The sequence below is a fragment of the Pseudogemmobacter hezensis genome (genome assembly GCF_013155295.1).
Lineage (GTDB): Bacteria > Pseudomonadota > Alphaproteobacteria > Rhodobacterales > Rhodobacteraceae > Pseudogemmobacter > Pseudogemmobacter hezensis.
Genome location: NZ_JABJXT010000002.1, coordinates 113,601 through 159,217 on the forward strand (window position 1 = coordinate 113,601; position 45,617 = coordinate 159,217).

45 protein-coding genes (1 of these 45 only partly in view) are annotated in these 45,617 nt (G+C 64.2%); 30 read left to right on the plus strand and 15 right to left on the minus strand.

Annotated features, from left to right (window positions below):
* Nucleotides 1–1,533: the 5' portion of a helix-turn-helix transcriptional regulator gene (locus HOY34_RS02555; RefSeq protein ID WP_172359762.1), read on the minus strand. 1,029 nt of this gene lie to the left of the window's left edge; the window shows 1,533 of its 2,562 coding nt (coding positions 1–1,533); the start codon lies at nt 1,531–1,533; its stop codon lies beyond the left edge, outside the window.
* Nucleotides 1,534–1,754: 221 nt separating this feature from the next.
* Here HOY34_RS02555 and HOY34_RS02560 point away from each other — a divergent pair, with 221 nt between their 5' ends.
* The 10 genes from HOY34_RS02560 to lpdA all read left to right on the plus strand — a co-directional run bounded on the left by HOY34_RS02560 (nt 1,755) and on the right by lpdA (nt 13,561).
* Nucleotides 1,755–2,927 (plus strand): TMEM43 family protein, encoded by a 1,173-nt coding sequence (locus tag HOY34_RS02560; RefSeq protein ID WP_172359763.1) that lies wholly within the window; start codon nt 1,755–1,757, stop codon nt 2,925–2,927.
* 12 nt (nt 2,928–2,939) lie between these two features.
* A complete protein-coding gene (locus HOY34_RS02565; protein ID WP_172359764.1) occupies nt 2,940–3,677 on the plus strand; it encodes a hypothetical protein in 738 nt (245 codons plus the stop codon).
* 339 nt (nt 3,678–4,016) lie between these two features.
* Entirely contained in the window at nt 4,017–5,210 is a 1,194-nt protein-coding gene (gene sucC / locus HOY34_RS02570) for an ADP-forming succinate--CoA ligase subunit beta (RefSeq protein WP_172359765.1), read from the plus strand.
* Between the two features lie 5 nt (nt 5,211–5,215).
* Nucleotides 5,216–5,746, plus strand: coding sequence for a hypothetical protein (locus HOY34_RS02575; protein WP_172359766.1), 531 nt, complete (start codon nt 5,216–5,218; stop codon nt 5,744–5,746).
* A 38-nt stretch (nt 5,747–5,784) separates the two neighbouring features.
* Complete coding sequence (locus tag HOY34_RS02580; protein WP_172359767.1) at nt 5,785–6,051, plus strand: hypothetical protein; 267 nt, start codon at nt 5,785–5,787, stop codon at nt 6,049–6,051.
* A 98-nt stretch (nt 6,052–6,149) separates the two neighbouring features.
* Nucleotides 6,150–7,034 (plus strand): succinate--CoA ligase subunit alpha, encoded by an 885-nt coding sequence (gene sucD, locus HOY34_RS02585; protein WP_172359768.1) that lies wholly within the window; start codon nt 6,150–6,152, stop codon nt 7,032–7,034.
* 250 nt (nt 7,035–7,284) lie between these two features.
* Entirely contained in the window at nt 7,285–10,248 is a 2,964-nt protein-coding gene (locus HOY34_RS02590; protein WP_172359769.1) for a 2-oxoglutarate dehydrogenase E1 component, read from the plus strand.
* A gap of 85 nt (nt 10,249–10,333) precedes the next feature.
* Nucleotides 10,334–11,557 (plus strand): 2-oxoglutarate dehydrogenase complex dihydrolipoyllysine-residue succinyltransferase, encoded by a 1,224-nt coding sequence (gene odhB, locus HOY34_RS02595; RefSeq protein WP_253944150.1) that lies wholly within the window; start codon nt 10,334–10,336, stop codon nt 11,555–11,557.
* 137 nt (nt 11,558–11,694) lie between these two features.
* Nucleotides 11,695–12,093: an MAPEG family protein gene (locus HOY34_RS02600; protein WP_172359770.1), complete on the plus strand. Its 399-nt coding sequence runs from the start codon at nt 11,695–11,697 to the stop codon at nt 12,091–12,093.
* 79 nt (nt 12,094–12,172) lie between these two features.
* On the plus strand, nt 12,173–13,561 hold the full coding sequence (gene lpdA / locus HOY34_RS02605; protein ID WP_172359771.1) for a dihydrolipoyl dehydrogenase: 1,389 nt from the start codon (nt 12,173–12,175) through the stop codon (nt 13,559–13,561).
* 111 nt (nt 13,562–13,672) lie between these two features.
* On the opposite strand, the gene HOY34_RS02610 is transcribed toward lpdA, so the two are convergent.
* The 4 genes from HOY34_RS02610 to HOY34_RS02625 all read right to left on the minus strand — a co-directional run bounded on the left by HOY34_RS02610 (nt 13,673) and on the right by HOY34_RS02625 (nt 16,278).
* On the minus strand, nt 13,673–14,146 hold the full coding sequence (locus HOY34_RS02610) for a copper chaperone PCu(A)C (RefSeq protein ID WP_253944151.1): 474 nt from the start codon (nt 14,144–14,146) through the stop codon (nt 13,673–13,675).
* A 65-nt stretch (nt 14,147–14,211) separates the two neighbouring features.
* The gene (locus tag HOY34_RS02615) at nt 14,212–14,565 is read right to left on the minus strand and encodes a hypothetical protein (protein ID WP_172359772.1); all 354 of its coding nucleotides are present in this window, start codon (nt 14,563–14,565) and stop codon (nt 14,212–14,214) included.
* Nucleotides 14,566–14,613: 48 nt separating this feature from the next.
* On the minus strand, nt 14,614–15,441 hold the full coding sequence (locus HOY34_RS02620; protein WP_172359773.1) for a sulfite exporter TauE/SafE family protein: 828 nt from the start codon (nt 15,439–15,441) through the stop codon (nt 14,614–14,616).
* Nucleotides 15,442–15,576: 135 nt separating this feature from the next.
* Nucleotides 15,577–16,278: a fumarylacetoacetate hydrolase family protein gene (locus tag HOY34_RS02625; RefSeq protein WP_172359774.1), complete on the minus strand. Its 702-nt coding sequence runs from the start codon at nt 16,276–16,278 to the stop codon at nt 15,577–15,579.
* Nucleotides 16,279–16,628: 350 nt separating this feature from the next.
* Between HOY34_RS02625 and HOY34_RS02630 the strand changes: the two genes are divergently transcribed.
* From HOY34_RS02630 to HOY34_RS02660, 7 genes are all read left to right on the plus strand, one after another.
* Nucleotides 16,629–18,842: an NADP-dependent isocitrate dehydrogenase gene (locus HOY34_RS02630; protein WP_172359775.1), complete on the plus strand. Its 2,214-nt coding sequence runs from the start codon at nt 16,629–16,631 to the stop codon at nt 18,840–18,842.
* A 129-nt stretch (nt 18,843–18,971) separates the two neighbouring features.
* Nucleotides 18,972–20,384 carry an FAD-binding oxidoreductase gene (locus HOY34_RS02635; protein ID WP_172359776.1) on the plus strand — a complete coding sequence of 471 codons (1,413 nt, stop codon included), beginning with the start codon at nt 18,972–18,974 and terminating at the stop codon, nt 20,382–20,384.
* A gap of 94 nt (nt 20,385–20,478) precedes the next feature.
* Entirely contained in the window at nt 20,479–21,297 is an 819-nt protein-coding gene (gene phnC, locus HOY34_RS02640; protein ID WP_172359777.1) for a phosphonate ABC transporter ATP-binding protein, read from the plus strand.
* A gap of 76 nt (nt 21,298–21,373) precedes the next feature.
* Nucleotides 21,374–22,270: a phosphonate ABC transporter substrate-binding protein gene (phnD, locus tag HOY34_RS02645; protein ID WP_172359778.1), complete on the plus strand. Its 897-nt coding sequence runs from the start codon at nt 21,374–21,376 to the stop codon at nt 22,268–22,270.
* A gap of 150 nt (nt 22,271–22,420) precedes the next feature.
* Nucleotides 22,421–23,239 (plus strand): phosphonate ABC transporter, permease protein PhnE, encoded by an 819-nt coding sequence (gene phnE / locus HOY34_RS02650; RefSeq protein ID WP_253944177.1) that lies wholly within the window; start codon nt 22,421–22,423, stop codon nt 23,237–23,239.
* 3 nt (nt 23,240–23,242) lie between these two features.
* Nucleotides 23,243–24,580 carry a phosphonate ABC transporter, permease protein PhnE gene (phnE, locus tag HOY34_RS02655; RefSeq protein ID WP_172359780.1) on the plus strand — a complete coding sequence of 446 codons (1,338 nt, stop codon included), beginning with the start codon at nt 23,243–23,245 and terminating at the stop codon, nt 24,578–24,580.
* Nucleotides 24,581–24,673: 93 nt separating this feature from the next.
* Nucleotides 24,674–25,291: an LbetaH domain-containing protein gene (locus tag HOY34_RS02660; RefSeq protein ID WP_172359781.1), complete on the plus strand. Its 618-nt coding sequence runs from the start codon at nt 24,674–24,676 to the stop codon at nt 25,289–25,291.
* On the opposite strand, the gene phnF is transcribed toward HOY34_RS02660, so the two are convergent.
* Nucleotides 25,288–26,004, minus strand: a complete 717-nt coding sequence (gene phnF / locus HOY34_RS02665; protein ID WP_172359782.1) for a phosphonate metabolism transcriptional regulator PhnF — start codon at nt 26,002–26,004, stop codon at nt 25,288–25,290. The genes HOY34_RS02660 and phnF overlap by 4 nt on opposite strands.
* A 136-nt stretch (nt 26,005–26,140) precedes the next feature.
* Between phnF and phnG the strand changes: the two genes are divergently transcribed.
* The 7 genes from phnG (at nt 26,141) to phnN (ending at nt 31,253) form a co-directional block, all read left to right on the plus strand.
* Entirely contained in the window at nt 26,141–26,611 is a 471-nt protein-coding gene (phnG, locus tag HOY34_RS02670; RefSeq protein WP_172359783.1) for a phosphonate C-P lyase system protein PhnG, read from the plus strand.
* On the plus strand, nt 26,608–27,192 hold the full coding sequence (gene phnH / locus HOY34_RS02675; protein WP_172359784.1) for a phosphonate C-P lyase system protein PhnH: 585 nt from the start codon (nt 26,608–26,610) through the stop codon (nt 27,190–27,192). The genes phnG and phnH overlap by 4 nt, the downstream gene beginning before the upstream one ends.
* A complete protein-coding gene (locus HOY34_RS02680) occupies nt 27,192–28,280 on the plus strand; it encodes a carbon-phosphorus lyase complex subunit (protein WP_172359785.1) in 1,089 nt (362 codons plus the stop codon). Before phnH ends, HOY34_RS02680 begins: the two co-directional genes overlap by 1 nt.
* Before the next feature lie 85 nt (nt 28,281–28,365).
* Nucleotides 28,366–29,226, plus strand: a complete 861-nt coding sequence (locus HOY34_RS02685) for an alpha-D-ribose 1-methylphosphonate 5-phosphate C-P-lyase PhnJ (RefSeq protein WP_172359786.1) — start codon at nt 28,366–28,368, stop codon at nt 29,224–29,226.
* Nucleotides 29,227–29,240: 14 nt separating this feature from the next.
* Complete coding sequence (gene phnK, locus HOY34_RS02690; protein ID WP_172359787.1) at nt 29,241–30,014, plus strand: phosphonate C-P lyase system protein PhnK; 774 nt, start codon at nt 29,241–29,243, stop codon at nt 30,012–30,014.
* A 4-nt stretch (nt 30,015–30,018) separates the two neighbouring features.
* Nucleotides 30,019–30,702, plus strand: a complete 684-nt coding sequence (gene phnL, locus HOY34_RS02695) for a phosphonate C-P lyase system protein PhnL (protein ID WP_172359788.1) — start codon at nt 30,019–30,021, stop codon at nt 30,700–30,702.
* 8 nt (nt 30,703–30,710) lie between these two features.
* The gene (gene phnN, locus HOY34_RS02700; protein WP_172359789.1) at nt 30,711–31,253 is read left to right on the plus strand and encodes a phosphonate metabolism protein/1,5-bisphosphokinase (PRPP-forming) PhnN; all 543 of its coding nucleotides are present in this window, start codon (nt 30,711–30,713) and stop codon (nt 31,251–31,253) included.
* On the opposite strand, the gene HOY34_RS02705 is transcribed toward phnN, so the two are convergent.
* Complete coding sequence (locus HOY34_RS02705; RefSeq protein ID WP_172359790.1) at nt 31,235–31,924, minus strand: DUF1045 domain-containing protein; 690 nt, start codon at nt 31,922–31,924, stop codon at nt 31,235–31,237. The genes phnN and HOY34_RS02705 overlap by 19 nt on opposite strands.
* Nucleotides 31,925–32,078: 154 nt before the next feature.
* Here HOY34_RS02705 and HOY34_RS02710 point away from each other — a divergent pair, with 154 nt between their 5' ends.
* Nucleotides 32,079–33,266: an alpha-D-ribose 1-methylphosphonate 5-triphosphate diphosphatase gene (locus HOY34_RS02710; protein WP_172359791.1), complete on the plus strand. Its 1,188-nt coding sequence runs from the start codon at nt 32,079–32,081 to the stop codon at nt 33,264–33,266.
* 7 nt (nt 33,267–33,273) lie between these two features.
* On the opposite strand, the gene HOY34_RS02715 is transcribed toward HOY34_RS02710, so the two are convergent.
* Nucleotides 33,274–33,966: an arylesterase gene (locus HOY34_RS02715; protein WP_172359792.1), complete on the minus strand. Its 693-nt coding sequence runs from the start codon at nt 33,964–33,966 to the stop codon at nt 33,274–33,276.
* A gap of 19 nt (nt 33,967–33,985) precedes the next feature.
* On the opposite strand from HOY34_RS02715, the gene HOY34_RS02720 reads away from it, so the two are divergent.
* On the plus strand, nt 33,986–34,699 hold the full coding sequence (locus HOY34_RS02720; RefSeq protein ID WP_172359793.1) for an ABC transporter ATP-binding protein: 714 nt from the start codon (nt 33,986–33,988) through the stop codon (nt 34,697–34,699).
* Nucleotides 34,696–37,203 (plus strand): ABC transporter permease, encoded by a 2,508-nt coding sequence (locus tag HOY34_RS02725; protein ID WP_172359794.1) that lies wholly within the window; start codon nt 34,696–34,698, stop codon nt 37,201–37,203. The genes HOY34_RS02720 and HOY34_RS02725 overlap by 4 nt, the downstream gene beginning before the upstream one ends.
* A gap of 24 nt (nt 37,204–37,227) precedes the next feature.
* Here HOY34_RS02725 and hemC read toward each other — a convergent pair whose 3' ends face one another.
* Together hemC and HOY34_RS02735 are read right to left on the minus strand one after the other, a co-directional pair.
* Nucleotides 37,228–38,181, minus strand: a complete 954-nt coding sequence (hemC, locus tag HOY34_RS02730) for a hydroxymethylbilane synthase (RefSeq protein WP_172359795.1) — start codon at nt 38,179–38,181, stop codon at nt 37,228–37,230.
* 126 nt (nt 38,182–38,307) lie between these two features.
* Nucleotides 38,308–38,811, minus strand: coding sequence for an ABZJ_00895 family protein (locus HOY34_RS02735; RefSeq protein WP_172359796.1), 504 nt, complete (start codon nt 38,809–38,811; stop codon nt 38,308–38,310).
* 229 nt (nt 38,812–39,040) lie between these two features.
* Between HOY34_RS02735 and hemE the strand changes: the two genes are divergently transcribed.
* Nucleotides 39,041–40,072 carry a uroporphyrinogen decarboxylase gene (gene hemE, locus HOY34_RS02740; RefSeq protein WP_172359797.1) on the plus strand — a complete coding sequence of 344 codons (1,032 nt, stop codon included), beginning with the start codon at nt 39,041–39,043 and terminating at the stop codon, nt 40,070–40,072.
* Nucleotides 40,073–40,084: 12 nt separating this feature from the next.
* On the opposite strand, the gene HOY34_RS02745 is transcribed toward hemE, so the two are convergent.
* Both HOY34_RS02745 and hemF read right to left on the minus strand, forming a co-directional pair.
* A complete protein-coding gene (locus tag HOY34_RS02745) occupies nt 40,085–40,435 on the minus strand; it encodes a hypothetical protein (protein ID WP_172359798.1) in 351 nt (116 codons plus the stop codon).
* A 3-nt stretch (nt 40,436–40,438) separates the two neighbouring features.
* Complete coding sequence (hemF, locus tag HOY34_RS02750; protein WP_172360011.1) at nt 40,439–41,305, minus strand: oxygen-dependent coproporphyrinogen oxidase; 867 nt, start codon at nt 41,303–41,305, stop codon at nt 40,439–40,441.
* 137 nt (nt 41,306–41,442) lie between these two features.
* On the opposite strand from hemF, the gene HOY34_RS02755 reads away from it, so the two are divergent.
* A complete protein-coding gene (locus tag HOY34_RS02755; protein ID WP_172359799.1) occupies nt 41,443–41,847 on the plus strand; it encodes a hypothetical protein in 405 nt (134 codons plus the stop codon).
* 151 nt (nt 41,848–41,998) lie between these two features.
* Here HOY34_RS02755 and HOY34_RS02760 read toward each other — a convergent pair whose 3' ends face one another.
* From HOY34_RS02760 to HOY34_RS02770, 3 genes are read right to left on the minus strand one after another with little or no spacing between them, the layout of a single operon-like run.
* Nucleotides 41,999–43,126 (minus strand): CaiB/BaiF CoA transferase family protein, encoded by a 1,128-nt coding sequence (locus tag HOY34_RS02760; RefSeq protein WP_172359800.1) that lies wholly within the window; start codon nt 43,124–43,126, stop codon nt 41,999–42,001.
* 6 nt (nt 43,127–43,132) lie between these two features.
* Nucleotides 43,133–43,798, minus strand: a complete 666-nt coding sequence (locus tag HOY34_RS02765; RefSeq protein WP_172359801.1) for a DsbA family protein — start codon at nt 43,796–43,798, stop codon at nt 43,133–43,135.
* 11 nt (nt 43,799–43,809) lie between these two features.
* Nucleotides 43,810–44,346: a DUF721 domain-containing protein gene (locus tag HOY34_RS02770; protein WP_172359802.1), complete on the minus strand. Its 537-nt coding sequence runs from the start codon at nt 44,344–44,346 to the stop codon at nt 43,810–43,812.
* 271 nt (nt 44,347–44,617) lie between these two features.
* On the opposite strand from HOY34_RS02770, the gene HOY34_RS02775 reads away from it, so the two are divergent.
* Nucleotides 44,618–45,617, plus strand: a 1,000-nt coding sequence (locus tag HOY34_RS02775; protein WP_253944152.1) for an A/G-specific adenine glycosylase, incomplete at its 3' end; no start/stop codon positions are given.

Sequence of the window (45,617 nt, forward strand, 5' to 3'; positions counted from 1 at the left end):
GATCAGCGCCGAGGCCCGGTGCAGGCAGACAAAGATCGCCGCCTTATCGGCGCGGCTGCGCTCTTGCAGCTGCATGGCAAGGCGGCCGATCGCCAGCGCCTCTTCGCATTCGCCCGCATTCAGCGCCATCAGCATGGCAACCGTGCTTTGCGCCATGGCAAGCACCGGATCACGGCTGATCGCATCGCGCAAAGCGGGCTGGAACCCGGCCCGCCAGGCAGGGTCGACCGGGGTATCGGCCGAGATGCGGATCACCGCCGAAAACACCTCAATCCAGCCGCCGATCTGGCGCGCATCCTGGGGGGTCTGAAACCGGGTGAAGCCCTCAGTCATCCGGGCGGCATTGTCGTAATGCACCCGCGCCTCGGCAAAGGCCCCAAGGCGGATGCGCTCATAGATCAAGCCGAAAAAGGTCAGCGGCGCGGTCAGGGCGGTGGTGGCCGAGATCGGCTGCTCCAGCGCCAGATCCGGCCCCGCCGCCAGCGAAACCGCGACCGAGCCCGCCGCATCAACGCGGGCGATCATCTCATCGGGCGACCAGACCGCCAGCCCGTGCCGGATCTCTTCCGAGGCATCGCGGTGCAGGCTGCTCCACTCCACAGCAAAGCGGCGGATCTGCGCGGCGCGGCCCGGATTTTCGAGGTCAAGGCGGTCGCGCAGATGGCGTGCAAAGGCAGGCATCAGGCTGAACCAGCCGGGCCGGGTGCTGCGGGTCAGGAAAAGCCCATCCCCCGCCAGGGCGCGCAACAGATCTGCCGGGGCGACAGCGGGCGGCGCTGTATTGGCCATGCGCTCGCCAGGGCCCGCTGGCAGCGCCTGCAGCACTGTCGCCGGGAAATCGCCAAAGATCGCCAGATCCATCAGCTGCTGCTGCCCGCGCGGGCAAACCGTCGCATCCAGCCAGTCATCGAACCAGCGCGACAGGCTTTGCGGCAGCGCCATCCCCGCCCCCTCGCGGCGCATCAGCGCGAAGGCCCCCGATGGGTCGCGCGACAAAAGCCCCAGCCCCAGCGGCCAGCCCCGGGTGAACTGGCACAAAAGCTGCGCCTCGCGTGAGGGCAGCGCCTGCCCGAACAGCGCCGCCGTCTCATCGGGGCTGAAGGCCAGATCCTGCGCGGTGATCAGGCTGGCGCGGCCCGCGATCCACTCATCGCGCAGGGACTGCGGCAGATGCCCGCTGACGGCGATAGCGATGCGCTGGCGCGGCAGGCGGGCGCGGAGCTGCGCCATCATGCCTGCATCCCAGGGGCCATCACCGCGATTGATCAGCAAGCTGCCCTCACGCGGGGCATCGGCCAGCGCCTCGGGGTGGATCCAGTGGCAGTCCTGGCCCCGCGCGCCCGCATCCCGGGCCAGCGCCAGCAGCGCCATGGATTTCCCGCTGCCCGCAGGCGCGGCCAGCAAAACCAGCGGCACGGCGGCATCGCGCAGTAGCGCCACGACCGCGGGGCGGGGCAGGAAAGGGTTGGCGGCAACTGGCTCGGGGTGCTCTCGCCCTGGGGGCAGATCGGGGGCGGACCCAGGGATCAGCATTGAACAGCCATGGCGCGAAAAATCATTCAGAAAGTGTAAACCCGTCTTTGGTGATTAGACAAAGTTGTATGGCCCGACAAGCTGCGCCCGCGCCTGACCTACCCCTTTTGGCTGAGTGTGCAGCCGCGATGCCGCCAAATAATGCAATCCCCTCATGCCCCTTTCATGCGGGGCCTTGTGGCAACGCGCAGCACTGCGCCTGGGCCCTGGAAGGGAAAAGAATGTCCGTCGAAGAAACCATCACCCAGTCCTGGGGCGAACGTCTGAAGCAATCGGTCGCCGGAATTGCCACCGGGGCGACACTTGTCACCGCGATGGTGGGGGCGCTGTTCTGGAATGAGGGCCGCGCGGTCCAGACCTCACGCTCGCTCAGCGAGGGGGCGGGCCTTGTGGTCGAGCGCCCCGCTGATCAGATCGACCCGGCCTTCAATGGCGGGCTGATCCATGTGGCAGGGCCGACCTCGGCTGCGGCACCGCTGCAGGATCCGGATTTCGGGCTGGAATTCGCGGGTCTTCGTCTTGAGCGCAAGGTCGAGATGTATCAGTGGGTCCAAAGCAGCCGCACCGAGAAAAGCACCGCGACCGGCGGATCGGAAACCCAGGTCACCACCTATAGCTATGCCCCCGACTGGCAAAGCAACTGGCAGGATCCGGCGAATTTCAAAGAGCCTCAGGGCCATAACAATCCGCAAATGGCCTATAGCACCCGCAACAGCCTGGCCGCAGGCGCCCGCGTCGGGGCCTATGGTCTGGAAGATGACGCTATTGCCCAGCTGGGGGGCGCCGTCGCCCAGCGGCTGAGTGAGGACCAGCTTGCCGCCATCCGCGCCCGGCTTGGGGCGGGGGTCCTGGCCCAGCTGCATCAGGGCAGCCTTTATCTGGGCCGCAACCCGGAAATCCCGGCCATCGGCGATTATCGCATCACCTTCAGCATCGTGCCGCTTGAGACGATCTCGGTGATCGGACGCCAGCATGACAGCGGCATCGGCCGCTATCGCACCGACAGCGGCAATGCGCTTTTGATGGTGGAAAAGGGCAACCGTGACGCGAAAGACATGTTCGCCACCGCCCAAAGCGGCAATAGCACCACGACCTGGGGCATCAGGGCTGGCGCTGTGGCCGGGCTGATCCTGGGCTTTTCGCTGATCCTGCGCCCTCTGACGGTGCTGGCCAGCGTGCTGCCTTTCCTGGGCGCGGTCATGGGCTTTGGCACAGGGCTGATTGCCGGGGTGATGGGGCTTAGCCTCGGGCTGGTGGTGATCGCCGTGGCCTGGTTCGCGCATCGCCCGCTGGTCTCGGTGGCGGCGCTGGTGGTGGTGGCCGCTTTGGCCCTGGCGCTGGTCGCGCTTGGCCGCAAACGCCGCGCCACGGGCGCCGCAACCGCCAATTCCTGAACGGAGCGCCCGATGAACCGCTTTCTGATGATCGCCGCCCTCGGCCTTGTCACCACGGCCCATGCGGCCCGCGCCGACAGTGTCGGGGATGATCTTTACGCCATGGGGCGCGACTATTGTGCCCAGTCTTTCGTGCGCGATATCGGCAGTTTCGACGCACAGGAGATGCTGCGCGAGCTGGTCTCGATGCGCTATCCGCAGCGCCAGTTCTGCGACTGCGTCGGCACGGGGTTCCGCAATACCGCCGATGACGAAATGGCCGCCGAGCTGCGTCAGGAGATCAAAGAGGATGGCGAATATGCCATGATGGCCTCGCTGCTGCTGTCTGAGATGTCGGCCTGCATGCCTGCAAATCCTGACGGGCCGGATGCAGATCACGGAATCGGTCCGGGTATAGATCTGGGTCTCAGCGATGATGATCTGAATTTCGACATTGCCGATGACAGCGACGAGAACCTGACCATCGAAGAGGTGCTTGCCGACAATATGCTGACCCCGGATGAGGGCGATATCCACGCCTGTCGTCTGGCACTTGATGGGGACATGCTGCTGCCCGGCTTTGACCCCGATGCAGCCAAAGCCCGCATCAGGGCGACCCGTCAGAAGCTGGATGAGGTCTGCACCTGCGCGGGAACCTATATCGCCTCGCTGGGAGAGCCCTTCCAGCAAGAGGTTGAACAGGCGATGAATCCGGCAACGATCTACGGATCCTCGCTGGCGGCAGGGATCAATTTCTGCATTGATGACTAAGGCCAGCACGCCTGCGCAACAGCGGCCCGCACAGCGCAGGCTGCAGAGCCCCGGGTCGCCGTTGCGCGCCCCGGGGCTTTTCATCTCTGCGCCCCCCCTGCGGCCCCATTCCTGCCCGGGCGGTTGCACCAATACGAATCGCGGCGTCATGCCCATGTTTCCTGATGGTTGCACCAATGTGATCACGGGCGAAATTCTGTGATCACACTTTTTATTCTCGTGATCACAAAGCGCGAATTTTAGCCAATTCCCGCCGAAACAACGCGGATTGAATTGGCCAGCCGGGGCTTTCCATGGCAGAAGGTCGCCAGATCTTCACCGAATACGGGAAACGCCCCCATGAACATCCATGAATATCAGGCCAAGGCGCTGCTTCGCTCTTATGGCATTCCGGTTTCCGATGGGCGCGTCGTGCTCAAAGCCGAGGACGCCAAGACCGCCGCAGGCGAGCTTGATGGCCCGCTCTGGGTGGTGAAGTCGCAGATCCATGCCGGCGGTCGCGGCAAGGGCAAATTCGTCGAGCCTGAGGCCGGCGAAAAAGGCGGCGTGCGCCTGGCGAAATCGGTCGAAGAGGCCGCTGAATTCGCCCGTCAGATGCTGGGCCGCACCCTTGTCACGATCCAGACCAGCCCGGCTGGCAAGCAGGTCAACCGCATCTATATCGAAGATGGTTCGGACATCGAGCGCGAGCTTTATCTTGCGCTGCTGATCGACCGTCAGACCAGCCGCATCTCGATCGTCGCCTCGACCGAGGGCGGCATGGATATCGAAGAGGTCGCGCATTCGACCCCGGAAAAAATCCACACCATCACCGTCGATCCGGCCACGGGCCTGCAGGATTTCCACGGCCGCCGCGTTGCTTTCTCGCTGGGGCTGAAAGGCGCGCAGGTCAAACAGGCCGTCGGCATCGTGAAGAACCTCTATAAGCTCTTCATCGACAAAGACATGGACATGCTTGAGATCAACCCGCTGGTCGTGATGACCGACGGCAATCTGAAGCTGCTTGACGCGAAAATGGGCTTTGACGGCAATGCGATCTACCGCCACGCCGATATCGCCGCGCTGCGCGACGAGACCGAGGAAGACCCGAAAGAGCTGGAAGCCTCGAAGTTCGATCTGAACTACATCGCGCTGGACGGTGAAATCGGCTGCATGGTGAACGGCGCAGGCCTTGCCATGGCGACCATGGACATCATCAAGCTTTACGGCGCAGAGCCTGCGAACTTCCTCGATGTTGGCGGCGGCGCCACCAAAGAGAAAGTGACCGAAGCCTTCAAGATCATCACCTCGGATCCGAACGTCAAAGGCATCCTCGTGAATATCTTCGGCGGCATCATGCGCTGCGACATCATCGCCGAGGGCGTGATTGCAGCCGTGAAAGAAGTCGGCCTGAAGGTTCCGCTGGTGGTCCGGCTGGAAGGCACCAACGTCGATCTGGGCAAAAAGATCATCAATGACAGCGGTCTGAACGTGATCGCCGCCGATGACCTCTCGGATGCGGCGAAAAAGATCGTCGCGGCCGTTAAGGGCTGACAGCCATGGCTCTGCGCTCTCTCTCTGCCGTTCTGGCGCTGGTGCTGCTTGCAGCGCCCGTCAGTGCTGACGAGGCTGCGGGCGCAGAGCAGGCCTCTGCACGTCTGGCCACCGCCAGCGGCGAGGGTCTGCTGCAAGCGGCCTATGCGACCTGTCTTGAGCTGGGCAATAAGGCTGATGCCGCGACCGAGGCTTTCCGCAAGGCAGGCTGGTCGGTCGAGGGGGATGCCGAAACGGGCTTTTACGAAAGCGCGGGGCCGGAAGATCTTTTCGCGCTGACCTGGGCGGATGGCGGTTTTTGCCTGATCCAGTCTGAAACCATCGGTTCTGCCCGTGCGGCAGAGCTGCTGGCCGGGGTGCTGGCAGAGGCAGGGCTAACGGCGGCACCATCGGCCGCTGAGGCAGGGGGCGAATGCCCGACGCTTGCCCTGGCGCAGATCGGCGCGATGGTCGAAGTCACCTCTTCGGGCAATGATCCGGTCTGTGTCTCTTCCGACAATAGTGGCGTAAGTTTCACCTGGGCAACGGAAGAATGACCGCGACCCGCACCCTGTTTCAAGTAAGGAAGCTATTCATGCGCATTAAAGTGACCCTGCCAGCCATTATGCTGCTTTCCGTTCTCGCTGCCTGCGGCGGTGGCTATGGTCCTGAGAATGACCCGGTCCGCGTCTGCCAGGAGCAGGCAGAAATGGCCAAAGCGGGGCGTACCGATGGCCGCCCGATCACCATCACCTGCCCGACCGGCGCAGGACGTGCAGAGGTTCGCAACAGCTATAACGCGAATGCCGACATGTACCGCGCGGGCAATGCCGCGATGATCGCTGTCGGCACCGCGAAGTAATCCCCGCCTCCTGCAGGCTGGGCGAGACAAAGAACATGCGGTGGCCCGGCCTGGCCCGGGTCTCCGTGAGGATAGATCTATTCTGCAAGGAGGCCCGGATGGCCGTTCTGATCAATAAGCATACCAAGGTCATCTGTCAGGGCATCACCGGCTCGCAGGGGACATTCCACACCGAGCAGGCCATTGCCTATGGCACCCAGATGGTCGGCGGCGTGACGCCGGGCAAAGGTGGCAGCAGCCACCTCGGCCTGCCGGTCTTCGACTCGGTGCATGACGCGGTGGAAAAGACCGGCGCTGATGCGACCGTGATCTATGTGCCGCCGCCCTTCGCAGCCGACTCGATCCTTGAGGCGATCGACGCCGAGATCCCGCTGATCGTCGCGATCACCGAGGGTATCCCGGTTCTCGACATGATGAAGGTCAAGCGCGCGCTGATCAACTCGAAGTCGCGCCTGATCGGGCCGAACTGCCCCGGCGTCATGACGCCCTCGCAGTGCAAAATCGGCATCATGCCCGGCAATATCTTCTCGGTCGGCTCGGTGGGCGTTGTTTCGCGCTCGGGCACGCTTACCTATGAAGCGGTGAAGCAAACCACCGATGTCGGCCTTGGCCAGTCCTCGGCTGTCGGGATCGGTGGCGACCCGATCAAAGGGACCGAGCATCTTGACGTTTTGGAAATGTTCCTGGCAGACCCTGAGACGCATTCGATCATCATGATCGGCGAAATCGGCGGCTCTGCCGAAGAGGAGGCTGCGCAATTCCTGGCCGACGAGAAGAAGAAAGGCCGCTGGAAGCCGACCGCTGGCTTCATCGCGGGCCGCACTGCTCCTCCGGGCCGTCGTATGGGCCATGCCGGTGCGATCGTCGCAGGCGGCAAGGGCGATGCGGAATCGAAGATCGAAGCCATGCTGAGCGCAGGCATCGTGGTGGCAGACAGCCCCGCGACCCTGGGCGAGGCTGTGCTGAAAGCAATCAAGGGCTGATCATGCAACCGGCGCAAGCCATAGGGGCCCTGCGATACAGGTCCTGTCTTTCCCCGGTGCGGGCCCTCCGCGCCGTGGAAGCCCGGCTTCCGCCCGCTGCAGTCACACGCTCTGTCAGGATGGTCTGCGCCGCAGATCCCTGCCTGCCGCAAAGCCCCGGCTTTGCGGCGCTTACGCATTTGGCCCTGGCTGCCCCGGCCCGCCAGGCTGCTCCCAACCGTTACGGTCCCAACCCTACCGAGGTCCAGTCATGACCGACCAGTCCCCCACCGCCGCTTTCAATGCCTCGTCCTTTCTTGACGGGGCCAATGCCGATTACGTCGACCAGCTTCAGGCGCGTTATGCGGCCGACCCCAATTCGGTCGATGCCGCCTGGGCCGAGTTCTTCCGTGCGCTTGGCGACAGCGAGCAGGACGCGAAAAAGGCGGCCACTGGCCCGTCCTGGGCCCGCGCTGACTGGCCGCCGCAGCCGGTGGATGATCTGACCGCCGCGCTGACCGGCGAATGGCCGATGCCCCAGGCGAAAGAGGGCAAGGCCGCTGGCGCAAAGATCGCCGCCAAGGCCCAGGATCAGGGCGTCAACCTGACCGAGGCGCAGCTGCAACGCGCGGTGATCGATTCCATCCGGGCGCTGATGATCATCCGCGCCTATCGGATCCGCGGCCACCTGGCGGCAGACCTCGACCCACTGAACATGCGCGATGAGCTGAACCACCCGGAACTGGACCCGGCCTCTTATGGCTTCACCGAGGCCGATCTGGATCGCCCGATCTTCCTTGATAACGTGCTGGGGCTGTCACATGCCTCGATGCGCCAGATCACCGACATTCTGAAGCGCACCTACTGCGGCACTTTCGCGCTGCAATACATGCATATCTCGAACCCCGAGGAATCCGCCTGGCTGAAAGAGCGGATTGAGGGCTACGGCAAAGAGATCGCCTTCACCCGCGAGGGCCGCCGCGCCATCCTGAAAAAGCTGGTCGAGGCAGAGGGTTACGAGAAATTCCTCCATGTGAAATACATGGGCACCAAGCGCTTCGGCCTGGACGGCGGCGAGGCGCTGATCCCCGCGATGGAGCAGATCATCAAGCGCGGCGGCCAGCTGGGCGTGAAGGATATCGTGGTCGGCATGCCGCACCGTGGCCGCCTGAACATCCTGGCGAACGTGATGGGCAAGCCCTACCGCGCGATCTTCAACGAGTTCCAGGGCGGCAGCTTCAAGCCCGAGGATGTCGATGGCTCGGGCGATGTGAAATATCACCTCGGCGCGTCTTCGGATCGCACCTTTGACGGCAATACCGTTCACCTGTCGCTGACCGCGAACCCCTCGCACCTTGAGGCGGTGAACCCGGTCGTGCTGGGCAAGGTTCGCGCCAAGCAGGACCAGCTGAACGATACCGCAGAGCGGGTGGCCGTGCTGCCGATTCTTCTGCATGGTGACGCGGCTTTCGCGGGCCAGGGCGTTGTCGCCGAATGTCTGCAGCTTTCGGGCATTCGCGGCCATCGCACCGGCGGCTGTATCCATATCATCGTGAACAACCAGATCGGCTTTACCACCGCGCCGCATTTCTCGCGCACCTCGCCCTACCCGACCGATATCGCGCTGATGGTCGAGGCGCCGATCTTCCACGTCAACGGTGACGACCCCGAGGCCGTGGTCCACGCCGCCCGCATCGCCACCGAATTCCGCCAGAAGTTCCACAAAGACGTGGTTCTGGACATCTTCTGCTATCGCCGCTTTGGTCACAACGAAGGCGACGAGCCGATGTTCACCAACCCGGCGATGTATAAAAACATCCGCAAACAAAAGACCACGCTGCAGCTTTATACCGAGCGGCTGGTGAAAGACGGCCTCATCCCCGAGGGTGAGATCGAGGATATGAAAGCCGCCTTCCAGGCCCATCTGAATGAGGAATTCGAGGCCGGTAAGGAATATAAGCCCAATAAGGCCGACTGGCTGGACGGGCGCTGGAAATCCATGAGCCGCCCCGGCGCTGACAATTACCAGCGTGGCGAAACCTGGATCAAACCAGAGACCTTCCAGGAAATCGGCACCGCGCTGACCCGCCTGCCCGAGGGCTTTGACGCGCATAAAACCGTCTCGCGCCTGCTGGAAGCCAAGAAGAAGATGTTTGAGACCGGCGAGGGCTTTGACTGGGCCACCGCCGAGGCCCTGGCCTTCGGATCGTTGCAGGTCGAAGGCTTCCCGGTTCGCCTTTCGGGCCAGGACTGCACCCGTGGCACCTTCAGCCAGCGTCACTCCGGCATCGTCGACCAGACGACCGAGGAACGCTACTATCCGCTGAACCACATCCGCGCCGGTCAGGCCCGCTATGAGGTCATCGACTCGATGCTCTCGGAATATGCGGTGCTCGGGTTCGAATATGGCTACTCGCTGTCCGAGCCCAATGCCCTGACGCTCTGGGAAGCGCAGTTCGGCGATTTCGCCAATGGTGCGCAGATCATGTTCGATCAGTTCATCAACTCGGGCGAAAGCAAATGGCTGCGGATGTCGGGCCTTGTGGTTCTCTTGCCGCATGGCTTTGAGGGTCAGGGCCCCGAGCACAGCTCGGCCCGGCTTGAGCGGTTCCTGCAAAACTCGGCTGAAGAAAACTGGATCGTCGCAAACTGCACCACGCCTGCGAACTACTTCCACATCCTGCGTCGCCAGCTGCATCGTGACTTCCGCAAGCCGCTGATCCTGATGACGCCGAAATCGCTGCTGCGTCACCCCATGGCGATCTCGAAGGCTGAGGATTTTACCGACGGTTCCACCTTCCACCGCGTCCTCTGGGATGATGCGCAAAAGGGCAACTCGACGCTGAAGCTGAAATCCGACGACAAGATCCGCCGCGTGGTGATCTCTTCGGGCAAGGTCTATTATGACCTGCTGGCCGAGCGTGACGCCCGTGGCCAGGACGATGTCTATCTGCTGCGGCTGGAACAGATCTATCCGGTCCCGACCGTCGCCCTGCAGATCGAGCTGGCCCGTTTCGCCAATGCCGAATTCGTCTGGTGCCAGGAAGAGCCGAAGAACCAGGGCGCCTGGTCCTTCATCGAGCCGGAACTCGAGCAGCTTCTGACCCGCGTGCGCGGCACGACCACCCGCCCGGTTTACGCGGGCCGTGTGGCTTCGGCCTCGCCTGCAACGGGCCTGGCCTCGCGCCACAAGGCCGAGCAGGCCGCGCTGATCGCCGCCGCTCTGGCTGAATGACATTTGCGCCCCGTGCACAGGATCGCACGGGGTCCAACCACAATCTGACTGATGCCCGCCAGACAGGGGCTAAGGAGTAGAGAATATGACTGACGTTATGGTCCCCGCACTCGGCGAATCGGTATCCGAGGCAACCGTTTCCACCTGGTTCAAAAAGGTGGGCGACACCGTCGCGCAGGACGAAATGCTGTGCGAGCTGGAAACCGACAAGGTTTCGGTTGAGGTCCCCTCGCCTGTCGCAGGCGTGCTGGCCGAGATCATCGCCCAGGAAGGCGAAACCGTCGCGGCCAACGCCCGCCTCGCCATCGTCTCCGAAGGCGCCACCGGGGCCGCCCCCGCAGCGCCCGCCGCCAAAGCTGCGGCCCCTGCCGCCCCGGCTGCCGCCGCACCTGCCGGCAAAGATGTCGAGGATGCCCCTTCTGCGAAGAAAGCCATGGCAGAGGCCGGGCTGTCGCGCGATCAGGTCCAGGCCTCGGGCAAAGACGGCCGCGTGATGAAGGAAGACGTGGCCCGCGCCGTGGCCGGGGCGCCGGGTGCCGCAGCCGCCGCAGTTGCCCCTGCCCCCGCACCGGCTGCGATCCCGCGCGCACCTGTGCCCGCCGATGACGCCGCCCGCGAAGAGCGCGTCAAGATGACCCGCCTGCGCCAGACCATCGCGCGCCGCCTGAAAGACGCCCAGAACACCGCCGCCATGCTGACCACCTATAATGAGGTGGACATGTCGGGGATCATGCAGCTGCGCAACGAATACAAAGACCAGTTCGAGAAGAAGCACGGCGTCAAACTCGGCTTCATGTCCTTCTTCGTAAAGGCCTGCTGTCACGCGCTGAAAGAAGTGCCCGAGGTGAATGCCGAGATCGACGGCACCGATGTTGTCTATAAAAACTACGTCCATATGGGTGTGGCGGTTGGCACGCCTTCGGGGCTGGTGGTTCCGGTGGTGCGCGATGCGGATCAGATGGGCTTTGCCGCGATCGAGAAAAAGATCGCAGAACTGGGCCTGCGCGCTCGCGACGGCAAGCTGACCATGGCAGAGATGGCAGGCGGCTCGTTCACCATCTCGAACGGCGGCGTCTACGGCTCGCTGATGTCCTCACCGATCCTGAACCCGCCGCAATCGGGGATCCTTGGCATGCATAAGATCCAGGACCGCCCGGTCGTGGTCGGCGGCCAGATCGTGATCCGCCCGATGATGTATCTGGCGCTCTCCTACGACCACCGCATCGTCGATGGCAAAGGCGCCGTGACCTTCCTCGTGCGCGTCAAAGAGGCGCTGGAAGACCCCCGCCGCCTGCTGATGGATCTCTGATCCATGCCTTTCGGCGCGCTTCAGCTTTCACAGACCGCAGGCAGCTCTGCCTGCGGTCGCACCATCCGGGCCCCTATCGGGGCCCGGCTGACAGCGCCCCCCCGACATCTCCATCCGCTACGTGAAGCGTCGCCGAAATGAGCCCCGAGCTTACCGCCCTGACCTGCGCGATCCTCGTTCAGATGCTTGCTATTGCGGCTGCCGGGGCGCGGATGACCCGTGAATTTGGCCCGCGCTACAATGCGGGTCCGCGTGATCACACGCCCGAGGCCTCACCGCTGCTGGGCAGGTTGCGCCGGGCGGTCAACAACGGGTTTGAGGGGCTCGCGCTTTTTGCACCGATGGTGCTGATCGTCGTCATCACAGGCAAGACATCAAACCTGACCGCTGTCGCGGCCTGGATCTATGTCGCCGCCCGCCTGCTCTATATCCCGGCCTATGCGCTTGGCCTTGCGCCATGGCGTTCGGTCATCTGGGTGGTGGGCTTTGCCGCCACTCTTACGCTGACAGGGGTCGCCCTCTTCGCCCCCACCTGATTTTCATCTGTCCAGAAATATCCCCGGGGGTCCGGGGGCAGGCAGCCCCCGGCCAACGGCCACCAGAAGGAGACCACCCATGGCAGATTTCGACGTTATCGTGATCGGCGGCGGCCCCGGCGGCTATGTGGCCGCGATCCATGCCGCCCAGCTCGGCCTGAAAACCGCCTGCGTCGAAGGGCGTGAAACGCTCGGCGGCACCTGTCTGAATGTGGGCTGCATCCCGTCCAAGGCCTTGCTGAACGCCACCCATCATCTGCACGAAGTGCATGAGAACTTTGAGAAAATGGGCCTGATGGGCGCCAATCCCAAAGTCGATTGGGAACGGATGCTGCGCTATAAGGATGATGTCGTTTCCGGTAATACCAAGGGCATCGAATTCCTGTTCAAGAAGAACAAGATCACCTGGCTGAAAGGCTGGGGCTCAATCCCGGCTGCAGGCCAGGTCAAAGTCGGTGAAGAGATCCACAAGGCGAAAAATATCATCATCGCCACCGGCTCGACCGCCTCGGTTCTGCCCGGGATCACCGTTGATGAGGAAATCATCGTCACCTCGACCGGGGCGCTGGCGCTGCCGAAGATCCCGAAATCCATGGTCGTGATCGGCGCAGGGGTGATCGGGCTGGAAATGGGCTCGGTCTATGCGCGTCTGGGTGCCAAGGTCACCGTGGTCGAATATCTCGACGCGATCACCCCCGGCATGGATGGCGAAGTTGCCAAGAACTTCGAGAAAATCCTGAAGAAGCAAGGCATCGAATTTGTGCTGGGGGCCGCCGTCCAGGTGGTCGAACGCACCAAGAATGGCGCGAAAGTCGCCTGGAAGCTGAAGAAGAACGACGCGCCCGGCGAGATCGAGGCCGATGTCGTGCTGGTGGCCACCGGCCGCAAGCCCTTTACCGAGGGCCTCGGCCTTGAGGCATTGGGCGTAGAGCTGCTGCCGCGCGGCCAGATCAAAGTTGACAGCCACTGGCAGACCAATGTTCCCGGCATCTATGCCATCGGTGACGCGGTTCCGGGCCCGATGCTGGCGCATAAGGCCGAGGATGAGGGCATGGCCGTCGCCGAGGTGATCGCCGGCAAGCATGGCCACGTGAATTACGACGTGATCCCCGGTGTGGTCTACACCACCCCCGAGGTCGCCTCGGTCGGCAAAACCGAAGAGCAGCTGAAAGAAGAGGGCCGCGCCTATAAGGTCGGCAAATTCCCCTTCATGGGCAATGCCCGCGCCAAGGCCGTTTTCCAGGCTGAAGGTTTCGTCAAACTGCTGGCCGACAAAGAGACCGACCGCATTCTGGGCTGCCATATCATCGGGCCGGGCGCGGGCGATCTGATCCATGAGGTCTGCGTGGCGATGGAATTCGGGGCCTCGGCTCAGGATCTGGCGCTGACCTGCCACGCCCACCCGACCTATTCCGAGGCCGTGCGCGAAGCCGCCCTCGCCTGCGGTCTGGGCGCGATCCACGCCTGATCCGGCGCATAAAAGCAAAAGGGCGGGTGATCGACACCCGCCCTTTTTTCGTTTTCAGGGATCCTGACAGATCCCCCTGATGCGGGCCAGATATGGCCTCAGATACGGGTCTTAATGGCCGCTATGGTCGGCCTCGCCGTCTTTCGGCGCATCGATTGAGAACTCGACATCGATCCGCCCGGCGCGTTCAAAGACCAGGGTGCCGGGGACCAGATCGCCCTCATTCAGCGGGCTCTTCAGACCCATGAACATGATGTGATAGCCGCCGCGCTCAAAAGTCACGGCTTCCCCGGCGGGCACCACCAGCTCGGGCACATGGATCATCCGCGCGACGCCCTCGGCGTCGGTCTCGGTGGTGTGAACCTCGGTCTTATCGGCGATCGTGGATTCGACAGCGATCAGCTTGTCGGCCTCGGTGCCGGTATTGGTGATTTTCAGATAGCCCCCGGCGGTTTTGGCCACAGCGGGCGGCGTCGGGATATAGGGATGACCAATTTCGAGATCGCCGCCCTTGAAGCCATGGGCAAAGACCGGGCCAGAAATCATCGCGGCCACCAAGGCCGAAGCAAGCAGTTTCATCTTCATTTTATATGTCCATTCAACAGGTTGAGACAGGGTCGGGCACATAGCCCGGCTCAGAAAATTCCGTCTCAGAGGAATGGGGGCCCCCGCGCCACCGGATGGCTGTGCCAGGGGGCGGCCGGAACCGGGTCGGGGATAGGATGAAGCTGCGCAACCAGCCGATAGCGGATCGGCACAGCAAGACCCGGTGCATCGACCAGTGCCAGATCATCGGCAATCCGGCATAGCGGGCAACTGCCGCCAGGGCCATTATGCCCTTCACCACAAAGATCATTCAGATTGCCGCCCGCCAGGACAAAGGCCTCAAGTGCGGCCTCATCCCCGCCCGGCAGGCGATGCGCAAAGGCGGCCGTGGTCATGGACAAAGCCATCACCATTGCGACCATCAGCCGTGTCAGCCTGTTGCGCAGCAGAATCATCATCGCGCTATTTTGGGCGATCCGCCATTGCATGACAATGCGACCAATACCTTACCAGCCAAGCGCCTTGCGCAGCATATTTGCAGCGACAATGATCAGAAACAGCGCGAAAATCCGCTTCAGCGGCTTTGGATCCATCGCATGGGCCAGCTTCACGCCATAGCTGGTGGTCACCATGGTGATGCCGATCACCACCGCAAAGGCGGGCAGGTTTACCGCGCCCAGCGTCAGCGGCGGGCTGCTGGCCGGATCCAGCGGCATGAACAGAAAGCCGATCACCGAGGGCAGCGCAATCGTCACCCCAAAGCCCGAGGCCGTCGCCACCGCCCGATGGATCGGCGCGCCGTAAAGCGTCATCAGCGGCACCCCGAAAGAGCCGCCACCGATCCCCATCAGCACCGACAGGAACCCCACGACCGAGGAAAACACCGCCCGCACCGGGCCTTTGGGCATTTCATCGGCGATGCGCCAGCTTTGCTTGCCAAAGGCCATGTAAAGGCCGACGACCATGCCCAGCCCGCCGAAAATCGCCTGCAACACCACCGAGCGCAGCTGCGAGGCAACCAGCATCCCCAGCACCGCCCCGATCACGATGCCAGGGGCCCAGGATTTCAGCACCTCCCAATCGACCGCGCCCTTTTTGTTATGCGCCGCGACAGATCGGATCGAGGTGAAGATGATGGTCGCAAGCGAGGTCGCCAGACAGACCTGCATCACATGCGGCCCGTCATAGCCAAGCGCGGTGAAGACGTAGAAGAAGGCGGGCACCAGCACGATGCCGCCACCCACGCCCAGAAGCCCGGCGATGATCCCGGCCAGCGCACCAACCGCCAGCAGCACAAGGATCAGCGGCACCAGGGTCGAGAGGTCAGGGAACATGCGCAATCTCCTGCGGCTTTCGAAACATATGGTCTGCCTAAGCCAGCGCCGGGGCGGTGAAAAGACCAGGCCCCGCGCGATTGCAAAGAAAGGCGGGCAATTCCGCCTTTCGCCTGCCCGGGGGGAAGAAAATACTCAGGTCACGCGGATGTCCAGCGCGGCAAAGCCCGCGATCCTGGCCTGGATCAGATCGCCCGGGCTGACCGCGCCCACCCCGGCGGGGGTGCCCGTCATGATGATATCGCCCGGCTGCAGCTGAAACCAGCGCGAGAGGGTGGCGATGACCTCGGGGATTTTCCAGATCATCTGGTTCAGATCGCCGCTTTGCCTGCGCTGGCCGTTCACATCCAGGGTGATCGCGCCCGCTGCCGGATGGCCGATCTCGCTGGCCGGGCTTAACGGGCCGCAAGGCGCCGAATGGGCGAAGTTTTTGCCGATCTCCCAGGGGCGGCCCAGCTTTTTGGCCTCGGCCTGCAGGTCGCGCCGCGTCATATCAAGGCCGATGCCATAGCCCCAGACATGGCTCAGCGCAGCTTCCACCGGAATATCGCGCCCGCCAAGGCCCAGGGCGACCACCAGCTCGACCTCATGCTGCACGTCCTGGCTGCCGGGGGGATAGGGGAAAGTCCCGTCTGCGGTGACGCAATCGGCGCTTTTCAGAAAGAAGAACGGCGGCTCGCGGTCGGGGTCATGGCCCATTTCAACCGCATGGGCCGCATAGTTGCGCCCGATACAAAAGACGCGGTTCACCGGGAAAAGCCGGTCGCTGCCCTGCACCGGCAGCGCGGCCTGCGGCGGGGGGGTAATCACGTAGCGGGGGGAATCACTTTCGGTCATGGGCAGCGCGGGCTCCTGGCAATCTGCTTTGTTTTCAGCCCCCCCGCCCGGATCTGCAAGCCCTGCCCCGCTTTGGGACAGGCGTTACCGCAACCAGCCGCCACGGCGATGCAGCGCGGGTGTTTTCTGACGGAAAACATGGCAATAAACGGATAATTCTGCCGCTTGCCGCAGCTGCACAGTTGCACCGGCAGCAACTGTCCCCCAGAAGAGGCAACAGAGTTGCATTGCCCCGGACCAGACAGCCAGCGGTGCCCTGTTGCACTGGCCAGCTGCGCCCGACCGGGCAGAGGCAGCGACCGCCCCATTTGCGGGCGGCCCATCAGATCGCTAACGGAGGATCAGCGCAGATGACCGACAAGGCTATGCCCGCAATCGTTTACACCAAAGTGGATGAGGCCCCCGAGCTGGCCTCTTACTCGCTGCTGCCGATCGTTCAGCGCTTTGCCAAAGCGGCGGGGATCTCGGTTGCGACCCGCGACATCTCGCTGGCGGGCCGCATTATCGCCGCCTTCCCCGAGCGTCTGACGGCGGCGCAAAAGCAGGCTGATGATCTGGCGGGCCTGGGCGAATGGGTGAAAACGCCAAAGGCCAATGTGATCAAGCTGCCGAATATCTCGGCATCCGTGCCGCAGCTGGTGGCGGCGATCAAAGAGCTGCAGGGCCAGGGCTATGCGCTGCCCGATTACCCGGCAGAGCCCGCCACGGCTGAGGAAAAAGAGATCCGCGCCCGTTATGACGCGATCAAGGGTTCGGCCGTGAACCCGGTTCTGCGCGAGGGCAACTCCGACCGCCGCGCCGCCAAAGCGGTGAAGAATTACGCCAAAGCGCATCCGCATTCGATGGGCAAATGGTCCGCGGACAGCAAAACTCGCGTGGCGGCGATGGCTGGCGGCGATTTCTTCTCGAATGAGACCTCGGTCACGCTGACTGCGGCCCAGGCGGGCAAGGTGAAGATTGAGCTGACGGGCAAATCCGGCAAGGTCACCGTGCTGAAAGATGGCGTGAACCTGCCCGAGGGCACGGTTGTCGACGCAACCTTCATGTCGGCCAAAGCGCTGGATGCGTTTCTGGCCGATGAGATTGCAAAGACCAAAGCCGAGGGGATCCTGTTCTCGGTTCACCTGAAAGCCACGATGATGAAGGTCTCGGACCCGATCATCTTTGGCCATGTGGTCAAGGCCTGGCTGCAGCCGGTTTACGCAAAACACCCCGAGCTGGCTGACCTTGACGCGAATGGCGGCCTTGGCAGCCTGCTTGCGCAGATCAAAGCGCTGCCGAATGGCGAAGCGATCCTTGCCGATGTCGATGCGACCATGGCGGCGCGTCCGCCGCTTTACATGGTGAATTCGGACAAGGGCATCACCAACCTGCATGTGCCCTCGGATGTGATCATCGACGCCTCGATGCCCGCACTGCTTCGCGCAGGCGGCAAGGGCTGGGGCCCGGACGGGAAAGAGGCAGACACCGTCTGCGTGATCCCTGACACATCCTATGCGCCCGTCTATGACGAAAGCGTTAAGTATTTCATCGAGACCGGGGCCCTGGATCCGGCGACCGCAGGCACGGTGCAAAACGTCGGCCTGATGGCGCAAAAGGCCGAGGAATATGGCTCGCACCCGACCACCTTCGAGATCCCCGAGGATGGCACCGTCCGCGTGATCGCCGCCAATGGCGACGTGCTGCATTCGCATGACGTTGAGGCAGGCGACATTTGGCGTCTGTGCTCGACCCGCAAGGCGGCGATCCTGGACTGGGTGCAGCTGGCCATCGACCGTCAGCGGCTGGAAGGCTGCCAGGCGATCTTCTGGCTGGATGAGACCCGCGCCCATGACCGCGAGCTGCTGGCCTATGTGCGCCCGATCCTCAGGGAAAAAGGCGTCGAGGCGAAGTTCCAGGTTCTCGCCCCGCGCGAAGCGACCCGGCTTTCGTTTGAAACCATCCGCGCGGGCAAGGATAGCATCGCCATCACCGGCAATGTGCTGCGCGACTATCTGACCGACCTTTTCCCGATCCTGGAACTCGGCACCTCGGCCAAGATGCTGTCGATCGTCAAGCTGATGCAGGGCGGCGGCATGTTCGAGACCGGCGCGGGCGGCTCGGCGCCCAAGCACGTGCAGCAGCTGATGGAGGAAAACCACCTTCGCTGGGACAGCCTGGGCGAGTTCTGCGCGCTTGGCGAAAGCCTCAGCTTCCTGGCCGAAGCGACCGGGAACGAGAAAGCCCGCGTCCTTGGTGCGGCAGTCGATCAGGCAACCCAGGGCATCCTGGACCACGAGCGCAGCCCGGGCCGCAAGGCAGGCCAGCCCGACAACCGCGACAGCCATTTCTGGTTCGCGCTTTACTGGGCCGATGCCCTGGCAAAGCAAAACTCGGATGCCGAACTGGCGGCTGAATTTGCCCCTATCGCCAAAGCGCTGATCGAGGGTGAGGCCAAAATCACCGCCGAGCTGCAGGCAGATCGCGGCAAGCCGGTCGATCTGGGCGGCTATTACCGCGGGGATGCGGCGAAAACCGCCGCCGTGATGCGCCCCTCGGCGACGCTGAACGCGATCATCGGCTGAACTGCCTGAATTTTGATCCCAAAACCGCCGGGCCAGCCCCGGCGGTTTTTCTTTGCGCCTGTGCGGCCCTTGATTCCGCCCCCCGGGACGCGCAGAAATTTCGCAACGAATAAGACAGGGAACAGGGTGATGGATCAGATGCTGGCGGAACTGGCGGCGGCCGTGGGCGGGCCCCAGGTGCTGACGGGCGCGGATATGGCGAAATATGCCAGCGACTGGATGGGCCATTATCACGGCAGCCCGCTGGCGGTGGTGCGGCCCGGCACGACCGCCGAGGTGGCAGCCTGCATGCAGATCGCGGCGCGGGCCGGGGTGAACCTGGTACCAATCGGCGGCAATACCGGGCTTGTCGGCGGCACCATGGCAACCGCCAGCCTGATAATCAGCCTTGACCGGATGAACCGCATCCGCGAGCTGCGCCCCGGTGCGCGCCTCGTGATCGCCGAAGCTGGCGTCATCTTGCAAAAGATCCATGAGGCCGCCGAGGCCGAGGGGCTTTATTTCCCGCTTTGGTTCGGGGCGCGCGGCTCGGCGATGCTGGGGGGGGCGCTTTCGACCAATGCGGGCGGCTCGAATGTGCTGCGCTATGGCTCAACCCGGGGGCTGTGCCTCGGGCTTGAGGTGGTGCTGGCCGACGGGCGCATCCTCAACCTGATGAGCGAGCTGCACAAAGACAATTCCGGCTATGATCTGAAACAGCTGTTCATCGGCGCCGAGGGGACGCTGGGCATCATCACCGCCGCCGTGATGAAGCTGGTCCCCGCGCCGCGTGCCCATGCAACGGCGGTGGTGGCCGCAGACAGCCTGCCCAAAGCGCTTGGCCTTTTGAACCGCATGCAAGAGGCCACGGGCGGCCGGGTCGAGGCGTTTGAGCTGATGCCCGAAGATTACTCGCACAGGCTGTCAAAGGTACGCCCCGATCTGGGCCAGCCCTTTGCGACGATCCCGCCGGTAACGCTTTTGATCGAGGCGGCGACCACCTCGGCGGATGAGGCAAATCCCGGCCCGGATGGCCAGGTGCCGCTGGTGGCAAAGCTGGAAACCGTTCTGGGCACGATGCTGGAAGAAGGTCTGATCGACGACGCCGTGATCGCACAGTCTGAGGCACAGCGCATGGCGATCTGGGCCCGGCGCGAGGCTGCCGCCGAGATCTGTCACGGCATCCATCCCTTTGTCGACACCGATATCTGCCTGCCGATTGACCGCGTTGACACCTTCCTGACCGGGATCGGCGCGCGGCTGGCAGCGATTGATCCCGCGGCCACGACGATCACCGTCGGCCATCTGGGCGATGGCAACCTGCATTTCTCGGTCTACCCAACCCGTGAGGGGCTGGAAGATCCGGTGATGAACTGCGTTGAGGATATGGTCGCGGAACTGGGCGGATCTTTCTCAGCCGAGCACGGGATCGGGCTGTCGAAACTGCCCTCGATGCGCAGGCGCAAGGATCCGGTGGCGCTGGATGTGATGCGTGCGGTGAAGGCCGCGCTGGACCCCGAGGGCCGGATGAACCCCGGCAAGGTGATCCCCGCCAGGGGCTGACCGGGCCGCAGCGTTACGCAAGTTTCACATCGCTGAGAACCCGGTGTCACAACCGCAGATTAGGTCCGCCCAAGGCAATCAAAGGCGGACCCTCATGCTGGAAGTGAAATCCGTAACCCGGATATTTGGCCAGAAAGCTGCCGTGGACAATGTCAGCTTTACCATCGACGGCCCCGGCTTTGTCGGGATCATCGGGCGCTCGGGGGCCGGGAAATCCACCTTCCTGCGGATGATGAACCGCCTGCTGGATGCCAGCTCGGGCGAGATCCGCGTCGAGGGCCGCAATGTGCTGGCGCTGAAAGGCCGCGAGGCCCGCGCCTGGCAAAGCCAATGCGCGATGATCTTTCAGCAGTTCAACCTGGTGCCCCGGATGGATGTGGCCTCGAACGTGCTGCATGGCATTCTGAACCGCCGCAGCTCTTTGCAGACGCTGTTCAACATCTGGTCGAAAGACGACATCCTGAAGGCGCTGGCGATCCTTGACCGCCTTGGCATCCAGGAACAGGCCCCCAAACGCGCCGAGGCGCTGTCGGGCGGCCAGCAGCAGCGTGTCGCCATTGCGCGCGCCCTGATGCAGGACCCAAAAATCATCCTCGCCGATGAGCCGATTGCATCTTTGGACCCGATGAACGCCCAGGTCGTGATGGACACGCTGAAGGCGATCAATGTCGAGGATGGCCGCATGGTCATCGCCAATCTCCACACGCTGGACACCGCGCGGCGCTATTGCGACCGGGTGATCGGCATGCGCGATGGCCGCGTGGTGTTCGACGGCACGCCAGATCAGCTGTCAACCGGCGTGGCGCGTGACATCTATGGCGCGGATGAGACCTTCAACGAGGCCGCAACCTCGACCGCGATCCCGGCTGATGCAACCGCCGACCGCAGCTATGCCGACACTTTGATGTCGTGACGCAACAGCCCCGGACGCGCCCGCGTTACGGGGTTTTTCTTACCCCTTTCCACCTTCCCCCTCCATGGAGAAAACCATGAAAACCCTCGCACTCGCTTTGGCTGTCACCACCGCCCTCTCGGGCATGGCACATGCGCAAGAGATCAAACAGTTCAACCTCGGCATCCTTGGCGGTGAAAACGCCCAGGACCGAATGACCTCGAATGAGTGCTACCGCGCCGCCATCGAGGAAGCCCTCGGCGTTCCGGTCAAGGTCTTCACCCCGGCTGACTATGACGGCGTGATCCAGGGCCTGCTGGGCGGCACCATCGACCTCGCCTGGATGGGTGCCTCGGGCTATGCGAAAGCCTATATGACCGACCCGGAATCGGTTGAGGCCGTTCTGACCAAGCAAAACATGGACGGCTCGACCGGCTATTACTCGATCGCATTTGCGCGCACCGACTCTGGCATCAAGTCGATCGAAGACGCCAAAGGCAAGAAATTCGCCTTTGCCGAGCCGAATTCGACCTCGGGCTACCTGGTTCCCGGCGCTGAAATGGCCGGCAAATACGGCCCGCTGGATCAGTATTTCTCGGAAGTGCGCTTCTCGGGCGGCCATGAGCAATCCATCGTCGGCGTGGCGAATGGCGATTTCGACGCCGCTGTCGCCTGGGCTGACGGCCTGGGCAACTGGGAAGACGGCTATAACTCGGGCGCCTTCCGCAAGGCAGCTGACGCGGGCCTCGTGAATATGAACGACATCCAGGAAATCTGGCGCTCGGCCCTGATCCCCGAAGGCCCGATGGTGATCCGCAAAGCCCTGCCGCAGGACGTGAAAGACAAGGTTATCAAACTGACCGCCGACCTGCATGAAACCAACAAGGAATGCGCTTATGGCGTCGCCGCTGGCGAGGCGCTGGACTTCGTTCCGGTCACCCATGAGGCCTATATCGGCATCGTCGAGGCCCGCAAACTGCAAGACAATCAATAATCCTGTCTGACCCAAAGCCGGGCCTTCCTCTTGCGAAGGCCCGGTCTCTTTTTATGCGGGGACATCATGGTTGATATCGCTTACGGGCCCGGCCCGGATCGCAAGCCCGAAGGCGGCAGCACGATCACCACATCCGAGGCCTATCTGGAGATGGTGCGCCGCCGCCGTCTTTACAGCGGCATCATCCTGGCGCTTTTCATCGCGCTGATGGTGGCAGGGTTCCAGCTGGCCCAAAGCCGCAATGCGGGCGGCTTCCTGAACGGCCTGCCGCAGATCTTCGCCTTCCCCTCCGAGGTAATCTCTGAGGCCTGGGAAAAACGCACCAATATCCCCGGCCTCTTCCTGCAGTTCCTGCCGTCGCTGATGGAGACGGTGAACATCGCCGCCGTCTCGACCCTGATCGGCGGCTTTACGGCGGCACTGCTGGCCCTGCTGGCGACGCGCGGCCTTGCCCGCTGGCCCCGCCTGACGCCCCTCTTCCGCCGCATGATGGATCTGACGCGCTCGATCCCGGAAATCGTGATCGCGCTGATGCTGATCTTCATCCTTGGCGGTGGCCCGGTGCCCGCGATGATCGCCATCAGCCTGCATACCGCCGGGGCACTCGGCAAACTCTTCTCAGAAGTCGCTGAAAACGCTGACGTAAAGCCTGTCGAGGGCCTGACCTCGGTCGGCGCCAGCTGGCTGCAACGGATGTGGCTGGGCGTGATCCCCCAGGTCGCGCCGAACTGGCTTTCCTACCTGATGCTGCGCTTTGAGATCAACGTCCGCGCCAGCGCCATCCTTGGCTTCGTCGGCTCTGGCGGCATCGGCTATGACCTGAAACTCGCCATGCAATGGGGGGCAGGGAAATACGATCAGGTGGTGGCGATCTTCCTCTTGTTGTTCCTAACCATCATCGTGATCGACCAGGTCACCGACCATTTCCGCACCCGCCTTGTCAAAGGCGACCGCAAGGCGAGGGCCTGAGCCATGACCATCAGCCTGAACACGCCCAATACTCTTTCGACCGAGGCCCTGCTGGCCACCTTCCGCAGACGCAGCCGGATGGCCTTCCTGGTGCCAGGGGTGATCCTTGCCTATCTGACCTGGATCTTCTTCGCCTTCGACATTCCCGGCATCGCGGCACGGGCGAAAACCGACAATGCCGCCGTGCTGCTGACCGATTTCTGGGCCCATAAAACCCATGTCACCCGCGACAATCGCACAGGCAATCTGTCGATCTCAAAAGACGGCGAAAACCGAGGCGCCTATCCGCCCGGCCTGCTGCCCGACTGGGTCACTGTCACCAATGGCGTCACCACAATCGACCTGGGCCAGGGCAATATCGTCACCTATGACGACCAGGGGGCCCGCTATATCGTGCCCGAATACGGCACCATAGACATCCGCCCCTCAGAAGATGGCCAGTCGCTGATCCTCGACGCGCCCCAGCCGCTGCCTTCCTGGATCAACGCCTCGGATCGCCTGATCACCGTCACCACCCCGGCAGGCCGCTTCAACTATTCGCGCTCAAAGGTGGAAACCTTCCGCTACCAGGCCGGCTGGGCGCTGTTCTTCTTCACCGCCGACAGCCCCTTCTTCCAGAAATCACCGCTGGAACTGGCCGCCCTCGCCACCACAGGCGAACGCATCGACCCGAACCGTTCCAACCTCAGATATATGGCATCCGAGTTCTGGAACAACAAAATGTGGCACCATGGCGAGGTCGCCTGGGCGCTGTTCGAGACCCTGCTGATGGCCTTCATCGGCACATTTCTCGCTGCCCTCGTGGCGCTGCCGCTGGCCTTCATGGCGGCGCGCAACTTCAACCCGCTCGGGCCGCTGCGCTTCGTGATGCGCCGGATCTTCGACTTCATCCGCGGCGTCGATGCGCTGATCTGGACCATCGTCCTCGCCCGCGCCTTTGGCCCAGGGCCCATGACCGGGGCGCTGGCCATCCTGATCACCGACACCGGAACCTTCGGCAAACTCTACTCAGAAACCCTTGAAAACATCGACGAAAAGCAGACCGAGGGCATCCGCTCTACAGGTGCCACCACCCTGCAACGCGCCCGCTTCGGCGTGCTGCCCCAGGTCACGCCGGTGCTGCTCAGCCAGGTGCTCTACCTCTTTGAGTCAAACACCCGTTCCGCCACCGTCATCGGCGCGATCACCGGCGGCGGCATCGGGCTTTTGCTGACCCAGGCCATCATCACCCAAAAAGACTGGGAGGACGTGGCCTATTACATGATCCTGATCGTCCTGATGGTCATGGCGCTTGACAGCCTCTCGGGCTGGATCCGCCGCAAACTGATCAAGGGTGAATAAAAAACCCCTTTCATCTGTCCTTAAATATCCCCGCCGGAGGCTCCGCCCGATACCAAAGGGCGGGGCCTGTCCCATCAGAAAGCCCCAAAAGCAATGCCCCGCCTCAGCCCAGACCAACCCTTCCTGCACCCAAACACCCAGGTCACCAACTCGACCTTCGGCCGCTATTGCGAAATCGGCGAGGGCACCCGCGTCCTCAACTCCACCTTCGGCGATTACGCCTATGCCGAGCGCCTTTCCGACATCGCCAATACCACGGTCGGAAAATTCGCCAATATCGCCGCCATGACCCGGATCGGCCCGACCGACCACCCATTCGCCAATGCCGCCCAGCACCATTTCCTGTATCGCTCCTCCTGGTATTTCGACGATGCCGAAGATGACCCGGCGTTCTTCGCCGCCCGCGCCGCGCGGCGCACCACGCTGGGCCCCGATTGCTGGATCGGCCATGGCGCGATCATCAAACCCGAGGTCACCGTGGGCGCAGGCGCAATCGTGGCCTCGGGCGCGGTGGTCACCAAAGACGTGCCCCCCTTCGCGATTGTCGGCGGCAATACCGCGAAACTGATCCGCATGCGCTTTGACGACACCATCATCGAGCGCCTGCTGGCACTGGCCTGGTGGGACTGGGATCACGCCCGCCTGCGCGACGTTCTGCCCGATTTCCGGGCGCTGCGGGCCGAGGAATTTCTGGAGAAATACAGCGCCTAAATGCCCTCGGGCGTGACCGTCAGCGTCACCCGCTCGCCGGCAAACCAGGTGGTGCCGAACTCAACCGGCACCCCCGCCGCATCCACATTCACCGCCGTGGTGCGCAAAACCGGCGCCCCCTCGGGCAGGAGCAAGGCCAGCGCCACCATCGCCCCCGCCGCCCGCGCCGACACCCTGGTCGAGGCGCGAGTGTAATCGGCCAGGCCGCAGGCTGCCAGCGCCCGGGTGATAGAGGTTTCGCCCGCAAAGGCCTCCAACAACCCCGGAAACCGCGCCGCCGGAAAGACCGAGCGGAACACCGCAATCGGCTGCCCATCGGCCGAAGAAAGCCCCTCAACCACCACGACCTGCGCCCCCGCCTGCAGCTGCAGCGCCGCCGCCTCATCCGGGTCGGCAAGGCGTATCTCGCGCCGGGTCAGCTCTTTCATCGGCAGCCGCCCGCCCGCCTCCATCGCCTGGTGAAAGCGCACCCGTCGCCCCAGCGGATATTCTGCCGCCTGGCCCAGCACAAAAACCCCCGCGCCGCGCCGCGCATGAACCAGCCCCCGCGCCGCCAGATCCGCCAAAGCGTGGCGCACGGTGTGGCGGTTCACCCCGAAACGGGCGGACAATTCAGCCTCGGTCGGCAATCGCGCCCCGGTCGGAAAATGCCCCCGCGCGATCTCATCCGCCAGGGTTTCCGCGATCTCTTTCCACAAAGCTGTGCGCGTCATGCCACCCCCTTATCGCAGCCTTCCACCACTGGCGTCACCAAAGTTTCGCAAAACATTCGCCTTGACGTCACCTGCGGCGGCCTCATTATTTGTATAGTTGTCTAGTAATGTAGACAAGTCAGAAAAGATGTCTGCCATGAGCTTGCAAACCGAGACTTCCCCCCCCGGCTTCACCACCGACGAGCGCCGGACCTGGATGGGCCTGCTGGCCCGCTCCCGCCCCGACAGCCTGGCCAATCTGCTGCCAGAGCCGCTGCCAGAACACCAGGATCTGCGCGCCCCCGAGGTCGGCACGATGATGGTTCAGGGCCGCACCGATGCCAGCGGCGCCCCCTTTTCGCTGGGCGAGATCACCGTGACCCGCGCGACCCTGCATCTGCCCTGCGGCACCACGGGCCATGCCCTGGTCCAGGGGCGCGACCGCGCCCATGCCCGCCGCGCCGCCCTGATCGACGCGCTGATGCAAACGCCCGAGGCCAGCCGCATCCGCGAGCGCATCCTGACCCCGCTGACCAAAGCCGAAACCGACCGCCGTCAGGCCCGCGCCGCCAAGGCTGCGGCAACCCGCGTCGAATTTTTCACCCTGGTGCGCGGAGAGGACAAATGACCCTGCAATCCACCATCAAACCTTTGGAATCCGGTGGATTTTCCAATCCACCCCAGCAATCGGCCCGCGCCTTCCGTGCGATCATGCAGGCGATGGCACGCCCCGGGCAGGTGGAAAAAATCAGCGGGGCCACGCCACCCGCGCCCCTTTCGCCTGCGGCGGGCACCCTGGCGCTGGTCTTGCTGGATCAGACGACGCCGCTCTGGCTGGCCCCCTCGCATGACACGCCAGAGCTGCGGGCCTGGCTGACCTTTCACACAGGCGCCCCCTTTGCCCCCGCGCATGAGGCGCTTTTCGCAATCGGCACCTGGGCCGCGCTGAACCCGGTTGACCGCTTTGCCATTGGCACGCCCGAATATCCCGACCGCGCCGCGACTCTGATCGTCGAACTGACCGCGCTGGCGCAGGATGGCCCGCGCCTGACCGGCCCCGGCATCCGCCATGAGGCGCAGCTGTCGCTGCCGGAAATCGCGGCCTTCCAGGCCAATCGCCAACTTTACCCGCTTGGGTTTGATACGTTTTTTGCGGCAGGCGAGCAGATCGCCGGGCTGCCGCGCTCGACCATCGTGGAGGCCCGCTGATGTATGTTGCCGTCAAAGGGGGCGAGCGGGCCATCGACAATGCCCATGCCTGGCTGGCCGAAGAGCGCCGGGGCGATACCGCGATTGCCGCGCTCAGCATCGCCCAGATCCGCGAACAGCTGAAGCTGTCGGTTGATCGGGTGATGGCCGAGGGCTCGCTTTACGACCCCGATCTTGCCGCGCTGGCGATTAAACAGGCGCGGGGCGATCTGATCGAGGCGATTTTCCTGATCCGCGCCTATCGCACCACTTTGCCGCGTTTTGGCAGTTCGCTGCCGGTTGAAACAGCGCGAATGGCGGTGATCCGGCGGATTTCGGCAACCTATCGTGACCTGCCCGGCGGCCAGGTGCTGGGCCCGACCTTCGATTACACGCATCGCCTGCTGGATTTCGCGCTGGCCGCAGAGGGCCTGGATGTTGTGGAGGCCCCCTCCGCCAACCCCGAGGGCCTGGACAACGTGCCCCATGTCATGGGTTTTCTGAACCGCGAAAGCCTGATTGAGGCCCCTGGCGCGGGCGACGAGGTACCGCCCGATCTGACCCGCAACCCACTGCAACTGCCCGCCAACCGCGCCCTGCGGCTGCAGGCGCTGGCGCGGGGCGATGAGGGGTTTCTGCTCTCGCTCGCCTATTCGACGCAGCGCGGCTATGGCAACACCCATGCCTTTGTCGGCGAGTTGCGCATTGGCCAGGTCACGGTCGAGGCCGAACTGCCCGAGCTGGGCTTTGCCATTGAGATCGGCGAGATCGAGCTGTCGGAGTGCGAGACGGTGAACCAGTTCGGCGGCTCGAAATCTGAGCCACCGCAATTCACCCGCGGCTATGGTCTGGTCTTTGGCCAAAGCGAGCGCAAGGCGCTGTCGATGAGCCTGGTCGATCGGGCGCTGCGCTGGAAAGAGTTGGGCGAAAGCCACAGCCCCGCCCCGGCCCGCGACGAGGAATTCGTGCTGTCGCATTGCGACAATATCCAGGCCACCGGGTTCCTCGAACATATCAAACTGCCGCATTACGTCGATTTCCAGTCAGAACTGGAGCTGGTCCGACGCCTGCGTGCAGCCGCAATCACCCCATCCGGGAAGGAAGAATAATGCCTGTGCAAATCGCCGCCGCCCTGCTTTTGAACCTGCGTGGCTTGCCCAGACCCGGGGCCCTTCAGCCGGCGGGGGGGCGAAAATGAACGTCGCATCTGCTGACAACTACAATTTTGCCTATCTGGATGAGCAAACCAAACGCATGCTGCGCCGCGCGATCCTGAAGGCGCTGGCGGTGCCGGGCTATCAGGTGCCCTTCGCGCCGCGCGAGATGCCGATGCCCTATGGCTGGGGAACGGGTGGGGTGCAGGTGTCCGCAGCCTGCCTTGTGCCCGAAGATCGTCTGAAGGTGATCGATCAGGGGGCCGATGACACCACGAATGCCGTCTCGATCCGCAAGTTTTTTCAGCGAGTTGCAGGTGTGGCAACAACCGAGACCACGACCGAGGCAACCGTCATCCAGACCCGTCACCGCATCCCGGAAACCCCGCTGAAGGAGGATCAGATCCTCGTCTATCAGGTGCCAATCCCCGAGCCTCTGCGCTTTCTGGAGCCGCGCGAAACCGAAACGCGCCGCATGCATGCCCTGGAGGAATATGGCCTGATGCATGTCAAGCTTTACGAAGACATTGCCCGCCATGGTGAAATCGCAACCGCCTATGCCTGGCCCGTTATGGCCGAGGGGCGCTATGTGATGACCCCTTCGCCAATCCCGAAATTCGACAACCCGAAACTGTCGGATTGCCCTGCGATCCAGCTTTTCGGGGCCGGGCGCGAGGCGCGTATCCATGCGCTGCCACCCTGGACAAAGGTGGTCAGCCTCGATTTCGAGGATCACCCGTTCCAGGCCTCAAAAGCCGATCATGCCTGCGAGATCTGCGGCTCATGCGAAAGCTATCTCGATGAGGTGATCACCGATGATCAGGGCGGGCGGATGTTCGTATGCTCGGACACCGATTTTTGCAGCACGCGCAGCAATGCCCAGCAAAGCGGGGCCGCATGATGGAAAGGATGCAAATGAACACCCGGCCCGAGGCCGCGCCTTTGCTGTCGGTGCGGGGTCTTGCGAAGTATTACGGCACGCGGATCGGCTGCACGGATGTGTCTTTCGACCTCTGGCCGGGCGAGGTGCTGGGCATTGTGGGCGAAAGCGGGTCCGGCAAGTCGACGCTGCTTTCCTGTCTGGCCGGGCATCAGCAACCTGATCGCGGTGAAATCCATTTTGACGGCCGCGACCTGCTGGCCATGTCCGAGCCAGAGCGGCGACGGCTGTCGCGCACCGAGCAGGCCTTTGTGCATCAGAATCCGCGGGACGGGTTGCGCATGGGCATTTCCGCCGGCGGCAATATTGGCGAGCGGCTGATGGCGGTCGGGGCGCGAAACTATGGCCAGATCCGCGAAACCGGGCTGGACTGGCTGGGGCGGGTCGAGATTGCCGGGGCGCGGATTGATGACCGCCCTTCGGCGTTTTCGGGCGGCATGCAGCAAAGGCTGCAGATCGCCCGCAATCTGGTCACCGCGCCAAGGCTGGTTTTCATGGATGAGCCGACCGGGGGCCTGGATGTCTCTGTCCAGGCGCGGCTTTTGGATCTTTTGCGCGGGCTGGTGCGCGATCTGGGGCTGTCGGTCGTGCTGGTCACGCATGACCTGGCCGTCGTGCGGCTGCTGGCGCATCGGCTGATGGTGATGAAATCGGGCCAGGTGGTGGAACAGGGCGTGACCGATCAGGTACTTGATGATCCGCAGCACGGCTATACCCAGCTTCTTGTCTCCTCGGTTTTGCAGGTCTGATGCTATGATTACACTCAGAAACGTTTCGAAAACCTTTACCCTGCATAATCAGGGGGGCGCGGTGATTCCGGTGATGCAGGGGGTGGATCTGACCGTCAGCCCGGGCGAATGCGTGTCCCTGGCCGGGCGCTCGGGGGCAGGAAAATCGACGCTGATGCGGATGATCCACGGCAATTACCTGGCCGCCTCGGGTGAGATTTTGGTTGGCGCGACCGACGTGGCCCGCGCCAGCCCGCGGGAAATCCTGGCGCTGCGGCGGCAGGTGCTGGGCTATGTCAGCCAGTTCCTGCGGGTGGTACCACGGGTGCCGACGCTGGACGTGGTGGCAGAGCCGCTTTTGACGCTGGGCATCCCGGCCGACCAGGCGCGGGCGCGGGCGGCAGAGCTGCTTTCGCGGCTGAACCTGCCTGAACGGCTGTGGCAGCTGTCGCCGACCACCTTCTCGGGCGGCGAGCAGCAAAGGGTGAACATCGCCCGGGGTTTTGTGCATGATTACCCCGCGATGCTGCTGGATGAGCCGACCGCCAGCCTGGACGCGGCCAATCGTGAGGTCGTGCTGCAGCTGATCGAAGAGGCAAAGCAGCGCGGCGCGGCGATCCTGGGCATTTTCCACGACACCGAAGCCCGTGAGCGGGTCTGCGACCGGGTGCTGGATGTGACCGGATTCACGCCGGGCCTTGCAGCATGACAAGCCCCATGACCGGACGGCTTTTCGCCATCGTCGGCCCCTCTGGCGCGGGCAAAGACACGCTGATCCAGGGGGCGCTGGCGGCCCGACCCGGCCTTTCGGTGGTGCGCCGGGTGATCACCCGCCCGGCCAGCGCCGGGGGCGAGGATTTCGAGGGTGTCACGCCCGCGGAATTTGCAACCCGCCTGCAGTCCGGCGCTTTTGCCCTTAGCTGGCGGGCGCATGGGCTGTCTTATGGCATCCCGCGCGCGGCGCTGGAGGGACTGAGCCATGGGCATGATGTGCTGTTCAACGGCTCGCGTGTGGGGCTTTCAGAGGCCGCTGCGATGTGGCCCGCGCTGATCGTCATCCATGTGACCGCCCCGCCAGAGATCCTGGCCGCACGCCTGCTGGCGCGTGGGCGTGAGGATGCGGCAGATGTCGCACGGCGGGTGGCCCGGGCCGCGCTGCCGCTGCCCTCGGGGATGCCGGTTGTCACCGTCGTCAATGATGGCAGCGCCGAAGAAGGGGTCGCGCGGTTTCTGACCGCGCTTCAGCCGGTCAGCGCATGACGCTCCAGCAGGTGGAACCGGCCCTGATGATCCTCGCCAAAGAGGCACAGATCCGCCAGTTCAAAGGGGCGCGGCAGATCGGGCTGCAGCCAGGGGCCAAGCACCGCCGCCAGCCCTGCCGCCTCTGGGCCGGGCAGATCATCCGACAGCGTCAGATGGAAGCGAAACTCTTCCATAACATAGGGATAGCCCCAGGCCGCCAGCAGTTCCCGCTGACGCGGGTTCAGCCGCTCGGGGCGACGCTTTGCGATCTCGGCCTCATTGAGCGGCGCACGCAGCCCATCCAGCGCCGTCACCACCTCGGCCCCCAGGGCCATCAGCGCGCTCTCATCACCCTGCGGCACCAGCGCAAGGAAGCCGCCCAGCTGCCGCAGCTCAAGCCCGGGCATCACCACCGGCGCCAGCCGGGCGGCCAGCGCGGCCAGTGCCCCCGAAAGGGCGGCCCGGTCAACGCCCTCGCCCAGGCGGAACGGCGCCCTGATCGTGCCGTGAAAACCGTATTTGCGCGGGCTCATGGTCAGTTCGGCCTGGGGGCGCGGCAGCGCCTGCGGCCCTTCATATGCAATCGGCTGCCCGGCCTCGGGATCCCAGCCCAGCCACTTTGCCACACGCGATGCGAAGGCCCCCGGACGGGGGGCGTAATAGACCGCAAACCTTTGATATTCACGCATGTCCTGGTCCTTTCCGGGTCTTTTGCGGTCTGTTCCGGGCCGCCTGCGCACAGGTGTTCGGGAATCCCGCCCACCATGGCCGCAAACCGTCACACGGGTGTGACATCGCCCTGCCATCTGCCCCTATTAACATCTGCCTGAAAAGAGCCGCCCCATGAGCCTGCCCGAAATCAGCCCGAAAACAGAGACCATCCTGGCCAATGCCCGCATCCTTCTGCGTGATGAGATCGTCACCGGCAATATCGTGATCCGTGACGGGCTGATTGCCAGAATCGACAGCGGTATCGGCGGCGGTATTGGCGGCAGTGCTGCCCCGGCCGGGGCCGAGGATATGCAGGGCGATCTGCTGATGCCGGGCCTGGTAGAGCTGCATACCGACAACCTGGAGCGTCACCTGCAGCCGCGCCCCCGGGTCGACTGGCCCCATGCGGCGGCGATCATCGCCCATGATGCCGAGTTGGCCTCGGTCGGGATCACCACGGTGTTCGATGCGCTGCGGGTGGGCTCGATCTTTTCGTCGAACAATGCGGGTTACGGCGAATATGCGCGGGCGCTGGCGTCCGAGATCATGGGCCTGCGCGATCAGGGGGCGCTGAAGATCAGCCACCGCCTGCATCTGCGGGCCGAGGTCTGCTCGGAAACGCTGATCGAAGAGCTGGGGAAGTTCGGCCCCGCTGACCGTATCGGCATTGTCAGCCTGATGGATCACACCCCCGGCCAGCGCCAGTTCCGCGACATCACCAAGCTGCGCGATTATGTGATGGGCAAGCGCGGCATGACAGAGGCGCAATTCGCCGATCACATCGCCAGCCAGCAGGCGCTGTCCGCCCGCGTCAGCCAGGCGCATGAAGAGGCCGCCGTGCTTGCCGCCCGCCGCTATGGCGCGGTGATCGCCAGCCATGATGACACCACCGCGGACCAGGTGGCGACCAGCTGCGCCAAAGGCGTCAGCTTTGCCGAGTTCCCCACCACGACCGAGGCCGCCCGCGCCTGCCATGACCACGGCATTCTGGTGATGATGGGCGCGCCGAACCTGATCCGGGGCGGCTCGCATTCCGGCAATGTAGCGGCGGCAGAGCTGGCGGGCGCCGATCTTCTGGATATCCTGTCGTCGGATTATGTGCCCTCGGCGCTGTTGTCGGCGGCGCTGATGCTGGGCGATCTTTGGGGGGATCTGCCGCGCGGCATCCGCACCGTGACCGAGGCCCCCGCCCGCGCCGCCGGGCTGGAGGATCGCGGCGAGATCGCCATCGGCAAACGCGCCGATCTGATCCGCGTGCACCGGGTCGGCAGCGCAGGCGCGCTGCGCGGCACCTGGGTTGCGGGCCAGCGCGTGGGCTGAGAGGGCGTTATTCCTGCGGCTGGTCTTTGGCCGAGGCCGCGATCAGGCGCAGGACATCGGGCCCCAGGCCCTCGACAATCAGCGTCACCCCGGCTGCGTTGGGGTGAATGCCATCCCCCTGCATCCAGGCCGCCAGCGCCGCCGGATCTGAGGGGTCTGCCCCGGTCGCAAGCAGGCCTGCGAAGAAATTCCCGGTGGTCAGAGCCCCGTATTTTTCCGCCAGCGCCGGGTAAAGCGCATCGAAATCGCGCTTGTAATCAGGCCCCCAGTTCAGCGGCGCTTTCATCCCAACCAGCAGCACCGGCAGGTCGCGCTCTTTGGCCTTTTGCAAGATCGCATCCAGATTGCGCGAAACCTCGGCAACCGGGATGCCGCGCAGCATGTCATTGCCGCCCAGCGTCACGATCAGCGCATCAGCATCGGGGCCAAGCGCCCAGTCCAGCCGCGACAGCCCGCCCGCCGTGGTATCGCCCGAGACACCCGCATTCTGGATGATCGCCCCCGCGCCCTGGCGATCCAGCCAGGATTGCAGCTGCGGCACGAACCCCTCACCATCGGGCAGCCCGTAGCCCGCCGTCAGACTGTCGCCAAGCGCCACCACCACCACCGGATCGGCCGCAAAAACCGGGGTAACCGGCAAAACCAACGCAAACGTGAGGTTGCGCAGCTGCCGCAATGCGGCATACCCATTCTGAACCATTCGTCTCAGGAAAATTTGCATGACCGGAACCGTCCTTTCACTTGACCATATCGGGCTTACCCTGGACGGCAATGCCGGACCGATCACGATTCTGCGGGGCATCTCGTTAAAGGTCAACCGGGGCGAGACGGTGGCGCTGACCGGGCCATCCGGCTCTGGCAAAAGCTCGCTTCTGATGCTGATGGGCGGGTTGGAGCGCGCCAGCGCGGGCCAGGTCACGGCGCTTGGTCAGGATCTGGGCGCGATGGATGAGGACCAGCTGGCCCGCTTCCGGCGCGACAATATGGGCGTGGTTTTCCAGTCTTTCCACCTGATCCCCAATATGACCGCGCTGGAAAACGTCGCCCTGCCGCTGGAGCTGAGCGGCGATAAAGACGCCTTCGCCCGCGCCAAATCCGAGCTGGAGGCCGTCGGCCTTGGCCATCGCGGCGATCACTATCCCGCGCAGCTGTCGGGCGGCGAGCAGCAGCGCGTCGCGCTTGCCCGCGCAATCGTCACCCGCCCGGCGCTGTTGCTGGCCGATGAGCCGACCGGAAACCTGGATGGGGCGAATGGCCAGGCGATCATGGATCTGTTGTTTTCGCTGCGCGACCGCGACGGCTCGACCCTGATCATGGTCACCCATGCGCCAGAGCTGGCCAATCGCTGCGACCGGGTGATCCGGCTGACCGATGGCCAGGTGGTCAGCGACCAAAGCGGCGCAGGCCTGGCCCAGGCCGGGGGCGCTGCATGAGCCTCGCGTTCCGTATCGCAAAGAGAGAGCTGCGCGGCGGGCTGCGTGGCTTGCGGGTGTTTCTGATCTGCCTCGCGCTTGGGGTGGCGGCGATTGCCGGGGTGGCAACGCTGAGGGCCTCGATCCAGGCCGGGCTGACCGATCAGGGCGCGGTTCTCTTAGGCGGCGATGCCGAGCTGCGCTTCACCTATCGTTTCGCCAATGAGGCCGAGCGGGGCTTTATGGCCCAGCACGCCAGCCGCGTCTCTGAGATCGTCGATTTCCGCTCTATGGCGCTGACGGACGCGGATCAGGCGCTGACCCAGGTCAAGGCGATCGACACCGCCTGGCCGCTTTATGGCGCGGTCGGGCTTGCGCCCGCAATCGCGCTCGACCAGGCGCTGGCGGGCGAAAACGGCCTGCCCGGCGCGGTGATGGATCAGCTGCTGATCGACCGGCTGGGGCTGAAAACGGGCGATAGATTCACGCTTGGGACGCAATCCTTCGTGCTGATGGCCGCCCTGACGGATGAGCCTGACAGCGGCGCTGACAGCTTTTCGCTGGGGCCGCGCACCATCGTGGCGACGCCTGCGCTGGCGCAATCGGGGCTTTTGGCCCCCGGCACGCTGTTCGAGACGAAATACCGCCTGGCGCTGCCCCCGGGCGCCGATCTGGACGCGCTTGAGAAAGCCGCAAAGGCCGCCTTCCCTGATTCCGGCCTGCGCTGGACGGATTCGCGCCGCCCCGCCCCTGGGATCGAGCGGTTTATCGACCGGATGGGATCCTTCCTCGTGCTGGTGGGTCTGGCGGGCCTGGCGGTCGGCGGGGTTGGCATTTCGGCGGCGGTCAGGGCCTGGCTGCAGGGCAAGGAAAAGACCATCGCCACGCTAAAAACGCTGGGCGCAGGCTCGGGGCTGATCTTCACCACCTATCTGATCCAGGTGGGCGTGCTGACCGTGATCGGCATCGCGCTTGGGCTGGTGATCGGGGTGGGTGTGCCGCTGCTGGCCGCCCCCTGGATCGAGGCCTCGCTGCCTTTCCCGGCAAAGATCGGCATCGCGCCCGCCGCCCTGCTTGAGGCGGCGTTCTACGGCGCTTTCACCGCGCTGATCTTCACCCTTTTGCCGCTGGCCCGGGCCGAGAAAATCCGCGCTGCCACCCTTTACCGGGGCGGGGCGGCGGGCTGGCCGCGCAAGCGCTGGCTTTTTGTGCTGGCGGCGCTGGTGCTGGCGTTGCTGATCATCGCGGTTCTGACCTCGGGCATTCCCGAGCTGGCGCTTGGCACGGCGGGTGGCATTCTGGCGGCGCTGGCGGTGCTGACGCTGGCCTCAGCGGGGCTGAAATGGCTGGCGCGGCGGCTGGCGCATGGGGCTATCGCCCGGGGTCGGCCGGGCCTGCGGGCGGCGCTGGCGGCGATTGGCGGCCCTGGCAGCGAGGCGCTTCCGGTCGTGCTGTCGCTGGGGCTTGGGCTTTCGGTGCTGGCGGCTGTGGGCCAGATCGACGCGAACCTGCGGGCCGCGATTGACCGCGATCTGCCAACCCGGGCACCCGCCTTTTTCTTCGTCGACATCCAGCCTGATCAGATCGGCCCTTTCCTTGAGATGGCGAAGGCCAACCCCCAGGTCTCGGAATATGAATCTGCCCCCATGCTGCGCGGCGTCGTCACCCAGATCAATGAGCGCCCGGCGCGTGAGGTGGCGGGCGATCACTGGGTCGTTCGCGGCGATCGCGGCGTCTCTTATGCAGGCGAGATGCCCGAGGGCACCCGCCTGACCGCCGGCGAATGGTGGCCCGCAGATTACAGCGGCGAGCCGCAGATCAGCCTTTCCGCCCAGGTCGCCGAAGAGACCGGCATCGGTCTGGGCGACCGGATCACGCTGAACATCCTGGGCCGCGACATCACGGGCACCATCACCTCGCTGCGCGAGGTGGACTTCTCGAACGCGGGCATGGGCTTTGTCATCGTGATGAATGAGGCGGCGCTGAAAGGCGCACCGCACAGCCATATCGCCACCCTCTACGCCCCGCCCGAGGCCGAGGCCCCGATCCTGCGCGAGGTCACCGGAAACTGGCCGAACATCACCGCGATCCGCATCCGCGAGGCGGTCGACCGCGTATCCGAGGCATTGTCAGCGATTGCCACCGCCACCGCCTGGGCGGCGGCTGGCACGCTGCTGACCGGGTTCGCCGTGCTGATCGGCACCGCCGCCGCAGGCCAGCGCAGCCGCGCCCGCGAGGCCGCCATCCTTAAGGTGCTGGGGGCCACGCGCGGGCGCATCATGGCCAGTTTCGCGCTGCGCGCGGTAATCCTTGGCGCGGCAGCGGGGCTGGTTGCGGTATTCGCGGGGGCACTGTCCGGCTGGGCGGTCATGCGCTTTGTGATGGAAAGCAGCTGGCGGTTCGAACCCGTCTCAGCGCTGTTGATCGTGATCGGCGGCGTGGTTGCGGTTTTGCTGGCCGGGCTGGTATTCGCCCGCCGCGCCCTGCAGGTCAAACCCGCAAGGCTTTTGCGCGAAGAGGGCTGAGGGGGCGACAGCCCCCTCTCCGTATCAGGCGAAGAAATCCGCAGGCGCACGGGCCAGCAGGCGCTGCGCCAGCGTCTCACCAAGGCTTGCGCCCTGGCTGGCCGGGCCGGTGATCTCATCCCGGATCACCTCAGAGCCGTCGGGGCGCAGGATCTCACCGCGCAGATGCAGGCTCTCACCCGCAAGAACCGCAAGTCCGGCAATCGGCGTCTGGCAAGAGCCGTCAAGGCGCAGCAGGAAGGCCCGCTCGGCCGCCAGTTGCAGCCCGGTCGGCGCGTCATGGATGCGCGACAGCATGGCGGCAACCCGGGCATCATCCAGCCGACGCTCGACCCCGATTGCGCCCTGGGCGACGGCGGGCAGCATGTCCTCGGGCGAGATCGCAGACCGCGCCACATCCTGCATCCCCAGCCGCGCCAGCCCGGCCATCGCAAGGAAGGTCGCATCCGCCACCCCCTCTTCCAGCTTGCGCATCCGCGTCTGCACATTGCCGCGAAACTCGACCAGCTGCAGATCGGGGCGCACCTGCGCCAGCTGCGCGCGCCGCCGCAGGCTGGAGGAGCCCACCACCGCGCCCTGCGGCAGTTCGGCAATCGAGGCGTATTTATGTGAGACAAAGGCATCGCGCACATCGGCCCGCGCCAGGTAGCAGTCAAGGATCAGACCCTCGGGCTGCAGGGTCGGCATATCCTTCATCGAGTGAACGGCGATGTCGATCTCGCCCGAGAGCAGCGCATCCTCGATCTCGCGGGTGAAAAGGCCCTTGCCGCCGATCTCACGCAGGGCCTTGTCCTGGATCTGATCGCCGGTGACCTTGATCACCACCGTCTCAAAGGCAGCTTCGGGCAGATCGAAGGCCGCCATCAGGCAGCGCCGCACCTCATGCGCCTGCCAAAGGGCCAGCGGCGAGCCACGGGTGCCGATCTTCAGCGGGCGATCCGGGGTGGGCAATGCGGGGATGTTCAGATCAGATGTCATAGCCGCCCGATAGCAAAGCGGCGCCCGTCTGACAACGGAGACCGCAATCCGACAAGGCAGATTTCGACCAGCCAGGCAGCCCGCCCAAGGGCCAGACAGGGGCCGCTGAGGGGCCGCGCCGGGGGATCACTTGCGCAGCTTGTCCTGCAGGCTTTTGTTGCGCTTTTCCCAGCCATTGATCCCCGTCCAGAACCCAAGGCGGATCAGCAGCAGGAACATCAGGGCAAAAGCGGCACCGACAATGACCAGGATCTGCATATCCTCGGTGCTCATGGCGACCTGGCTGCGCAGTTCAGGCACAAAGCCGCCCCGGATGGCAAACCAGGCAACCGCAAGGTTCAGCACGACGGTCAAAATGGCAGCCAGCAGGGCCACGAACCACTGGCGGCCCGATGACGGGCGGCCCTCGCGTTTGGCCCAAAAACCCCCTGTCGTCATTGCAGCCACCATGGGAATGACCCCGGCCATCGCTGCCCCCGACGTGCTGACGCCGGTCACAGCATCAAGGATCAGATAAAGGACCGCCGCCGCCACCGTAATCAACACGGTAACGATCAGAAAGACCGCCAGAACGGCTATCGTTGAAACACGACGCGGCGAGGCGACGGGCGAGGCGGAAAAATCGGACATAGGTCACCCATAAATTCTGCGGGAAATCTTGCGGGCCTCAGCTTTGACCTGGGTGCGATGAAATATCAACCGACTGTCCCGTTTTCCATACCTGCCCCGCTCTGGCCGCCCAACGGCCACAGCCCTCCGCCCCTTTTCTGGCTGATTGCTTGACTTGTGGCGGCTGACGGGGCACGGCCCTTTGCAGCAATCCCGGACACCCTCTGCCGGGACCAGGCCGGAGTATGTGATGAGCGAGAAAAAGATCCTGCGGGCCCTGAAAGGCGAGCGCCAGGCCGTGCCACCGATCTGGATGATGCGTCAGGCGGGGCGTTATCTGCCCGAATACCGCGCCACCAGGGCTGAGGCGGGCGATTTCCTCTCGCTGTGCTACAATTCCGATCTGGCCGCCGAGGTCACGCTGCAACCGATCCGCCGCTATGGCTTTGACGCGGCGATCCTCTTTGCTGATATCCTGCTGCTGCCCCAGGCTCTTGGGCCGAAGCTGTGGTTCGAGACCGGAGAAGGCCCCCGGATGGAAACCACCACCACGCCGGATCAGGTCGCCGCCCTGCGCCCCGATGAGGCGATCCATGAGACGCTGGCGCCAATCTACCAGACGCTGCGGATCCTGAAACAGGAGCTGCCATCTGAGACCACGCTGATCGGCTTTGCGGGCGCACCCTGGACGGTTGCGACCTATATGATCGCAGGCCGGGGCAAAGAGGAACAGGCCGGGGCGCATCGCCTGAAAGCCGAAGACCGCCCGACCTTCGAGGCGCTGATCGAGCGGCTGACCACATCCACCATCGAATATCTCTCAGCCCAGGTCGAGGCCGGGGCCGAGGTGATCAAGATCTTCGACAGCTGGGCCGGCAGCCTGAAAGGCCAGGATTTCGAGGATTTCGCGGTCCGCCCCACCGCCCGCATCATCGCAGCCCTGCGCGAACGTCACCCCGGCCTGCCGATCATCGCCTTCCCGCGTGAGGCGGGCGAAGGCTATATCGGTTTCGCCCATAAAACCGGGGCCGATTGCGTCGCGGTTGACAATTCGGTCAGCCCCGAATGGGCGGCGGCAAATGTGCAAAAAGACGGCTGCGTGCAGGGCAATCTGGCGCCCCATCACCTGGTTCAGGGCGGCGAGGATCTGGTCACCGAGACCCGCAAGGTCGTGCAGGCCTTCCAGGGCGGCCCGCATATTTTCAATCTCGGCCATGGCATCACCCCAGATGCCAGCCCCGACAATGTGCAGCGAATGATCGACGCGGTGCGGGGGGCGTAACCCCCCACCCCATCACAGAAAACGCGGCCCCAGCATATCGCGCAGCGCCTCAGTCGCCTCTTCGCCATTCTCGGTCGCGGGGGTGATCCTGACCGTGATCTCACGCGCCGCGCCAATCTTCAGCGCCTTTGCCGGATCGATCAGGATCGAAAGCCCGCGCTCGGTCTGCGTGACGCTTTCGACCGCATCCTCGGCGCCAAGGCTTTCGTCTGAGACCTCGAACCAGACCGGGCCGCCAGCGACGTCGCGGCGGAACATGACATAGGGCTCATCTTCGTCCTCGCCCTCGACAAAGCCGATGAAAAGCAGGCCCTCATCCTCGACCACCGAGGCATAAAGCGCTTTGACCGTAATATCAGACATGGCTCAGATCCATTTCGCCAGGGGGGGAAGCGACATCAGCACCGCATTGGCATCATGGCCGGTCTCCAGGCCGAATTTGGTGCCGCGGTCATAGACAAGGTTATATTCCGCATAAAGCCCGCGATGAACCAGCTGCGCCTCACGCTCGGCCGCGCCGAAGGCCTGGCCGATATGGCGTTCGGTCACCGGCAGGAAAGCGGGCAGAAAGGCTTCGCCCACCGCACGGGTAAAGGCAAAATCAGCCTCCCAGTTTCCGCTGTTCAGATCATCGTAAAAGATACCACCAACGCCCCGGGCACGGCCCCGATGCGGGATGAAGAAATACTCATCCGCCCAGGGCTTGAAGCGCGCGTAATAGCCCGGATCATGGGCGTCACAGGCGGCCTGCATCTCGCGGTGGAAATGCGCGGTATCGGCCTCATATTCCAGACAGGGGTTCAGATCGGCGCCGCCGCCGAACCACCAGGCACCCGGCGTCCAGAACATGCGGGTGTTCATATGCACCGCCGGGCAATGCGGGTTTTGCATATGCGCCACCAGGCTGATGCCACTGGCCCAGAAGCGCGGATCTTTGTCCATGCCAGGCACGCCCCGCGCCGCCATGGCCTTTTGCGCCCGCTCACCCAGGGTGCCATGCACCGCCGACCAGTTGACGCCAACCTTCTCGAACACCCGGCCGCCGCGCATCACACTCATGATACCGCCGCCGCCATCGTTTTCGCGGCTGGTGGGGGTGACCTCAAAACGCCCCGCAGGCAGATCCGAGTCCGTCCGCGCCTCAAGATCCTCAAACGCGGTCACAATCCGGTCGCGCAGACTGCGAAACCATTCCGAGGCCCGCGTCTTGTATTCCTGAAAATCACTGCCCATTGTCATACCATCCCTTCGGCCAGCCTTTGCCTATCACCGCCAGCCCCTGCCTCCAACCCGTTTGGCCCCGGCCCGCTCTGGTGTAAGCTGACACCGCGAAAGACTGACGCCAATCCCAACCCCCTGCGAGTCGCATCATGAAGACCACCGCTGCTCTCCTCGTTCTGACCACGCTTGCCGCCTGTGGCACGCCGCAAGAGCAATGTATCAGCCGCAATACCCGCGATCTGCGGACGGTGGAAAAGCTGATCGCCGAGACCCAGGGCAATCTCGACCGCGGCTATGCAATCGACCGCTACGAGGTCACCGTCCCCGACTGGCAGCCCTGCATCCGCTATATCCCCGGCACCAAAGAAGACCCGACGCCGCGGCCTGTCTCAACCACCTGCCGCACCTGGGACACGGAAACCCGCACCAGGCCGCGCACAATCGACCTCGCACAAGAGGCCAAACAGCTGGCCCAGCTGAAAGACAAGCAGCGCCAGCACATAATCCGGGCCCAATCCGTCATCTCCCAGTGCCGCGCCGCCTATCCCGAATAAGGCCGCAGCCACCCCGGGCCTTTCATCTGTCCGAAAATATCCCGGGGGGAGCGCCCTGCAAGGGCGCCGGGGGGCAGGCCCCCCGCTCGCGGTTTAACACAATGCCCGGCGCGGCTGACCGGGCTTCCACTCAGGGTAATCCCCTGGAACCTCAGCCGAAAATCTCGTCCTGATGCTGCCCAAGACGGGGCGAGGGATTGTCCAAAGACAGCTCTGCCCCGGAAAAACTCATCGGATTTCGCACGCCCGGCACACCGCCCGGCGCGATCTGCATGGCGCGCGCGATGATCTGCGGATCGGCGAAGACCTCGGCCATGTCATTGATCGGCCCGGCGGGCACGCCATGCGCCTCACAGGCGGCCAGCAGCTCGGCTTTGGTCATCGCCTGCGTCGCCGCGGTCAGCTGTGCCGTCAGGGCCTCGCGGTTTTTCACCCGGTCGGCATTGGTCAAATAGGCCGGATCCGTTCCAAGCCCCGCCAGCCCCAGCAGATCACACAGTTTGCGGAATTGCCCGTCATTGCCAATCGCCAGGATCAGCCAGCCGTCCAGGCAGTCAAACACCGCATAGGGCGCAAGATTGGGATGCGCATTGCCCATTTTCTGCGGCGCAACGCCTGTGGCCAGGTAATTCATCGCCTGGTTCGCCATGATCGAGGTCGCCACATCCATCAGCGCCATATCGACATGTTGTCCAAGACCCGTACGCCCGCGCTGGATCAGCGCCGCCATGATCGCGTTTGACGCATAGATCCCGGTAAACACATCCGTCACCGCCACGCCCACCTTTTGCGGCTGGCCATCGGCGGGGCCCGTGACCGACATCAGCCCGGCCATGCCCTGGATGATGAAATCATAGCCCGCCCGATGCGCATAGGGCCCGGTCTGGCCGAACCCGGTGATCGAGCAATAGATCAGCCCCGGATTGATCTCTTTCAGGCTGTCATAATCCAGCCCGTATTTCCTCAGCCCGCCCAGCTTGAAATTCTCGATCACCACATCAGCGGTGCGGATCAGCTCACGCACCCGCGCCTGATCGGCGGGCTCGCGGAAATCTGCGGTCACACTTTTCTTGCCACGGTTGCAGCAATGGAAATAGGCGGCCGAGGTCTCACCTTCATGGGTGATGAAGGGGGGGCCCCAGCGGCGGGTATCATCGCCTTCCGGGGCCTCGACCTTGATCACTTCCGCGCCCAGATCGGCGAGGATCTGGCCCGCCCAGGGGCCAGCCAATATCCGCGCCAGTTCAATGACGCGGATGCCTTCAAGCGGCGCGGACATATTGGATCAGCCTTCCAGTTTGGCGTCGATCAGGGACTTCAGATTGTCCCAGGCCCAGTTGTCAACCTTGGTGCCATCCAGAATGACGGTCGGCGTGCCGGTGATGCTGTCTGCGGCCATATTGGCGTTGAACTGCTTCAGCATCTCTTCGCCAAAGGCCTCATTGGCGGTGCAGGCGTCCAGCTGCTCATTGGTCAGCCCGGCGGTCAGGCCGATGGTGCGCAGGTTGTTCATGATCACCGTCGGATCATCCGAGTTCAGCCATTCGCGCTGCTTCGAAAAGACCATATCCGAGATGCCCAGATAGCGCTTGTTGTCATCGCAACGGGCAATCAGCCCGGCCCAGAAGCCATAGCGGTCAAAATAGACCTCGCGCAGGGTGAAATGCACCTTGCCGGTGTCGATATATTCGGCCTTCAGCCTGTTAAAGACCGTGTCGTGGAAGTTGGCGCAATGCGGGCAGGTGAAGCTTGCATATTCGACGATTTTCACCTTTGCAGCCTCATCGCCCAGCGTGAAGTCACGCGGGGCCAGCGCCGCAGCCGCATCCGCCTCAGGCGCGGCCGGGGCGTCAGCAGCAGGGGCCTCAGCGGTGGCGTCCTGGGCGAAGGCCGGTGCGGCAGCAAGGGTCGCAGCCATCGAAAGCAGCAGCCGGCGGTTGATCGTGGTCATCGGTGTCGTCCTTATTTTCTGTCAGGGCGTGATAATATATTTTGGGCCAGTCGCTCAAGCGCGGCCCGAAGGCCCGGATCGCCAACGCCCTCGGCCTGCTTCGCAGCCGCCGAGGCCAGCCGGACCTCTGTCTCGGGGTCTTTCGCGGGCTGGGCGGGCGCATGGGTGAACTGCGCCTGGCCTTCGGCAAAACCTGCGCTGGCCGTCTGGGTCAGATGCACACGCGAGATCGCGTTATAGCCATAGACGGCATTGACGCGCTCGCGGATCTTTTCCAGCTGCATGCCGACCATGGGCGCATGCGCCCCCTGGACCAGCAGCGAGAGCGTCGCGCCCATGCCGTTTTGCGTATAGCCGATTTTAACCGGGCGGGTGATCCTGGCCAGATCCTCGCCCACCGTCTCGGCCCAATGGGTCACAAGACGGGCGACGGCGAAACCACGTGCCTCTCCGGCGCCGCGCACCTGGTTTGAGACCAGCGAAAAAGCGGGCTCGAACCCGCGACGGCGGTGTTCATAAGAAGGAGGGGCGGCGGGTTTGCGCGCCATATGGGGCATCGTCTCCGGCTGTTCAGACATTTATGACGGGCCAGACCCGGGGCGCTGCAGAAAGGTGATGCAGACGGTTCCCCGAAGCGGGCTCTGTCTCTATCTTAGAGGAACCCAAGCGCACGGAAAGCCCGTGAACGAGCAGAGAGCATAAATCTTGCGTGACAGCCCTGTAAGAAACAGCCAGCCAGAGCGGGCCAGCACCATTCCAGAGGGCAGCGAGGCAAATATGCGACGCCCACAACCGGGGCCCGATGCAGGCAATACATATATGGGCAACAGCGATATGGGCAATGCAGAGCCAAGCATGAGCCTGCTGGCCTGGTATGACCGGAATGCACGCCAGATGCCCTGGCGGATCGGCCCGGATCAGCGCCGCGAAGGCGTGCGGCCTGATCCTTATCGCGTCTGGCTCTCAGAGGTGATGCTGCAGCAAACAACGGTCGCGGCGGTGCGCAGCTATTTTGAGCGGTTTACCCAGCTTTGGCCCGATGTCGCGGCGCTGGCGGCGGCCCCGGATGAGGCGGTGATGGCCGAATGGGCGGGCCTTGGCTATTATGCCCGGGCCCGAAACCTCTTGAAATGCGCCCGGGCCGTGGTCGAAAGAGGCGGTTTCCCCCAGACATATGAGGGCCTTCTGACGCTGCCAGGGGTTGGCCCATATACAGCGGCGGCAATCGCGGCGATTGCCTTTGATGCCCCCGCCGTTGTGGTCGATGGCAATGTCGAGCGGGTGATGTCGCGCCTCTTTCTGGTGACCACACCGCTGCCAAAGGCAAAACCAGAGCTGACCGCGCTTGCGGCCCAGTTGACCCCAAAGCTGCGCCCGGGCGATTACGCCCAGGCGGTTATGGATCTGGGGGCAACGATCTGCACGCCCCGCTCGCCTGCCTGCGGCATCTGCCCCTGGATGCACCCCTGCAAGGCACGGGCCACGGGCGAACAGGCATCCCTGCCGCGAAAGATGCCCAAGGCCGACAAACCCCTGCGGCAGGGAACGGTATGGCTTTTGCGCACACCCTCAGGATGGCTGCTCGAGCGGCGGCCTGAGCAGGGCATGCTGGGGGGCATGCTTGGCCTTCCCGGCGACGGCTGGGATCAGGGGCGGGCCAGCCAGCCAGAGGCAGGCCGGCACCGCCGGACGCAGTCCGGCGGTGCCGGGGCCGGGGGGGGGGGGGGGGGGGGGGGGGGGGGGGGGGGGGGGGGGGGGGGGGGGGGGGGGGGGGGGGGGGGGGGGGGGGGGGGGGGGGGGGGGGGGGGGGGGGGGGGGG

Excerpts from the sequence above, each read along its gene's own strand:
- HOY34_RS02560 (WP_172359763.1), top strand. The coding sequence starts at position 1,755 with ATGTCCGTCGAAGAAACCATCACCCAGTCCTGGGGCGAACGTCTGAAG.
- HOY34_RS02565 (WP_172359764.1), top strand. The coding sequence starts at position 2,940 with ATGAACCGCTTTCTGATGATCGCCGCCCTCGGCCTTGTCACCACGGCC.
- sucC (WP_172359765.1), top strand. The coding sequence starts at position 4,017 with ATGAACATCCATGAATATCAGGCCAAGGCGCTGCTTCGCTCTTATGGC.
- HOY34_RS02575 (WP_172359766.1), top strand. The coding sequence starts at position 5,216 with ATGGCTCTGCGCTCTCTCTCTGCCGTTCTGGCGCTGGTGCTGCTTGCA.
- HOY34_RS02580 (WP_172359767.1), top strand. The coding sequence starts at position 5,785 with ATGCGCATTAAAGTGACCCTGCCAGCCATTATGCTGCTTTCCGTTCTC.
- sucD (WP_172359768.1), top strand. The coding sequence starts at position 6,150 with ATGGCCGTTCTGATCAATAAGCATACCAAGGTCATCTGTCAGGGCATC.
- HOY34_RS02590 (WP_172359769.1), top strand. The coding sequence starts at position 7,285 with ATGACCGACCAGTCCCCCACCGCCGCTTTCAATGCCTCGTCCTTTCTT.
- odhB (WP_253944150.1), top strand. The coding sequence starts at position 10,334 with ATGACTGACGTTATGGTCCCCGCACTCGGCGAATCGGTATCCGAGGCA.
- HOY34_RS02600 (WP_172359770.1), top strand. The coding sequence starts at position 11,695 with ATGAGCCCCGAGCTTACCGCCCTGACCTGCGCGATCCTCGTTCAGATG.
- lpdA (WP_172359771.1), top strand. The coding sequence starts at position 12,173 with ATGGCAGATTTCGACGTTATCGTGATCGGCGGCGGCCCCGGCGGCTAT.
- HOY34_RS02610 (WP_253944151.1), bottom strand. The coding sequence starts at position 14,146 with ATGAAGATGAAACTGCTTGCTTCGGCCTTGGTGGCCGCGATGATTTCT.
- HOY34_RS02615 (WP_172359772.1), bottom strand. The coding sequence starts at position 14,565 with ATGATGATTCTGCTGCGCAACAGGCTGACACGGCTGATGGTCGCAATG.
- HOY34_RS02620 (WP_172359773.1), bottom strand. The coding sequence starts at position 15,441 with ATGTTCCCTGACCTCTCGACCCTGGTGCCGCTGATCCTTGTGCTGCTG.
- HOY34_RS02625 (WP_172359774.1), bottom strand. The coding sequence starts at position 16,278 with ATGACCGAAAGTGATTCCCCCCGCTACGTGATTACCCCCCCGCCGCAG.
- HOY34_RS02630 (WP_172359775.1), top strand. The coding sequence starts at position 16,629 with ATGACCGACAAGGCTATGCCCGCAATCGTTTACACCAAAGTGGATGAG.
- HOY34_RS02635 (WP_172359776.1), top strand. The coding sequence starts at position 18,972 with ATGGATCAGATGCTGGCGGAACTGGCGGCGGCCGTGGGCGGGCCCCAG.
- phnC (WP_172359777.1), top strand. The coding sequence starts at position 20,479 with ATGCTGGAAGTGAAATCCGTAACCCGGATATTTGGCCAGAAAGCTGCC.
- phnD (WP_172359778.1), top strand. The coding sequence starts at position 21,374 with ATGAAAACCCTCGCACTCGCTTTGGCTGTCACCACCGCCCTCTCGGGC.
- phnE (WP_253944177.1), top strand. The coding sequence starts at position 22,421 with ATGGTGCGCCGCCGCCGTCTTTACAGCGGCATCATCCTGGCGCTTTTC.
- phnE (WP_172359780.1), top strand. The coding sequence starts at position 23,243 with ATGACCATCAGCCTGAACACGCCCAATACTCTTTCGACCGAGGCCCTG.
- HOY34_RS02660 (WP_172359781.1), top strand. The coding sequence starts at position 24,674 with ATGCCCCGCCTCAGCCCAGACCAACCCTTCCTGCACCCAAACACCCAG.
- phnF (WP_172359782.1), bottom strand. The coding sequence starts at position 26,004 with ATGACGCGCACAGCTTTGTGGAAAGAGATCGCGGAAACCCTGGCGGAT.
- phnG (WP_172359783.1), top strand. The coding sequence starts at position 26,141 with ATGAGCTTGCAAACCGAGACTTCCCCCCCCGGCTTCACCACCGACGAG.
- phnH (WP_172359784.1), top strand. The coding sequence starts at position 26,608 with ATGACCCTGCAATCCACCATCAAACCTTTGGAATCCGGTGGATTTTCC.
- HOY34_RS02680 (WP_172359785.1), top strand. The coding sequence starts at position 27,192 with ATGTATGTTGCCGTCAAAGGGGGCGAGCGGGCCATCGACAATGCCCAT.
- HOY34_RS02685 (WP_172359786.1), top strand. The coding sequence starts at position 28,366 with ATGAACGTCGCATCTGCTGACAACTACAATTTTGCCTATCTGGATGAG.
- phnK (WP_172359787.1), top strand. The coding sequence starts at position 29,241 with ATGAACACCCGGCCCGAGGCCGCGCCTTTGCTGTCGGTGCGGGGTCTT.
- phnL (WP_172359788.1), top strand. The coding sequence starts at position 30,019 with ATGATTACACTCAGAAACGTTTCGAAAACCTTTACCCTGCATAATCAG.
- phnN (WP_172359789.1), top strand. The coding sequence starts at position 30,711 with ATGACCGGACGGCTTTTCGCCATCGTCGGCCCCTCTGGCGCGGGCAAA.
- HOY34_RS02705 (WP_172359790.1), bottom strand. The coding sequence starts at position 31,924 with ATGCGTGAATATCAAAGGTTTGCGGTCTATTACGCCCCCCGTCCGGGG.
- HOY34_RS02710 (WP_172359791.1), top strand. The coding sequence starts at position 32,079 with ATGAGCCTGCCCGAAATCAGCCCGAAAACAGAGACCATCCTGGCCAAT.
- HOY34_RS02715 (WP_172359792.1), bottom strand. The coding sequence starts at position 33,966 with ATGGTTCAGAATGGGTATGCCGCATTGCGGCAGCTGCGCAACCTCACG.
- HOY34_RS02720 (WP_172359793.1), top strand. The coding sequence starts at position 33,986 with ATGACCGGAACCGTCCTTTCACTTGACCATATCGGGCTTACCCTGGAC.
- HOY34_RS02725 (WP_172359794.1), top strand. The coding sequence starts at position 34,696 with ATGAGCCTCGCGTTCCGTATCGCAAAGAGAGAGCTGCGCGGCGGGCTG.
- hemC (WP_172359795.1), bottom strand. The coding sequence starts at position 38,181 with ATGACATCTGATCTGAACATCCCCGCATTGCCCACCCCGGATCGCCCG.
- HOY34_RS02735 (WP_172359796.1), bottom strand. The coding sequence starts at position 38,811 with ATGTCCGATTTTTCCGCCTCGCCCGTCGCCTCGCCGCGTCGTGTTTCA.
- hemE (WP_172359797.1), top strand. The coding sequence starts at position 39,041 with ATGAGCGAGAAAAAGATCCTGCGGGCCCTGAAAGGCGAGCGCCAGGCC.
- HOY34_RS02745 (WP_172359798.1), bottom strand. The coding sequence starts at position 40,435 with ATGTCTGATATTACGGTCAAAGCGCTTTATGCCTCGGTGGTCGAGGAT.
- hemF (WP_172360011.1), bottom strand. The coding sequence starts at position 41,305 with ATGGGCAGTGATTTTCAGGAATACAAGACGCGGGCCTCGGAATGGTTT.
- HOY34_RS02755 (WP_172359799.1), top strand. The coding sequence starts at position 41,443 with ATGAAGACCACCGCTGCTCTCCTCGTTCTGACCACGCTTGCCGCCTGT.
- HOY34_RS02760 (WP_172359800.1), bottom strand. The coding sequence starts at position 43,126 with ATGTCCGCGCCGCTTGAAGGCATCCGCGTCATTGAACTGGCGCGGATA.
- HOY34_RS02765 (WP_172359801.1), bottom strand. The coding sequence starts at position 43,798 with ATGACCACGATCAACCGCCGGCTGCTGCTTTCGATGGCTGCGACCCTT.
- HOY34_RS02770 (WP_172359802.1), bottom strand. The coding sequence starts at position 44,346 with ATGGCGCGCAAACCCGCCGCCCCTCCTTCTTATGAACACCGCCGTCGC.